At 58.8% G+C, this 56,148-nt stretch carries 56 protein-coding genes (1 of these 56 running past the window's edge); 38 read left to right on the forward strand and 18 right to left on the reverse strand.

Going from position 1 to position 56,148, the window contains the following annotated elements; genetic code table 11:
• The 4 genes in view from AC2FJC_RS12165 to cobJ are tightly spaced (each overlapping or abutting the next) and all read left to right on the forward strand, a layout consistent with a single transcriptional unit that may run on beyond the window.
• A protein-coding gene (locus AC2FJC_RS12165) for a ferredoxin-like domain-containing protein (RefSeq protein ID WP_496739706.1) crosses the window boundary here: on the forward strand, nt 1–839 show its 3' portion. It extends 289 nt beyond the left edge of the window; 839 of the gene's 1,128 nt are visible here — the last part of the coding sequence; its start codon lies off the left edge, out of view; it ends in the stop codon at nt 837–839.
• Nucleotides 839–1,468, forward strand: coding sequence for a precorrin-8X methylmutase (locus AC2FJC_RS12170; protein WP_496739707.1), 630 nt, complete (start codon nt 839–841; stop codon nt 1,466–1,468). Before AC2FJC_RS12165 ends, AC2FJC_RS12170 begins: the two co-directional genes overlap by 1 nt.
• On the forward strand, nt 1,465–2,193 hold the full coding sequence (locus AC2FJC_RS12175) for a precorrin-2 C(20)-methyltransferase (RefSeq protein ID WP_282153727.1): 729 nt from the start codon (nt 1,465–1,467) through the stop codon (nt 2,191–2,193). The genes AC2FJC_RS12170 and AC2FJC_RS12175 overlap by 4 nt, the downstream gene beginning before the upstream one ends.
• On the forward strand, nt 2,190–2,942 hold the full coding sequence (gene cobJ, locus AC2FJC_RS12180; RefSeq protein WP_496739708.1) for a precorrin-3B C(17)-methyltransferase: 753 nt from the start codon (nt 2,190–2,192) through the stop codon (nt 2,940–2,942). The genes AC2FJC_RS12175 and cobJ overlap by 4 nt, the downstream gene beginning before the upstream one ends.
• Here cobJ and AC2FJC_RS12185 read toward each other — a convergent pair.
• On the reverse strand, nt 2,915–3,664 hold the full coding sequence (locus AC2FJC_RS12185) for a cobalt-precorrin-6A reductase (protein ID WP_496739709.1): 750 nt from the start codon (nt 3,662–3,664) through the stop codon (nt 2,915–2,917). The genes cobJ and AC2FJC_RS12185 overlap by 28 nt on opposite strands.
• Between AC2FJC_RS12185 and cbiE the strand changes: the two genes are divergently transcribed.
• The 13 genes from cbiE to mdoH all read left to right on the forward strand — a co-directional run bounded on the left by cbiE (nt 3,663) and on the right by mdoH (nt 18,379).
• On the forward strand, nt 3,663–4,862 hold the full coding sequence (cbiE, locus tag AC2FJC_RS12190; RefSeq protein ID WP_496739710.1) for a precorrin-6y C5,15-methyltransferase (decarboxylating) subunit CbiE: 1,200 nt from the start codon (nt 3,663–3,665) through the stop codon (nt 4,860–4,862). The two genes, AC2FJC_RS12185 and cbiE, sit on opposite strands and share 2 nt — an antisense overlap.
• Nucleotides 4,859–5,227, forward strand: a complete 369-nt coding sequence (locus AC2FJC_RS12195) for a cobalamin biosynthesis protein (RefSeq protein ID WP_282119913.1) — start codon at nt 4,859–4,861, stop codon at nt 5,225–5,227. The genes cbiE and AC2FJC_RS12195 overlap by 4 nt, the downstream gene beginning before the upstream one ends.
• Entirely contained in the window at nt 5,224–6,018 is a 795-nt protein-coding gene (gene cobM, locus AC2FJC_RS12200; RefSeq protein WP_496739712.1) for a precorrin-4 C(11)-methyltransferase, read from the forward strand. The genes AC2FJC_RS12195 and cobM overlap by 4 nt, the downstream gene beginning before the upstream one ends.
• Nucleotides 6,011–7,327 carry a cobyrinic acid a,c-diamide synthase CobB gene (locus AC2FJC_RS12205; protein WP_496739713.1) on the forward strand — a complete coding sequence of 439 codons (1,317 nt, stop codon included), beginning with the start codon at nt 6,011–6,013 and terminating at the stop codon, nt 7,325–7,327. The genes cobM and AC2FJC_RS12205 overlap by 8 nt, the downstream gene beginning before the upstream one ends.
• A complete protein-coding gene (cobA, locus tag AC2FJC_RS12210; protein ID WP_496739714.1) occupies nt 7,324–8,052 on the forward strand; it encodes a uroporphyrinogen-III C-methyltransferase in 729 nt (242 codons plus the stop codon). Before AC2FJC_RS12205 ends, cobA begins: the two co-directional genes overlap by 4 nt.
• Entirely contained in the window at nt 8,045–8,788 is a 744-nt protein-coding gene (gene cobF / locus AC2FJC_RS12215) for a precorrin-6A synthase (deacetylating) (RefSeq protein WP_496739715.1), read from the forward strand. Before cobA ends, cobF begins: the two co-directional genes overlap by 8 nt.
• A 100-nt stretch (nt 8,789–8,888) precedes the next feature.
• The gene (locus AC2FJC_RS12220; RefSeq protein WP_496739716.1) at nt 8,889–9,347 is read left to right on the forward strand and encodes a DUF302 domain-containing protein; all 459 of its coding nucleotides are present in this window, start codon (nt 8,889–8,891) and stop codon (nt 9,345–9,347) included.
• Between the two features lie 78 nt (nt 9,348–9,425).
• On the forward strand, nt 9,426–11,045 hold the full coding sequence (locus tag AC2FJC_RS12225; protein ID WP_496739717.1) for a thiamine pyrophosphate-binding protein: 1,620 nt from the start codon (nt 9,426–9,428) through the stop codon (nt 11,043–11,045).
• Nucleotides 11,032–12,216 carry a CaiB/BaiF CoA transferase family protein gene (locus tag AC2FJC_RS12230; protein ID WP_496739718.1) on the forward strand — a complete coding sequence of 395 codons (1,185 nt, stop codon included), beginning with the start codon at nt 11,032–11,034 and terminating at the stop codon, nt 12,214–12,216. The genes AC2FJC_RS12225 and AC2FJC_RS12230 overlap by 14 nt, the downstream gene beginning before the upstream one ends.
• Before the next feature lie 181 nt (nt 12,217–12,397).
• Entirely contained in the window at nt 12,398–13,768 is a 1,371-nt protein-coding gene (locus AC2FJC_RS12235) for a tetratricopeptide repeat protein (RefSeq protein ID WP_496739719.1), read from the forward strand.
• A 32-nt stretch (nt 13,769–13,800) separates the two neighbouring features.
• Entirely contained in the window at nt 13,801–15,018 is a 1,218-nt protein-coding gene (locus AC2FJC_RS12240) for an OpgC family protein (protein ID WP_496739720.1), read from the forward strand.
• Nucleotides 15,015–16,514, forward strand: coding sequence for an OpgD/OpgG family glucan biosynthesis protein (locus AC2FJC_RS12245; RefSeq protein ID WP_496739721.1), 1,500 nt, complete (start codon nt 15,015–15,017; stop codon nt 16,512–16,514). The genes AC2FJC_RS12240 and AC2FJC_RS12245 overlap by 4 nt, the downstream gene beginning before the upstream one ends.
• Nucleotides 16,511–18,379 carry a glucans biosynthesis glucosyltransferase MdoH gene (gene mdoH / locus AC2FJC_RS12250; protein ID WP_496739722.1) on the forward strand — a complete coding sequence of 623 codons (1,869 nt, stop codon included), beginning with the start codon at nt 16,511–16,513 and terminating at the stop codon, nt 18,377–18,379. Before AC2FJC_RS12245 ends, mdoH begins: the two co-directional genes overlap by 4 nt.
• Here mdoH and AC2FJC_RS12255 read toward each other — a convergent pair whose 3' ends face one another.
• Both AC2FJC_RS12255 and AC2FJC_RS12260 read right to left on the reverse strand, forming a co-directional pair.
• On the reverse strand, nt 18,380–19,195 hold the full coding sequence (locus AC2FJC_RS12255) for a CE1 family esterase (protein ID WP_496739723.1): 816 nt from the start codon (nt 19,193–19,195) through the stop codon (nt 18,380–18,382).
• Complete coding sequence (locus tag AC2FJC_RS12260; RefSeq protein WP_496739724.1) at nt 19,192–19,665, reverse strand: rhodanese-like domain-containing protein; 474 nt, start codon at nt 19,663–19,665, stop codon at nt 19,192–19,194. The genes AC2FJC_RS12255 and AC2FJC_RS12260 overlap by 4 nt, the downstream gene beginning before the upstream one ends.
• Before the next feature lie 218 nt (nt 19,666–19,883).
• On the opposite strand from AC2FJC_RS12260, the gene AC2FJC_RS12265 reads away from it, so the two are divergent.
• From AC2FJC_RS12265 to selD, 7 genes are read left to right on the forward strand one after another with little or no spacing between them, the layout of a single operon-like run.
• Entirely contained in the window at nt 19,884–22,754 is a 2,871-nt protein-coding gene (locus AC2FJC_RS12265) for a monovalent cation/H+ antiporter subunit A (protein ID WP_058274193.1), read from the forward strand.
• Nucleotides 22,754–23,113 carry a Na+/H+ antiporter subunit C gene (locus AC2FJC_RS12270; RefSeq protein ID WP_058274194.1) on the forward strand — a complete coding sequence of 120 codons (360 nt, stop codon included), beginning with the start codon at nt 22,754–22,756 and terminating at the stop codon, nt 23,111–23,113. Before AC2FJC_RS12265 ends, AC2FJC_RS12270 begins: the two co-directional genes overlap by 1 nt.
• Nucleotides 23,110–24,654: a monovalent cation/H+ antiporter subunit D gene (locus tag AC2FJC_RS12275; protein ID WP_496739725.1), complete on the forward strand. Its 1,545-nt coding sequence runs from the start codon at nt 23,110–23,112 to the stop codon at nt 24,652–24,654. Before AC2FJC_RS12270 ends, AC2FJC_RS12275 begins: the two co-directional genes overlap by 4 nt.
• Nucleotides 24,651–25,151 carry a Na+/H+ antiporter subunit E gene (locus AC2FJC_RS12280; RefSeq protein ID WP_370247519.1) on the forward strand — a complete coding sequence of 167 codons (501 nt, stop codon included), beginning with the start codon at nt 24,651–24,653 and terminating at the stop codon, nt 25,149–25,151. The genes AC2FJC_RS12275 and AC2FJC_RS12280 overlap by 4 nt, the downstream gene beginning before the upstream one ends.
• Nucleotides 25,148–25,417: a K+/H+ antiporter subunit F gene (locus tag AC2FJC_RS12285; RefSeq protein WP_058274196.1), complete on the forward strand. Its 270-nt coding sequence runs from the start codon at nt 25,148–25,150 to the stop codon at nt 25,415–25,417. Before AC2FJC_RS12280 ends, AC2FJC_RS12285 begins: the two co-directional genes overlap by 4 nt.
• A 7-nt stretch (nt 25,418–25,424) precedes the next feature.
• Nucleotides 25,425–25,811 (forward strand): Na+/H+ antiporter subunit G, encoded by a 387-nt coding sequence (locus tag AC2FJC_RS12290; protein ID WP_282119930.1) that lies wholly within the window; start codon nt 25,425–25,427, stop codon nt 25,809–25,811.
• A gap of 5 nt (nt 25,812–25,816) precedes the next feature.
• The gene (gene selD / locus AC2FJC_RS12295) at nt 25,817–27,976 is read left to right on the forward strand and encodes a selenide, water dikinase SelD (protein WP_496739726.1); all 2,160 of its coding nucleotides are present in this window, start codon (nt 25,817–25,819) and stop codon (nt 27,974–27,976) included.
• Here selD and mnmH read toward each other — a convergent pair.
• The 3 genes from mnmH to AC2FJC_RS12310 form a co-directional block, all read right to left on the reverse strand.
• Complete coding sequence (gene mnmH / locus AC2FJC_RS12300) at nt 27,967–29,019, reverse strand: tRNA 2-selenouridine(34) synthase MnmH (RefSeq protein WP_496739727.1); 1,053 nt, start codon at nt 29,017–29,019, stop codon at nt 27,967–27,969. The genes selD and mnmH overlap by 10 nt on opposite strands.
• Before the next feature lie 42 nt (nt 29,020–29,061).
• Complete coding sequence (locus tag AC2FJC_RS12305; protein ID WP_496739729.1) at nt 29,062–29,727, reverse strand: SOS response-associated peptidase; 666 nt, start codon at nt 29,725–29,727, stop codon at nt 29,062–29,064.
• Between the two features lie 140 nt (nt 29,728–29,867).
• Nucleotides 29,868–31,445, reverse strand: coding sequence for a bifunctional metallophosphatase/5'-nucleotidase (locus tag AC2FJC_RS12310; protein WP_496739730.1), 1,578 nt, complete (start codon nt 31,443–31,445; stop codon nt 29,868–29,870).
• A gap of 108 nt (nt 31,446–31,553) precedes the next feature.
• Between AC2FJC_RS12310 and AC2FJC_RS12315 the strand changes: the two genes are divergently transcribed.
• Genes AC2FJC_RS12315 through arsC form a run of 4 tightly spaced genes read left to right on the forward strand, consistent with a single transcriptional unit; the run spans nt 31,554 to nt 33,713 of the window.
• A complete protein-coding gene (locus AC2FJC_RS12315) occupies nt 31,554–31,892 on the forward strand; it encodes a DUF952 domain-containing protein (protein ID WP_496739731.1) in 339 nt (112 codons plus the stop codon).
• Nucleotides 31,889–32,320 (forward strand): DUF1330 domain-containing protein, encoded by a 432-nt coding sequence (locus AC2FJC_RS12320; RefSeq protein WP_496739732.1) that lies wholly within the window; start codon nt 31,889–31,891, stop codon nt 32,318–32,320. Before AC2FJC_RS12315 ends, AC2FJC_RS12320 begins: the two co-directional genes overlap by 4 nt.
• Nucleotides 32,317–33,375: a quinone-dependent dihydroorotate dehydrogenase gene (locus tag AC2FJC_RS12325; RefSeq protein WP_496739733.1), complete on the forward strand. Its 1,059-nt coding sequence runs from the start codon at nt 32,317–32,319 to the stop codon at nt 33,373–33,375. The genes AC2FJC_RS12320 and AC2FJC_RS12325 overlap by 4 nt, the downstream gene beginning before the upstream one ends.
• Nucleotides 33,372–33,713 (forward strand): arsenate reductase (glutaredoxin), encoded by a 342-nt coding sequence (arsC, locus tag AC2FJC_RS12330; protein ID WP_496739734.1) that lies wholly within the window; start codon nt 33,372–33,374, stop codon nt 33,711–33,713. The genes AC2FJC_RS12325 and arsC overlap by 4 nt, the downstream gene beginning before the upstream one ends.
• On the opposite strand, the gene AC2FJC_RS12335 is transcribed toward arsC, so the two are convergent.
• Genes AC2FJC_RS12335 through AC2FJC_RS12345 form a run of 3 tightly spaced genes read right to left on the reverse strand, consistent with a single transcriptional unit; the run spans nt 33,710 to nt 35,970 of the window.
• Nucleotides 33,710–35,026, reverse strand: a complete 1,317-nt coding sequence (locus AC2FJC_RS12335) for an MATE family efflux transporter (protein ID WP_496739735.1) — start codon at nt 35,024–35,026, stop codon at nt 33,710–33,712. The genes arsC and AC2FJC_RS12335 overlap by 4 nt on opposite strands.
• A gap of 6 nt (nt 35,027–35,032) precedes the next feature.
• A complete protein-coding gene (locus AC2FJC_RS12340) occupies nt 35,033–35,551 on the reverse strand; it encodes a PaaI family thioesterase (RefSeq protein WP_496739736.1) in 519 nt (172 codons plus the stop codon).
• Complete coding sequence (locus AC2FJC_RS12345) at nt 35,551–35,970, reverse strand: PaaI family thioesterase (RefSeq protein WP_058274208.1); 420 nt, start codon at nt 35,968–35,970, stop codon at nt 35,551–35,553. The genes AC2FJC_RS12340 and AC2FJC_RS12345 overlap by 1 nt, the downstream gene beginning before the upstream one ends.
• Nucleotides 35,971–36,087: 117 nt before the next feature.
• Between AC2FJC_RS12345 and AC2FJC_RS12350 the strand changes: the two genes are divergently transcribed.
• The 8 genes from AC2FJC_RS12350 (at nt 36,088) to AC2FJC_RS12385 (ending at nt 43,917) form a co-directional block, all read left to right on the forward strand.
• Nucleotides 36,088–36,456: a MerR family transcriptional regulator gene (locus AC2FJC_RS12350; RefSeq protein ID WP_496726099.1), complete on the forward strand. Its 369-nt coding sequence runs from the start codon at nt 36,088–36,090 to the stop codon at nt 36,454–36,456.
• 282 nt (nt 36,457–36,738) lie between these two features.
• Nucleotides 36,739–37,140: a MerR family transcriptional regulator gene (locus AC2FJC_RS12355; RefSeq protein ID WP_058274210.1), complete on the forward strand. Its 402-nt coding sequence runs from the start codon at nt 36,739–36,741 to the stop codon at nt 37,138–37,140.
• Nucleotides 37,141–37,189: 49 nt separating this feature from the next.
• Nucleotides 37,190–38,971 carry an acyl-CoA dehydrogenase C-terminal domain-containing protein gene (locus AC2FJC_RS12360; protein ID WP_496739737.1) on the forward strand — a complete coding sequence of 594 codons (1,782 nt, stop codon included), beginning with the start codon at nt 37,190–37,192 and terminating at the stop codon, nt 38,969–38,971.
• A 54-nt stretch (nt 38,972–39,025) separates the two neighbouring features.
• Entirely contained in the window at nt 39,026–39,238 is a 213-nt protein-coding gene (locus AC2FJC_RS12365) for a hypothetical protein (protein ID WP_170417753.1), read from the forward strand.
• Nucleotides 39,239–39,373: 135 nt separating this feature from the next.
• Nucleotides 39,374–40,012, forward strand: a complete 639-nt coding sequence (locus tag AC2FJC_RS12370; RefSeq protein ID WP_496739738.1) for a glutathione S-transferase family protein — start codon at nt 39,374–39,376, stop codon at nt 40,010–40,012.
• Between the two features lie 11 nt (nt 40,013–40,023).
• The gene (locus AC2FJC_RS12375; RefSeq protein ID WP_496726096.1) at nt 40,024–41,235 is read left to right on the forward strand and encodes an acetyl-CoA C-acetyltransferase; all 1,212 of its coding nucleotides are present in this window, start codon (nt 40,024–40,026) and stop codon (nt 41,233–41,235) included.
• The gene (locus tag AC2FJC_RS12380; protein WP_496739739.1) at nt 41,235–41,723 is read left to right on the forward strand and encodes a cupin domain-containing protein; all 489 of its coding nucleotides are present in this window, start codon (nt 41,235–41,237) and stop codon (nt 41,721–41,723) included. Before AC2FJC_RS12375 ends, AC2FJC_RS12380 begins: the two co-directional genes overlap by 1 nt.
• Nucleotides 41,716–43,917, forward strand: a complete 2,202-nt coding sequence (locus AC2FJC_RS12385; RefSeq protein WP_496739740.1) for a 3-hydroxyacyl-CoA dehydrogenase NAD-binding domain-containing protein — start codon at nt 41,716–41,718, stop codon at nt 43,915–43,917. Before AC2FJC_RS12380 ends, AC2FJC_RS12385 begins: the two co-directional genes overlap by 8 nt.
• 64 nt (nt 43,918–43,981) lie before the next feature.
• Here AC2FJC_RS12385 and AC2FJC_RS12390 read toward each other — a convergent pair whose 3' ends face one another.
• The gene (locus AC2FJC_RS12390) at nt 43,982–44,740 is read right to left on the reverse strand and encodes a Hint domain-containing protein (protein ID WP_496739741.1); all 759 of its coding nucleotides are present in this window, start codon (nt 44,738–44,740) and stop codon (nt 43,982–43,984) included.
• A gap of 322 nt (nt 44,741–45,062) precedes the next feature.
• Entirely contained in the window at nt 45,063–45,998 is a 936-nt protein-coding gene (locus AC2FJC_RS12395) for a DMT family transporter (RefSeq protein ID WP_496739742.1), read from the reverse strand.
• Between the two features lie 153 nt (nt 45,999–46,151).
• Between AC2FJC_RS12395 and AC2FJC_RS12400 the strand changes: the two genes are divergently transcribed.
• A complete protein-coding gene (locus tag AC2FJC_RS12400; protein WP_496739743.1) occupies nt 46,152–47,165 on the forward strand; it encodes a hypothetical protein in 1,014 nt (337 codons plus the stop codon).
• Between the two features lie 5 nt (nt 47,166–47,170).
• Here the strand turns inward: AC2FJC_RS12400 and upp are convergent, their stop codons facing one another.
• From upp to AC2FJC_RS12435, 7 genes are all read right to left on the reverse strand, one after another.
• Complete coding sequence (gene upp, locus AC2FJC_RS12405) at nt 47,171–47,803, reverse strand: uracil phosphoribosyltransferase (protein ID WP_496739744.1); 633 nt, start codon at nt 47,801–47,803, stop codon at nt 47,171–47,173.
• Nucleotides 47,800–48,786 (reverse strand): adenosine deaminase, encoded by a 987-nt coding sequence (locus AC2FJC_RS12410; RefSeq protein WP_496739745.1) that lies wholly within the window; start codon nt 48,784–48,786, stop codon nt 47,800–47,802. The genes upp and AC2FJC_RS12410 overlap by 4 nt, the downstream gene beginning before the upstream one ends.
• Entirely contained in the window at nt 48,783–49,994 is a 1,212-nt protein-coding gene (locus AC2FJC_RS12415) for a phosphopentomutase (RefSeq protein WP_496739746.1), read from the reverse strand. The genes AC2FJC_RS12410 and AC2FJC_RS12415 overlap by 4 nt, the downstream gene beginning before the upstream one ends.
• Nucleotides 49,991–51,298 (reverse strand): thymidine phosphorylase, encoded by a 1,308-nt coding sequence (locus AC2FJC_RS12420; RefSeq protein ID WP_496739748.1) that lies wholly within the window; start codon nt 51,296–51,298, stop codon nt 49,991–49,993. Before AC2FJC_RS12420 ends, AC2FJC_RS12415 begins: the two co-directional genes overlap by 4 nt.
• Nucleotides 51,299–51,302: 4 nt before the next feature.
• Nucleotides 51,303–51,695 carry a cytidine deaminase gene (locus AC2FJC_RS12425; protein ID WP_108860194.1) on the reverse strand — a complete coding sequence of 131 codons (393 nt, stop codon included), beginning with the start codon at nt 51,693–51,695 and terminating at the stop codon, nt 51,303–51,305.
• 103 nt (nt 51,696–51,798) lie between these two features.
• Nucleotides 51,799–52,902: a cupin domain-containing protein gene (locus tag AC2FJC_RS12430; protein ID WP_496739750.1), complete on the reverse strand. Its 1,104-nt coding sequence runs from the start codon at nt 52,900–52,902 to the stop codon at nt 51,799–51,801.
• Entirely contained in the window at nt 52,865–53,569 is a 705-nt protein-coding gene (locus tag AC2FJC_RS12435; RefSeq protein WP_496739751.1) for a hypothetical protein, read from the reverse strand. The genes AC2FJC_RS12430 and AC2FJC_RS12435 overlap by 38 nt, the downstream gene beginning before the upstream one ends.
• Before the next feature lie 185 nt (nt 53,570–53,754).
• Here AC2FJC_RS12435 and AC2FJC_RS12440 point away from each other — a divergent pair, with 185 nt between their 5' ends.
• Nucleotides 53,755–56,028 (forward strand): NADP-dependent malic enzyme, encoded by a 2,274-nt coding sequence (locus AC2FJC_RS12440; RefSeq protein ID WP_496739752.1) that lies wholly within the window; start codon nt 53,755–53,757, stop codon nt 56,026–56,028.
• Nucleotides 56,029–56,148: the final 120 nt, after the last annotated feature.

A 56,148-nucleotide genomic window follows, 5' to 3' on the forward strand; every position in this document is an offset into this window, starting at 1 on the left:
TCCTGGTGTCGCCCCTATACCGATCAAGTGATCGAACCGCACATCTGACACAGGAACTGATCGACCGGTTGGAGGAATTGCCGACTCTGCCCGCCAAATTCGGCTTTGCCATCGACACTGGCCCCAAGCGCCTGTTGGCGGCGGATTCGGCCGATATCCGGGTCGAGGCAGGCACTGATGGCCTCATCCTGCGCGCCGACGGGGCCAAGACTGGCTGCCGGGTCACAGAAACCAACGCAATTGACCGGCTTATCGCCTTGGCCGGATGGTTTTCCGAACGTTTCACGCCAGAAACCCGCCGCATGGCGCGGGTGGCCGCGACGCAGGATTTGCCAGCGGAGTGGCAAGGCAGCGCGCCCGGTGACATCGGCACACCGCCGCAGCCCGGCGTCTGCGATCTGGGTGTGTTGTATGGCGCGGTGTTCGGACAATTGCCGGCGCGACAGCTCTCTGACCTCATTGCAGACAGCGGGGCGTCTGCCTTGCGGGTCACCCCATGGCGGCTGATTCTGCTGGAAGGCGGGGCGGCGATACAAGCACCGGACTTTGTCATAGATGGCACCGACCCGCTGATGACAACCGATGCCTGCCCCGGCGCACCGTTCTGCCCGCAAGCTCAGGTGGAAACCCGCGAAGTTGCCCGCGTCTTGGCCGCCCAAATCCCAGGAAGTTTGCATGTATCCGGTTGCGCCAAAGGCTGTGCCCGTATGGGTCCGGCAAATGTCACACTGGTCGGCAACGACGGACGATTTGATCTTGTCAAAAACGGTCGCGCGGGGGATGAGCCGTCCCAACGCGGGCTGACACCCGAAACACTTATGACTATGGACCTCACCTGATGCCCTATGAATACGAAACCGACGGCGCAGCGATCTATAAGCAAAGCTTTGCCACAATCCGGTCCGAGGCCAATCTGGCGCGTTTTGACGCTGATGAAGAGCAGGTTGCGGTTCGCATGATCCACGCCGCCGGAATGGTCGGTTTGGAAGAATTCGTACATTTTTCGCCGGGCTTCGTGCCAGCCGCACGGACCGCGTTGGAGAATGGCGCACCAATCCTGTGCGATGCACGGATGGTCAGCGAAGGCGTGACCCGGTTCCGCCTTCCCGCCGACAATCCGGTGATCTGCACCCTGCATGACGAGCGCGTACGCCCGTTGGCAGCTGAGATGAGCAATACCCGCTCTGCCGCCGCGCTGGAGCTGTGGCGTCCACATCTGGAAGGCGCTGTGGTCGCGATCGGCAATGCGCCGACCGCGCTGTTTCATCTGCTGAATATGCTGGAGGACCCCGACTGCCCACGCCCGGCCGCCATCATCGGCTGCCCGGTGGGCTTTGTCGGTGCCGTTGAATCCAAGGACGCATTGTGGGAGGCACAGCCCGTGCCCTCTTGCATTGTCAAAGGCCGTCTGGGCGGCAGCGCCATCACCGTCGCCGCGATAAACGCCATTGCGAGCCGCGCCGAATGAGTGGCGGCAAGATATACGGCGTGGGCCTTGGCCCCGGTGATCCGGACCTGATGAGCGTGCGGGCCGACCGCCTGCTGCGCAATGCGCGCCACGTCGCGTTCTTTCGCAAGCCGGGTCGCAGCGGTCAGGCACGCAAGATCGTCAATGGTATGATCCCGGACAGTGCTGTTGAGTTTCCCATGGAATACCCAGTCACTACGGAAATTCCACTGGATGATCCGCGCTATAACGAATTGCTCTCTGCCTTTTACAAGGACTGCGCCGGGCACTTGAAGGCTCTGTCGGATCAGGGCGAGGACGTGGTGGTATTGTGCGAGGGCGATCCGTTTTTCTATGGGTCTTTCATGCATCTTTACAGCCGCTTGCGCGATCAGGCTGATGTAGAGGTTGTGCCAGCCATTACCGGCATGTCCGGCGCATGGACAGCAACGGGTAACCCGATCACCTGGGGCGATGATGTGCTTACAGTACTGGTCGGCACCCTGCCGGAAGAAGATCTGGCAATTCGCATGGCGCAGACTGACGCCCTGGTTGTCATGAAAATCGGACGCAATATCGACAAGGTGAAGCGCGCGCTGAAAACAGCCGGTTTGTATGACCGCGCATGGATTGTCGAGTTTGCGCAGATGCCGAACCAAGTGGTGACGAAACTGTCCGAGGCATGCGAAAAGGTGACGCCCTATTTCTCGATCATCATCGTGCATGGTCAGGGACGGCGGCCATGAGCGGTTGGGTCAAGATTGCGGGCCTGGGGCCTGGTAACGAAGATCTTATAACCCCCGAGGTTTCAGCTGCGTTGATGGATGCCACGGACGTGGTCGGCTATATCCCCTATGTCGCACGCGTGGCGGAACGCCCCGGGTTGACGCTGCATGCTAGCGACAACCGGGTCGAGATCGACCGTTCCCAACACGCGTTGCAGATGGCGGCTGAGGGCAAGCGCGTGGTCGTTGTGTCCTCGGGTGATCCCGGGGTCTTCGCGATGGCCGCCGCAGTATTTGAGGCGCTGGAAAATGGCCCCGCTAAGTGGCGCAAAATCCCCATCGAAGTGCTGCCGGGGATCACCGCGATGCTAGCGGCATCCGCGCGAGCCGGGGCACCACTGGGACATGATTTTTGCGCCATCAACCTCAGCGACAATCTGAAACCCTGGTCGCTGGTTGAAAAACGTCTTCGACTTGCGGCGCAGGCGGATTTCGCGATGGCGTTTTATAACCCACGCTCGAAATCCCGCCCGGAAGGCTTTGTGAAAACACTGGAAATCCTACGCGAAGAATGTGAGCCCGAACGCTTGATCCTGTTCGCGCGCGCCGTATCCCGCGTTGATGAGGCGATCCGGATTTCGACACTGGCCGAGGCGACACCTGACATGGCCGACATGCAAACCGTCGTCATTGTCGGGTCATCCCTGACGCGCGTCATCAACCGTGACAGCGCGCCGATCGTCTATACCCCGAGGTTCACCCCGGAATGAGCCAACCAGTCCAGAACCTGCGTCACGTTCGACAATTCGGTCCTTTGCGGAAGGGGCGGCCTGTCGATCATCAACACCGGTACGCCCATCGCGCGCGCGGCATCCAGCTTGGCGCGTGCACCGGTACCGCCAGAGTTCTTGGACACAACCAGTTCAATGCCATGCTGCAGCATCAACGCCCGGTCCCCTGCTTCGGTGAAAGGTCCGCGCGACACGATCGCCTCGCAATCGGGCAGCGGCAGTGCATCCGGTTCATCCACCAGCCTCAGCAAGAAGTGATGTTGGGACTGAGCCGCGAAATCTTCAAGATGCAGGCGGCCAACGGCCAGAAAAACACGCCGCTTAGGACCTCTCAAAGCGGCAACTGCCGCGTCAATGTCAGAAACGTGCTGCCAACGATCTCCGTCTTGCGCGCGCCATGCCGGACGGGTCAAAGCGGCCAGGGGCACCCCGGCCTCGCGACACGCGGAAATGGCGTTTGTGCTTATTTGCGCGGCAAAGGGATGGGTGGCATCAACCACATGAGTGATCGCGTTGTCCGTCAGGTAACGGGCCAGGCCTTCAGCACCTCCGAACCCTCCAACACGCACCGGCAGGGGCTGCGGTCTTGGATTGTCTACCCGACCGGCATAGGAATAGGTTGCCGGGATGCCCTGATCGGCCAAGGTTTTGGCCAGTGCATTGGCCTCGGTCGTGCCACCAAGGATCAGGAGGTTGGTCATGCATGAAGCTCCGTGGCTAAGCGTTCTGGGCTTGGGCGAAGATGGACCGGATGGCCTGTCGCCTGCAAGCCGTCAAGTGCTGGAGCGTGCCGAAATCATCATGGGCCCGCCGCGCCATTTGTCACTGATCCCCGACACAGGCGCGCAACAGGTGGAATGGCCCGTGCCCTTTTCCGACGGCCTGCCGATCCTGAACGGGTTTCGCGGACGGCCAACGGTTGTTCTGGCCTCGGGCGATCCGTTTTGGTTCGGTGCAGGTTCGGTAATCGCGCGCAATTTCGACGCCGGAGAATGGACAGCCCATCCGGGTCAGTCCACCTTTTCACTGGCTGCGGCACGTCTGGGCTGGCCGTTGGAAAGTACGCAGACATTCGGTCTGCACGCCGCTCCGCTGACCCGTCTGCGCCCGCATCTTTCGCCTGGATTGCGCGCCATTCTGTTGCTGCGCAACGGCGCTGCGGTGGCCGAGCTTGCGACATATCTGAACGAAACAGGGTTTGCCGATACGCAGTTGCACGTGATGGAGGCCCTTGGCGGTCCCCGCGAACGGTCGCGCAGCGTGTCGCTGACCGAAGCCCTGCTGGGCGGGTTCGACCATCCCGTCTGCGTTGGGCTTGAAGTTGCGGGTGAAGGTCAGGCGCTGCCCAAGGCCTCGGGTAAGCCGGATGATATCTTCGAGAATGATGGCCAGATCACCAAACGCCCCGTGCGGGCGCTGACCCTGTCGGCACTGGCCCCCAAGCGCGGCGAGCATCTGTGGGATATCGGCGGCGGCACCGGCTCGATCAGCATCGAGTGGCTGATGTGCGACCCGACCCTGACCGCAACCACGATCGAACCCCGCGAGGATCGCGCGGACCGCATTCGCCGAAATGCCGACACGTTAGGGCAAGACCGGCTGCAAGTTGTGCATGGCACAGCGCCAACCGCACTGGACGGCCTTGGGTTTCCGGATGTGGTATTCATCGGCGGCGGCCTGAGTACCGAATTGCTGAATTGGTTGCACACCGCCCTGCCCGCCGGCACCAGGTTGGTCGCCAATGCTGTGACGCTGGAAAGCGAAGCCTTACTGGCGCAATGGCACGAAAAACTAGGCGGAGAACTTTTGCGCATCGAACTGGCGCAAGCTTCGGCACTGGGACCTCGGCGTGGTTGGAAATCCGCATATCCGGTGGTGCAGTGGAGCGTAATCCTATGATCATCGCAGGTTTGGGGTTTTCATCAACTGCGACCGTGGACAGCCTGCGCGCTGCATTTGAGCGGGCCAGCGTTGGGCAAAACGTCGACGCGCTGGCCACTGTTGCCGACAAGGAAGGTCACGCCGCGCTGTCCGAGTTTGCCGCAGAGACTGCCCTGCCCCTGCATTTCATCGCTGCTGCCGATCTGGCGGGACAGAGCACTCTCACATGCTCGAACCGCAGCCGTGCCACCTATGGCACCGGCAGCGTAGCTGAAGCATCCGCCCTTGCCGCCGCCGGAACAGGTGCGCGGCTGACCTCACCCAGACAGATTTCGGACGACCGGCTTGCAACCTGCGCCGTCGCCATCGGAGGACAAACATGACCGTTCATTTCATCGGCGCCGGACCCGGCGCTGCCGACCTTCTGACCCTGCGAGGGCGTGATATCATCGCGTCGTGCCCGGTGTGCCTGTATGCAGGATCGCTGGTGCCCGAGGAAATTCTGGCCCACTGCCCCGAGGGCGCAAAGATCATCAACACCGCGCCAATGGATCTGGATCAGATCATGGCCGAGATTGAGGCGGCGCATAAGGCTGGCCATGACATTGCACGTCTGCATTCCGGCGACCTGTCGGTTTGGTCGGCAATGGGTGAACAGATCCGGCGATTGAAAGAGATGGGTATTCCGGTCAGCGTGACCCCCGGTGTACCGTCCTTCGCCGCAGCGGCTGCTTCGCTGGGAACGGAACTGACGTTGCCCGGATTGGCGCAATCTGTGGTCCTGACCCGGACGCCCGGTCGCGCGTCCTCAATGCCTGGAGGCGAAACGCTTAAAAACTTTGCCCGGACCGGCGCGACGCTGGCCATTCACCTGTCGATTGGAAATCTAGACAGTGTAATCGAGGACCTTACCCCGGCCTATGGAGCAGACTGCCCCGTTGCAGTGGTGTATCGCGCCAGCTGGCCTGATGAACGGATCATTCGCGCCACATTGGCGACCCTGAAAGACGCGCTGGACGAAAGTATTTCCCGGACCGCTCTGATCATGGCCGGTCCTGCCCTTGCGGGCGAAGGCTTTGACGAAAGCTGTTTGTATTCAAAAGATTATGACCGCCGGTATCGCCCGCAAAGCGCGGACAGCCCGTGGTCAAGCTGGAGTCACGGCGATGACTAACCCGCCGGGATTGCTTGTTTCCGCGCCTTCGTCGGGGACGGGAAAAACCACTGTCATGCTGGGCCTTCTGCGCGCACTGGCCGAGGATGGCCTGACGGTACAGCCATTCAAGAGTGGCCCGGACTATATCGACCCTGCCTTTCACCGCGCTGCTGCCGGGCGCGCCTCGTTCAATCTGGACAGCTGGGCGATGACCGATCCGCTGCTGAACGCGATTTCTGCCCAAGCCGAGGGCGCGGATATCGTCGTGGCCGAAGGTTCGATGGGCCTGTTCGACGGCGTCGCCAAGCCCGGCGAAATCGGACATGGGTCCAGCGCCGAAACCGCGCAGCGAATGGGCTGGCCCGTGGTTTTGGTGCTGGATGTGGGCGGTCAGGCGCAATCTGCGGCGGCCACTGCGCTGGGATTTCGGATGTACAATCCCGACCTGCCCTTCGCCGGTGTGATCCTGAACCGCTGCGCCAGCCCACGCCACGAACGCCTGACCCGATTGGGTATGGAGCGAGCAGGATTGCCGGTTCTGGGCGTGTTGCCCCGGCGCGGAGACCTGACCCTGCCCGAGCGGCATCTTGGCCTGATCCAAGCGGTCGAGCACCCAGATCTGGAAAGCGCGATTGCCGGGTATGCCGCGTTCCTTCGCGAACACGTGGACCTCGAAGCGATCAAGGCTGCGGCTTCCTCAGGCCCGAATGGGCCATCGTCAGCCGCGCTGCCGCGCCCCCCGGCGCAGCGGATCGCGCTGGCACGGGATGCAGCATTTTCGTTCACCTATCCGCATTTGCTGGAAGGTTGGCATGCAGCCGGGGCGGAAGTCCTTCCGTTTTCACCGCTGGCCGACGAAGCGCCCGCTTCGGATGCCGATCTGGTCTGGCTGCCTGGCGGTTATCCTGAACTGCACGCGGGCACTCTGGCCGCTGCCGACACATTCCTGAACGGTCTACGCAAACATGCCGAGACAAAGCCCGTTCATGGCGAGTGCGGCGGGTATATGGCCTTGGGAGACGCGCTGGTCGACAAAGAAGGGGTCCGGCATCAGATGGCGGGTCTGCTTGGGCTTGTGACGTCCTATGAGAAGCGCAAGTTCAATCTTGGGTATCGCAAGGCGCAATTGTTGGCCCCTATGCCGGGTTTTGCTGCCGATGCGACATTGCGTGGCCATGAGTTTCACTATTCTTCGATCCTCGAGCAACCCGACGCACCTTTGGCGCGGGTGTTCGATGCTGAAGGGGTTGAGGGACCACAAACCGGATCAATTCGCGGCAACGTGACCGGAACATTCTTTCACCTGATCGCTGAGGCCCAGGCATGAGCGGTTTCGTTTCGTTCATTGGCTCCGGTCCCGGAGATCCGGAGCTGCTGACGCTTAAGGCCGTGGACCGGATGAAAAAGGCAGACGCGGTGCTGTTCGATGACCTCAGCAGTGGCCCAATCCTGAACCATGCGCATCAGGACGCAGACCTTGTTGGGGTCGGCAAACGCGCCGGTCGCCCGTCACCGAAACAAGACCACGTCAGCCGCCTGTTGGTGGACTATGCCAAAACCGGTGCCCGCGTCGTGCGACTGAAATCAGGCGATGGCGGTCTGTTTGGACGTCTGGAAGAAGAACTGGTGGCGCTACGCGAGGCCGGGATTGAATACGAGATCATCCCCGGCATCCCCTCGGCGGTTGCCGCGGCGGCAGCGGCTGGCATTCCCCTGACGCGGCGGCTCACGGCGCGCCGCGTACAATTCGTCACCGGCCACGATGTCAGTGGGGAGCTGCCCGATGATCTGAATTTGACCGCGCTTGCCGACCCAGATGCCACCACGGTTGTGTTCATGGGCAAGCGCACATTTCCTTTACTGGTGAAGGCACTGAACGAACATGGTTTGCCATTGAAAACACCGGCTTTGATGGCTGAATCCGTCTCAACCCCGGATCAGGTACTACACCGATCCACGGTTGGTGAGTTGGCGGACAAGCTGGGTGCTGAGATCGGCACGGCCCCTGCCCTAATCCTTTACGGCCCGCTTGCAGAGACTGATGATGTTTGACCTGACCCTGATCGGTATTGGCACCGGCAATCCGGACCACCTGACGTTTCAAGGCGCTAGTGCCATTCGGGACGCAGATCTGATCCTGATCCCGCGCAAGGGCGAGAACAAGGCCGATCTGGCCGGTTTGAGGGAAGAGATTATCGCGCAGGTGACCGACACCGCGCCACAGATCGCATATTTTGATATTCCCAAACGACGCGCCGATGATGGCTATCTGCGCGGCGTTGATGAATGGCACGATGCCATCGCTCTGCGGTGGCAGGAGGCGATCGCGGCGCACCCTGATGCAAAGCGGGTAGCTCTTTTGATCTGGGGCGATCCGTCGCTTTATGACAGTTCGCTGCGCATCGCCTCACGACTGAAGCCCCAACCGGAAACACGTGTGATCCCCGGCATCACTGCGCTGCAGGCATTGACGGCGGCGCATGCGATACCGATCAACGATCTGGGCGCGCCGTATGTCGTGACCACAGGTCGGCGCATTCGGGATGAAGGCTGGCCGCTAAACGCCTCAAAAGTGGCTGTTATGCTGGACGGCGAGTGTTCGTTTCAAAGCCTTGAGATGGCCGACTACGAAATCTGGTGGGGCGCTTATGTGGGGATGAAGGAAGAAATCCTGATCCACGGTCCTTTGGCTGATATGGCGTCGCAGATTATCGAAACACGGGCAAAAGCGCGGGCGGATCATGGCTGGATCATGGACATTTATCTGCTGAAAAGGCGCCTGGCCTGATCCGAAAGCATCCACTGCGGCTGCTACCCACGGGATTGTGACTGCGCGAAATACGAGTTTCTGGCATCAACTTCGCACCCGTACCCATGAGGACAGCGCAATGAAGGCTATTTCGACCGTACTGTGTTTGCTGACCCTTCCCGCGCTGGCGCAAGAGGCACTGCCAGGCTGGGCCGTTCATTCGACCGCCAAAAGCTATCAAGCGTTGGTCGCGGATACGAAGGCCGCGGTCAAAGAAAACGGTCTGATTGTTGTAACGCAGGCCGGGCCCACCAAGGCGGCAGCGGCCCGTGGCATCATCATTCCCGGAAACTTAGTGATCGGTGCCTTTAACAACGACTATGCAGTTCGGGTTCTGGAAACCTCGGTCAACGCAATGATCGAAGCGCCCATCCGGTTCTATGTGACCGAAAATGCGGACGGCACGGCGACTTTGTCCTACAAAACCCCAAGCCATGTCTTTGCCCCCTATGCCCAGCAAGGCGGTGAGCCACTGCAAGAAATTGCGGCGGAACTGGATGAAAAGTTTCAGGCCGTGGCGGAATCCGCAGTCAATTAGTCACACTGCCGTGAACCTGCTTGCGTCCGGGCGCGTCCTCCGCAATCTGCAATGACGTATTATTTCGGAGCATAACTAATGCAGGACCTTTCGCCCCGCGCCGCGGACCTTTTGGCCCAAAGACTTTACGAGGCCGGATGCCGCCATGCCTTTGGTATGCCCGGTGGCGAGGTTCTGACGTTGGTGGATGCGCTGGAACAGGCGGGGATCACCTTTCACCTGACCAAGCACGAAAACGCCGCCGGTTTCATGGCCGAAGCCGTGCATCACCGCGACGGTGCACCTGCCATTCTGGTGGCGACGCTTGGCCCCGGTGCGATGAACGGGATCAACGTGGTCGCCAACGCCTTGCAAGACCGGGTGCCGATGATCGTGCTGACCGGTTGCGTCGATGCGGATGAAGCGCTGACTTATACCCATCAGGTTATGGATCACTCACAGGTCTATCGCTCGATCACCAAAGGAACCTTTAAACTGACGGCACAGGGCGCGGATATCGTGGCAGACAAGGCCGTATCGCTGGCCAACCAGTCGCGCCCCGGGCCGGTGCATATCGACGTTCCGATCTCGGTTGCGGATATGCGTGTGTCCGGCGTTAAGAAGCGGCGACTTGTCAGGGCTGCAGCCGTCGCGCCAGAGGGCAATTGCCTTGAAAAAGCGCGCCGTTGGGTGGCTGACGCGGAACGTCCCATTGCGATTGTGGGGCTGGACGTGCTGTATGACGGGTCGCGCAATATCGTGCAGGCGTTTCTGGAACATTTTGGCATCCCCTTTGTCACGACTTACAAAGCCAAGGGAGTTGTGGCTGAAGATCACCCCCTGTGCCTTGGCGGGGCCGGATTGTCACCGCTGGCCGACAAACACCTTTTGCCGCTGGTCGAACAAACCGATCTAGTCTTGTGCCTTGGCTACGACCCTATTGAGATGCGCCCAGGCTGGCGCGAGGTCTGGGACCCCGAAGAAAAGCGCGTTATCGACATCTCGGCTGTGATCAATGACCACTATATGCATCAGGCCAGCCTGAATATGGTCGCCGATACGGGTGCTACGTTGGAGGCCATGGCAAAGGGCAACCCTGCCCGCGATACGTGGCCGGGCGGTGAACCCGCACAGGTCAAAGCTGCGCTGGCTCAGGCGTTCCCGACCGACGAGGAATGGGGTCCCGCCGCCGTCATCGCCGAAACCCGTGCAACCCTGCCTGCCGAAACACTGGCTACGGCCGACAGCGGCGCGCATCGTATCTTGCTGAGTCAGATGTGGGATTGTTCCGAGGAACGCGGACTGATCCAGTCCTCGGCGCTGTGTACCATGGGCTGCGCCGTGCCAATGGCGATTGGTCTGAAACTGGCCGAACCAAACCGCCCGGTTATCAGTTTTTCGGGCGACGCCGGGTTCCTGATGGTCGCCGGAGAGCTGTCGACCGCCGCCGAAATGGGCGGAAACCCGATCTTTCTGGTCTTTGTCGATGCAAGCCTCGCGTTGATCGAGCTGAAACAACGTCAGCGCCAGATGGGCAACAGAGGTGTCGATTTCGACCGCCATGACTTTGCCGCCATGGGCCGGGCGTTTGGCGGCAACGGTCACACCGTTCGAAACCGCGAGGAACTGCGCACTGCCCTGAATGAGGCGTTGAAGGCCAACTCTTTCACCGTGATTGCCGCCGAAATTGATCGTGGAGGCTATGATGGCCGGATCTGAAGGACCGCTGAAGGGCGTCAAAGTCCTGGACCTCAGTCGCATTTTGGCCGGACCGACCTGCACGCAGTTGCTTGGCGATCTGGGGGCCAGCGTGATCAAGATCGAAAACCCCGCGACCAGCGGGGATGACACCCGCCAATGGGGCCCTCCTTACGTCGAAGACGCGCAAGGCAACCGGTCCGATCTAAGCGCTTATTTCATGTCGGCCAACCGCAACAAGAAATCCGTGGCTATCGACATCACCACGACCGAGGGGCAATCTGAAATCAAACGGTTGGCCTCGCATGCGGACATTCTGATCGAGAACTTCAAACCCGGCGGATTGGCGAAATACGGTCTGGACTACGCCACGTTGTCGCAAGACTTTCCCAGCCTAGTCTATTGCTCGATATCGGGTTACGGCCAGACCGGGCCAAATGCGTCCAAGCCGGGCTATGACCTGATGGCGCAGGGGTACGGTGGGATCATGTCGCTGACAGGCGAACCCGATGGCGCGCCGATGAAGGTGGGCGTGGGCATCGCCGATGTTATGTGCGGAATGTACGCAAGTGTCGGCATTCTGGCCGCCCTGCGCCACCGCGATCAGACCGGCGAAGGCCAGCAGATTGATCTGGCGCTGGTGGATGCGCAGATTGCGTGGTTGATCAACGAAGGGGTGAACTACCTGACCTCGGGAAACGTGCCCCAAAGGCGCGGCAACGGACACCCAAATATCGTGCCCTATGACGTCTATGAAACCGCCGATGGCCACGTCATTCTGGCCGTTGGCAATGACAGTCAGTTCCGACGCTTCTGTGAATGCATCGAGCACCCCGATCTGGCTGATGACCCCCGTTTCGCCACCAACCCCGCCCGGCTGGAATATCGTGACGCATTAAACGCCGTGCTGCGTCCGGTGGTGAAGACCCACGCGTCTGAGACCATGATTGCGCAGCTCGAGGCCCGCAAAGTTCCGGTTGGCCCGGCACAGACTTTGGATCAGGTTTTTGCAACCGATCAGGTCGAAGCCCGCCAGATGCAGATCGCGATGCAGGCCGAACCGGGCGACGTTCAACTGATCGGGAATCCGCTGAAACTGTCGCGCACACCTGTAACATATCGGGCTGCCCCGCCCGTCTTTGGGGCCGATACGCAGGCCGTTTTACGCGCTAAAAACCCCTTTGACGATTGAAACACTGTGCCCGTTTCGGCGGCATGTTGCTGAAACATGCCCTTGAATCGGCGGTTTTTTTCAATTTTTGTCCACACGGCATTTCACCAATTCGAGAGCAGGGCCGATACTGATACGACCCGCCCACAGTCTCTGATACATCAAGTGCTGTAGATATTCTCGATTGGATCGGAACATGAACATGAAGCAAGACGTTTTCGGACAGATGAACACCCTCAGCCACCCGGCAAGTGCCGAGGCGTGGGATGGTGTTCTGCTTGGGTTCATGGCCCATGCCGCCGTTACGCCACAGCATCTTGGCAAAGTTCTTGAGCTTGAGCCCGATTTTGCCCTGGGTCACGCGATCAAAGGCTTGTTCATGGTCCTGCTGGGCCGCCGCGAGATGATGCCGGTCGCCGTCGAAGCAATGGCAGCCGCCAACAGCGCCATGGAACGTCAGCCGGTCTCGGCCCGTGAACGGCTCTATGTCGAAGCGCTGGGTCTGTATCTGGCCGACCTGCCCACGCAAGCCATCCAAAAGTTCGAAGAGATTCTGCGGGATCACCCACAAGACTCGCTGGCCATGAAACTCAGCCACGCGACAAGATTCGTACTTGGCGACTCGGAAGGGATGCGCCGGTCGATCGAGCGCGTTCTTCCCGCTTATGAACCCGATCATGCCGGCCGCGGTTACCTGCTGGGTTGTCATTCCTTTGCATTGGAAGAGACCGGTGCCTACGAAAAGGCCGAAATCGCCGGACGGCAGGCGCTGTGGATGGTCTCGGACGATGCCTGGGGTCTGCACGCCGTTGCACACGTGCATGAGATGACAGGCAACGCGCAGCTGGGCCTTGATTGGCTCGCGGGTCGCGAAGAGGCTTGGACCCACTGCAACAACTTCCGCTATCACGTCTGGTGGCACAAGGCGCTGATGCATCTGGATCTGGGTCAGGTCGATCAGGTGATGGAGCTGTATGACAACTACATCCGTCAGGACAAAACCGACGACTACCGCGATATCTCGAACGCCACGTCCCTGCTGTCACGGCTTGAGCTTGAGGGGGTCAACGTGGGCAACCGCTGGGAAGAACTGGCGGATCTCAGTGCGGCGCGGACCGAAGATGGTTGTCTGATCTTTGCCGATCTTCACTATCTTCTGGCCCTGACCGGCGACAATCGCCCAGAGGCGACCAGCAAGATGTTGCAGCGTATTCAGAAAGATGCGCAGCGCAATCACGGGGACACCCCGATCCGCATGTCCGATCCGGGCATTGCAGCCGCCAAGGGGCTTGAGGCCTTTGGCGAAGGCCTTTACGGCGACGCTTTCGACTTTTTATCAAACGCCCGAGCAGGTATGCAACTGGCAGGTGGAAGCCACGCCCAACGTGATGTATTCGAGCGCATCACAATTGATTCCGGCCTGCGCGCCGGCCGCCTGGATGCTGTCGAGCGCATCCTGGATGACCGTCGCGCCAAAAGAGCCGGGGGCGAAGACAATTACGCTCTTGCGCGCCGCACATTGATCGATGCGGCACGCGACAACGGAGACGCACAAAGCGTCCCGGCTGAATAACAAAAACTAAGACCAAGAAGGACAGAATACGTATGGCGACAGTTTCGCCCGCTTCTGATTTTGCGCCAGTGGCTGCCTCTGCGGCGGCCCCTGCCCGCACGCGCGACCCGCGCCTGGATTTCTATCGCGGTATCGCGATGTTCATCATCCTGATCGCCCATATCCCAAACGATCCATGGGCAAAGTGGATTCCCGCGCGGTTTGGATTCTCGGACGCGACCGAGATTTTCGTGTTCTGTTCGGGCATGGCTTCGGCGATTGCCTTTGGCGGAGCATTCCTGCGCAAGGGGTGGTGGATGGGCACCGCCCGCGTCTCGTTCCGCATTTGGCAGGTCTACTGGGCACATATCTGTCTGTTCTTCTTTGTCGCCATGTCAATGGCCGCGCTGGATCAATCGGGGCTGTTTGAAAAGACCTACGTTTCGTCTTTGAACCTGCAGCACTTCTTCAACGATCCGGCGCCTCAGATCGTGGGTTTGTTCACGCTGACCTATGTTCCGAACTATTTCGACATCCTGCCGATGTATCTGGTGGTTCTGGCAATGATGCCCATGTTTTTGGGCCTCTACCGGATCGGGTTCTGGGCGGTCGCCGCAGCATCTGTCGCGATTTGGCTGGTCGCGCAGACCGACGTTCTGGACCTACCGGCCGAGCCGTGGTCGGAGCGGCAGTGGTTCTTCAACCCCTTCGGCTGGCAACTGCTGTTCTTTACTGGTTTCGCCTTCATGCGCGGCTGGATACCTGCCCCACCGGTATCAAAAACCCTGATTTGGGCAGCAGCACTGTTCCTGATCTTTTCGATGCCTTTTGGTTCGTGGAAGGTATTCACATGGATCAACGCAGTGGCCCCAGATCTGGCTGACGAAATCCGCAAGGTCTGGCCGGTCACGAAAGAGTTCCGCGACAAAACCGATTTTGGCCTGTTCCGCTATCTGCATTTCCTGTCACTCGCCTATCTGGGCTGGGTTGTCGCTGGGGAACACGGCCACCGCCTGATCGCAACCGGTCAGGGTACCGCGGCCAAGGTCTGGCAATTCCTGCTGACCGTCATCACCAAAGTCGGGCAGCAATCACTGGCAGTATTCGTTTTTTCCATGGCAGCGGCACGACTTATCGGCGTCGGCCTGGACCTCAGTGGGCGGGATGTTGCCAGTGTTTTCATCGCCAACATGATTGGCTTTGCGATGATCATCGGCGTGGCATACATGGCCGCTTGGTTTAAGTCACAACCTTGGAAGTCTAAGAAATGAATTTTACACGTCGTGCATTTCTGATCTCAACGTCGGCGCTTGCATTTGCGCCCGCGACCTTCGCCACCGGCGGTGAGGTCCCATTTGACCGCAATGTCGTCATTGAGATGGCCCGCGATCTGGCCAGCCGACCTTATGCGGAACGCGAGATGGTGCCGCAGGAATGGCAGGATCTGACGTACCAGCAATACCGCTCGATCCGGTTCCGGCTGGACCGCGCGCTTTGGTATGAAACGGAAACGCCTTTCAACGTCGATTTTTTCACACCAGGCCTGTACTTCCCGCGCACTGTTAAAGTTGAAACCGTTGAAAATGGAATGGCTACTCCGGTCGCGTTTGATCTTGAGATGTTCGACAAATCCGAGGACGTCCCGGAACTGCCAATCGACGACACGCTGGGCTTCTCCGGCCTGCGATTGCGTACCGAAATGCACCGTCCCGGCAAGACCGATGAGTTCTGCGTCTGGCAAGGAGCCAGCTATTTCCGCGCTATTGGCCTGCATGAGGTCTATGGCCTCTCCGCCCGTGGTCTGGCCCTGAAAACCGGCGACCCGGATGGAGAGGAATTCCCCGAATTCATCCGATTTTGGCTGGAACGCCCAAAACCCGGCCAGCGCGATATGGTCGTCCATGCGCTGATGGACAGTCCCAGCGTGACCGGTGCGTATCGGTTTAATGTCACCGCCGGTGCGGACTGTGTGATGGATATCGAAGCCACGCTGTTCCCGCGCGAAGAGCTGACGCATGTGGGTATCGCCCCCGGCACGTCGATGTTCCTGTTCGATCAGACCAACCACAGCCGGTTCGACGACTTCCGCCCTGCCGTACACGACAGCGATGGTCTGTTGGTGCGCAACGGTGCTGGAGAGGTTCTGTGGCGGCCATTGGCGAACCCGACCCGCCTGCAGATTTCGTCGTTCGTCGACACCAACCCGCGCGGCTTTGGCCTGTTGCAGCGCAAGCGTGAGTTCTCGGATTACGCAGATCTTGAGGCAAATTATCACAAACGCCCCAGCCTGTGGGTCGAACCCGGTGCGGATTGGGGCAAAGGTGCGGTCACGCTGGTTGAAATTCCGGCGGATCAGGAAATCTACGATAACATCGTTGCCTACTGGCGCCCTGCCGAACCCTATACGGCTGGCGGCCAGGTCGACCTGTCCTATCGCCTGATCTGGGGGGATGAGTCCCAGCGCACACCGATGGCGCGCGTGATCAACACCGCGATGGGCGACAACACGTTTGGTGAAGGGCGTCTGGCCGTCATCGATTTTGAAGAAAGCGAGCTGTTCGACGACCCAGAGGCGATGACCATTTTCGTGGACTCGCCGCATGCTGAAACATCCGAAGGTGTGCTGCAACGCAACCCCGATACAGGCGGTTTGCGGCTGGCGTTTTCGTTCGAGCCCGGCGACCGCGACCATGTCGAGCTGCGCGCGCAGTTGCTGAAAGACAAACAGCCAGCCTCTGAGGTTTGGCTTTATCGTTGGACCTCATGACCAGAGACCTTCATATCATGCCGCCCGAGACGCCTCTGGCCATGCCCGCGCAGGATTTCAGCGCAGGGTTTCGGGATGCACAGGTTCCTGATGCCAAACGTCCCTCGGCCGGGTTCTGGCGTGCGCTGGCGTTTTCACCCGCAATGGCGGCGACACTGGGCCTGTTATGGGTGATGACGGACTGGTTCGACGCCGAAGGCATCAACCTGATCGAGGCCATCCTTCTGGCGCTGATCTCTTTCAACTTCTTCTGGATCTCCTTCACGGTCTGCACCGTGTTGCTGGGCATGGTCTCCCTGTCCCGGCAGGAGCGTCCCGTACGTCAGGGTTGCGCCCAACCGTTGCGCGTGGCCCTTTTGATGCCGGTCTATAACGAGGTGCCGTGGAATGTGCTGGGCAACGCCCGGACCATGCTTGAGGACTTGCAGGCGCGTGGTGGGCGGCACCACTATGCTATGTTCATCCTCTCGGACACCCGCGACCCCGAGATCGCCGCACAAGAACAAGCCAGTGTCGAGGCGCTGCGCACCACTCTCGCCCCCGGACTGGAACTGTATTACCGCCGCCGTGAGCAAAATACGGACCGGAAGGTTGGCAACATTGCTGATTGGGTCGGCCGATGGGGAGCGGATTGGGATGCGATGCTGGTATTGGACGCCGACAGTCTGATGACCGGTCGGGCCATCGCCCGTTTGACCGACGCGCTGGCGCGCGATCCGGGCGCAGGATTGATCCAAAGCTACCCTCAGCTTATTGGCGCGCAATCGGTCTTTGCGCGAATGCAGCAATTCGCCAATGGCGTTTATGGCATCGCCTTCGCCGAGGGGCTCGCGCGCTGGTGCGGTCAGGAAGGCAATTATTGGGGCCATAACGCCATTATTCGCACCAAGGCCTTCGCCAATTGCGCGGGGTTGCCAAAGCTTCGGGCCCTGAATGGTCAGGAAAAACTGATCATGAGCCATGACTTCGTCGAGGCTGGCTTGTTGCGCCGCGCTGGGTGGGGCGTGCGGTTCCTACCTCGCATCCGCGGGTCTTATGAAGAAACACCTCCGACACTGATTGACCACGCCCTGCGCGACCGGCGCTGGTGTCAGGGCAATTTGCAGCACCTGAAACTGTTGGGCTCAGCCGGGTTCCAGTCGGTGTCACGGTTCCACATGTTCCACGGCGCAGTCGGATATCTGATGTCGCCGCTTTGGTTTGCTCTGCTGGTGATGTGGGCGCTGATCGGTCAGGGTGAGGATGCCTCGGTCTTGCATTATTTCAGCCCAGACAATCCACTGTTCCCGCAATGGCCCGAGATGACGGAAACCCGCCATGTGCTGATCATTCTGGTCATGTACGCGATGCTGCTTGCGCCAAAGGTGCTGGGTGTTCTGGCCCTGCCGCTCAGCGGTGTGCGCTATGCCGAATTCGGTGGCGGGCGCAAATTCCTGACCTCATTCCTGGCCGAGGTTGTTCTGTCGATCCTCTACGCCCCCATTCTGATGGTGCAACAGATGATCGCCGTCATTCGTACCACCTTTGGTATCCAAAAGGGCTGGTCCCCTCAGGCGCGGGATGGCGGCAGCTATGGTCTGCGCACGCTGATCCTTTGCCACACGGTCGAAACCATCAGCGGCGCGGCCCTTAGCGCGGGCATCCTGTCCGGTCTTGTATCAGTCTGGTTGGCTCCGATCGCGATCAGCCTTGCCTTCGCAATCCCCTTGTCCGCACTCAGCGGCGTGTCAGCCGGTGCAGCGCGCCGTATGGTTGGCATGAAAGAGGACTTTAACGAGCCTGCAATCACACGCTCGGCCCGCCGCTACAGGGATGAGCTGAAGAAAGTGATCGAGGGTAAAGGCGTAATGACCCCTGCCGAGTGATCACCCACCCGGCAGACCTTCGTACCAGTCAATCATCATGTCAGCCCAGCCTTTGGGCACCGAATGACCACCGGGGAACAGCGCGAATTCCAGCGCGCTGCCCTCGTCACACCCGCTCCAGTATCGGCGCATGAAAGAACCAGTGGTCGAGAACCCGCTTGGCTTCGTATCAACGCAGCCATTTGCGATGCGCCAAATCTCGAGCCCGGCAAAGATGTCGCCCTGATGAAACCGGCCACCGCCCAACAAGCGCCCTTCCAGCGGCACCACATTGTCCGTCCAGCCATGGGTGTGGAACATCCGGATAGGCCCATCACAAGACTCAGGATCCGGACGCCAAAACCCGCCAGACACCGGTACATAGGCCGAGAATGTGTCGGGTGCCGCGCAAGCAAGGTAGTAGACCATGAAGGCCCCTGCCGAAAATCCGCCCAGAACGACCCGGTCCGTATCAACGCCAAACCGATCCGCGGCATTCTGAACCGCTTCGGTCAAAAAGGCGGTTTCATCGCGTCCTTCCCAACCCGGAAAGAAGTTCCAGCTTTGCCGCCCGTTGCGCTCCGACCCTTCTGGCGCCATTACAGCGTAGCCGCGCGCTAGCAGCGGTTCCACCATGCCACGGTTTTTCAAAGTACCGGTGGCGGTGCCACCATAGCCGTGCAGAAACACCACCAGTGGCGGGTTCTCATCCTCGGGCAATTCGATATGGTACCCGCCTGAGGCGGTTTCGCACATACCCTCCAGATCGGCACAGGCGGCCAGCCCCGACTGCCCGACCAGCGCCAAACCCGTTGCCAGTGTTAATTCCCGGATCATACTGCACTCCTGTCGTAGTCGCGAACCGGCAATCCGGCGCGTACCCATCCCGGCCCAGCGGCCGACCCCAACATGCCTTCGGGCACATCAATAATATTCGTAAATCCTGCCTCGCTCAGCCGGTTGCTCAACCGCGCCGAACGCACGCCCCGCGCACAGATCAACGCAATTGCCGCGCCCTTGTCACCTTTGACGAGCTGCGTCAGAGCGGGAATGAAATCGTCACGGCGCATGTCCAAATATTTCGCGCCCTCACCGATCCCAGTGGACTGCCACTCTTTCGGGGTGCGAATGTCCAGCAACAACACGTCCCCGGCCACGGCCTGCGTATGTGCATCCTGCACACTAAGTTGCCGTCCCGCATAGTCAGGCGGAATAAGCCGGTACTCGCGTATCGCAAATCCCCCCGCCACTGCGGCACAGCCTCCAATCAAGATCCACCTGCGGGATCGGTTTATGTTTCGGGCCACGTCGCACCCTCCTGACCTGACACCAGGTTTCTATCACAGCGCAGAATTGGAATCCGCGCCGAATTTATCCTGGCAGTTCAAGTTCACGTCATTTTTGCAGGCAAAAGCCGCAGCTTCGCTGTGTTGGCGCGCGGCAAATGAGTTGTATTAGCTGGACAGTAAGAAAATTATCCTTACAAAATCAGTACTACTTGACCGCCCAGAACGGAGTATCGCACTTGTCCCTATTCCTCATCGCGGCCCTTCCTTTTCTCGGCGCTGTTTTTCCAGCTCTTCTGATCAGGGCAGGACGAAATGCAGCTGCTTCTGCTGCTGGGTTGACCACATTTCTGGCGCTGATGGGTCTGTTGATCCACATCCCGTCTGTGATGCGAGGCGATGTTGTGACCGCCCGGTTCGAGTGGATACCAGCCCTTGGATTGAACGCAAATTTCATGCTGGATGGCTTGGGATTTTTGTTTGCTTTGCTGATACTTGGTATCGGGTTACTTATCATCCTCTACGCACGATTTTACCTATCGCGCGAGGACCCAATGGGGCAGTTCTACACCTATCTGCTGCTGTTTCAGGGTGCTATGGTTGGGATCGTTCTATCCGACAACATACTGCTTTTGCTCATCTTTTGGGAACTCACATCGCTTAGTTCCTTCCTGCTGATCGGATATTGGAAACACCTGCCCGAAGGACGTCAAGGTGCGCGGATGGCGCTTGCAGTGACCGGCTCTGGCGGGTTGGCGATGATCGCCGGGATGCTGATCCTGGGCAATATCGTCGGGTCTTATGACCTAAGCGTAATTTTGCAGAACAAAGAGCTGATCCAGGCGTCACCCTATTACCTGCCCGCGTTGATCCTGATCCTGCTGGGTTGCTTTACCAAGTCGGCGCAATTCCCATTCCATTTCTGGCTGCCCCACGCCATGGCGGCCCCGACACCGGTTTCTGCCTACCTGCACTCGGCCACCATGGTGAAGGCCGGGTTGTTCCTGATGGCCCGGATGTGGCCCGTTTTGGCCGGCACCGACGCTTGGTTCTACATTGTTGCCACAACTGGACTTATCACCATGCTGATGGGCGCGGTGATCGCTCTGTTCAAGGATGACCTCAAGGCCCTTCTGGCGTTTTCGACCGTGTCGCATCTGGGGTTGGTCACCATGTTGCTGGGCTTTGGCACAAAGATCGCCGCCGTAGCCGCGATATTTCACATCATCAACCACGCCACGTTCAAGGCTGCGCTTTTCATGACCGCAGGGATCGTGGATCACGAAACCGGTACGCGGGATATCAAGCGGCTGGGTGGGTTACGCCACCTGATGCCGATCACCTTTACAATTGGCACAATCGCTGCACTGTCGATGGCGGGCATACCGCCCCTGAACGGGTTTCTGTCCAAGGAAATGATGCTGGAAGAGACCGTTCACACCACATGGCTGCACTCTCATTATCTTGTACCGGGTCTGGCATTGTTGGCGGCGCTGTTTTCAGCGGCCTATTCCTTCCGGTTTGTCAGCCACGTGTTCCTAGGTCCGGAGCGTCATGATTACCCGGCCCATCCGCATGATCCACCCGTCGGTCTGTGGCTGGCGCCTGCCTTCCTTGTCGTGCTGGTGGTACTGATCGGACTGAACTCTGCCGCCATCGTGGGCCCATTGGTCGCTGTTGTATCCAGCGCGGTGATTGGCGGTGAGAAGCTGCCGTATTATTCGCTGAAATTGTGGCACGGCTTTACGCCTGCCCTCTATATGTCCGTGGTCGCGACACTGGGCGGTTTGTTCCTGCTAAGCTTGCATCGGCATGAAGAGAAAATCTGGAATGCCCTGCCGCGTCCAGAGGCCAAGGTGATCTTTGATACTGTGATCGGCGTGCTGACAAGACTAAGTCGTTTGATCACCGATACTTTGCACAACGGCGTCCTCAGCCGTTACGCGATCATTATGATCGGTTTCACCCTCGCGCTGGGTTATTATGCCTATACAACCGGCACGATTGGCCCCGAAACGCGGGAGGCGCTGCCCATTCAGATCATACCGCTTATCGGATGGATCTGCCTTGTGGGTGCAACGCTGGCGATTATGTGGTTCCACCGCAATCGCCTGTTGTCGTTAGTACTGATTGGTGTTGTCGGCCTGATCGTTTCGATGGCCTTCAACTATCTGTCCGCCCCGGATCTGGCGCTGACGCAGATCTCGGTCGAAGTGGTCACGATGATCCTGCTGCTGTTGTCACTGAACTTCCTGCCCACGGATACGCCCTGGGACAGCAGCGCCGCGCGCCGCTGGCGCGACGCTGCAATCTCAGTCGTGGCGGGCATTGGTTCGGGCGCGCTGATCTATGCGCTGCTGCTGCGGGATTTTGCCTTTCCGACGATTTCAGAATTCCATCTGGCGAATTCGTACAAAGGTGGTGGCGGCACCAATGTGGTCAACGTCATCCTCGTGGACTTCAGGGGTTTTGATACCTTTGGCGAAATCATCGTTCTGGGTATTGCCGCGCTGATCATCTTTGCCCTGACCGAGGCTGTTTTGGGCACCAATGTCCGCAGCTATCTGCTGAACCGGAAACCGCATTGGCCACAGTCGGGGGACTCGCATCCGTTGATGATGGTGGTCGTCACCCGGATGATGATGCCAATCGCGCTGATGGTCGGGGCTTACATCTTTTTCCGGGGCCACAATCAGCCGGGCGGAGGCTTCATCGCGGGCCTTGTCGTCGCAATCGCCTTCCTGATGCAATACATGGCCAGCGGCTATACTTGGGCCATCGAACGCCAGAGGTTCTACTACCATGGCTCCATCGGCTGGGGCGTGCTGATTGCCGCGGCCACGGGTCTAGGTGCGTGGTTTAACGATCGTCCGTTCCTGACCAGCGATTTTGGCTATATTCACTGGCCACCGCTGGAAGAGTTCGAATGGGCCACCGCCATCCTGTTTGACACCGGCGTTTTCCTGGCTGTTCTGGGGGCGGTGATGCTGGCGCTGGACAGCCTGTCTAGGTTCGCGTGGCAACCGGGCATGGCGCAGGAATTCCCGATGGATATCAACCCATTGCGGGATAATCCGCCGCAAGAAGAAGAAAACAAGGAGCAGGTCTGATGGAAGCGCTCGTAGCCTCTGCCGTTGGCGTCATGACTGCTGCCGGGATATTCCTGATCCTGCGCCGCCGGACCTTCCCTGTCATTCTGGGTTTGTCTCTGCTGACTTACGCCGTGAACGTGTTCCTATTCGCAACGGGCCGATTGGCTTTGGACGCGCCTGCCGTTTTGAACAAATACAAAGAGGTGCCCTATACCGATCCGCTGCCGCAGGCTTTGGTGCTGACGGCCATCGTGATCTCGTTCGGAATGACCGCTGTGATCGTGATGATCGCACTCAGCGCCTACCTGTCCTCGAAGGATGACCATATCGACATGAACGCCAATGACAGCGTCGACGCGCCGGGAGAAGACGCATGAACCATTGGATCGTTGCGCCAATCGTCTTGCCCGCGATTCTGGCCCCGTTCATTATCATGGTCCTGCGCTTTCACTTGGACCTGCAACGCATCTTTTCGGTCGCTGGTGTGGTGGCCCTGTTGGGGATTGCCCTGACCATCACCGCACAGGCGGCAGGCGGCGATATTCAGGTTTATGAGCTGGGCAACTGGCCCGCGCCCTTTGGCATCGTTCTGGTATTGGACCGGCTATCAGCCATGATGGTGCTGCTGACGGCGCTGTTGGCTTTGCCGATCGTTCTTTATGCGATCGCGTCCGGTTGGGACGACAGGGGCAAACACTTCCATGCCCTGTTCCACTTTCAGTTGATGGGCGTCTGCGGCGCATTTCTGACCGGCGATGCCTTTAACCTGTTCGTTTTCTTCGAAGTTCTGCTGATCGCGTCCTATGGCCTGATGACGCATGGGGGCGGTGCAGTACGGCTGAAGGCAGGGGTGCAATATGTGGCCTATAACCTGCTTGGGTCGACCCTGTTCCTGTTTGCTTTAGGCACGCTTTATGCCGTCACCGGAACGTTGAACATGGCCGACTTGGCCGTGCGGGTGGCCGAATTGCCAGCGGATGACACCGCCCTGCTGCGGGTTGGTGCAGTTTTGCTGCTGCTGGTGTTCTGTATCAAGGCCGCCGTCTTGCCGCTGCATTTCTGGCTACCCGCGAGCTATGCCAGCGCGCCCATGCCAGTAGCCGCCCTGTTTGCGATCATGACCAAGGTTGGCGCCTACTCGATCCTGCGGATGTACACACTGGGCTTCGGCCCAGAGGTTGAGGCTACGCAGGGGCTTGTTGGTGCTTGGTTGCAACCCGCCGCTTTGGTGACGCTGGCCGTTGGTGCCATCGGCATTCTGGGCACACAGCATATCGCGCGTATGGTGGCGTTCTGTGCCATCACATCGATGGGAACGTTGCTGATCGCGATCTCGCTGTTCACTGAGACGGCGACGGCAGCAGCGTTGTACTATGTCTATCACTCAACCCTGGCGACCGCGCTTATGTTCCTGGTCGCCGATCTGGTGATGGAGCGGCGGGGCGGCGTGATTGCCCCAACAGCTCCGATGCCGCAAACGGGTCTGATCTCGGCCCTGTTCTTCGTGGGGGCCATTGCGCTGGCGGGTATGCCACCGCTGTCGGGCTTTATCGGCAAACTGCTGGTTCTGGATGCCGCGCGCGACGCCCCGGATGCAAACGCTATCTGGGCCGTAATCCTAATCGGTTCCTTCGTCACAATCGTGGGTCTTGTCCGGGCGGGCTCATTGATCTTCTGGAAAAGCCATGATGCCCAGCACAACACCGAAATGAATCCGGAGAACGAAGAAGAAGCCCAGCCCGTACCTGCGCCCGAGCCGAACCCCGCCCTGACCTTCACGGCCGTGTTCGCAATGGCAATAGGCCTTGTTCTACTGACGGTGTTTGCCGGGCCTGCGCTGGAGTATACCAACAAGACGGCGGAACAATTGTTCACACCCGAAAACTACATCGCAGCCGTATTGGGAGGCGACGCATGATCAGACTTCTGCACCGGATTTTTCCGCACCCGCACCTGACGTTCCTGCTGACCATCGTGTGGGTCCTGCTGGCCAATAACTTGACGCTGAATTCGCTGGTCTTTGGCCTGATCCTGGGCATCATTATTCCCTTCATCACACAGCCCTACTGGCCTGATCGTCCAAAGCTGCGCAACTGGCCCATGGTCGTTGAATACATCCTGGTTGTGCTTTGGGATATCGTGATCGCGAACATCACCGTTGCCCGCATCATCCTGTTCAAACGCGACGCAGATCGTCAGCCGGCCTGGATCTCGATCCCGCTGGAATTGCGCACACCTGAGGCTATCACAGTGCTGGCAGGTACGATCACCATGACCCCCGGAACCGTCAGCAGCGATCTGTCTGCGCAGGGGCATAATCTTCTGGTGCATTGTCTAGATGCCCCCGATCCTGATGCAGTGCGCGACCAGATCAAAAGCCGCTATGAGCGTCGCTTGAAGGAGATTTTCGAATGATCGACATTGCAATCGCCTTTGCATTCGCCTGCTTCGGCGCGGCCATTATGATGTGCCTTTGGCGGATCATCACCGCAGACGGCGTCGGCACCCGCGTTCTTGCGCTGGATACGATGGTCATCAACACGATCGCTCTGTTGATCCTATATGGTCTGACTCTGGGAACAGAAGTGTTCTTCGAATCTGCCATGATCATTGCCATGCTGGGCTTTGTCTCAACGGTTGCCTACGCGCGCTTCATGCTGCGTGGCAATATCATTGAGTGAGGGTGGTATGAGTTTCATCATAGAACTTCTGATCGCCTTCTTCCTAGTTGTCTCAGGCATCTTCGGCTTTGTCGGGTCCTACGGCATGATCAAGCTGAAAGACCCGATGTCCCGCCTGCACGCCCCCACCAAGGCGACGACCCTGGGTGTGGGTGGCGTGTTGCTGGCATCGATCTGCCACTCGGTTCTGATCGAACAGCACCTGTCGCTACACGAACTTCTGATCACACTATTCCTGTTCCTGACCGCTCCGATCACGGCCCTGTTCATTGCCAAATGGCACATTCACCGCCATGAAAAGCCCAGTGATCTGCCAGATGCGGGCGAGGATGAACTTTGGGCCACGCACGCTGTTGAGCAGGTCGAAGACGTCCCTGATCACAGCAAATCCTGAGTTTGATGCACCACCCACCGCTGCCCCTAACCCGCGATCTGGTTCTAATCGGCGGCGGTCACACTCATGCATTGTTGCTGCGCAAGTGGGGCATGAACCCCCTGCCCGGCGCGCGGGTGACGGTGATCAACCCCGGCCCAACCGCGCCATATTCGGGAATGCTGCCGGGCTTTGTCGCCGGGCACTACGCACGTCAGGACCTGAACATAGATCTGGTCAGACTAGCCCGCTTTGCCGGCGCGCGGATCATTCTGGGCGCGGTTTCCGGTATCGACCCAGAACGGCGCGAGGTTCATGTGCCAGACCGTCCCCCGGTGGCGTTTGACGTGGCTTCAGTCAATGTGGGTATTACATCGGACATGCCCGACGTGCCCGGTTTTGCCCAGCATGCGGTTCCGGCCAAACCGTTGGGCCCGTTTGCTGCCAGATGGGCAGAATATCTGGAAAGATTGGGTGAAGCCTCGGTCGCTGTCATCGGCGGCGGGGTGGCCGGTGCCGAGCTTATCATGGCTATGGCCTTTGCCTTGCGCACCAAGGGGCGCACCGCGCACCTGACCCTGATTGACAGCGCACATGTCCTGACGGCGACTCATCCCAAATCCGCGCAGACCATTCGCAAGGCAATGGCTGATCTGGGTATCGAAGTGGTCGAACAGGCATCTGTTTCGCACATCGCCAAGGATCACGTCGCATTGCAAGATGGCCGCCAAATCGCGGCCAGCTTTGTAACTGGTGCGGCAGGTGCAAAACCCTATGACTGGATCGCGAATACAGGGCTGGACCTTCAGGACGGCTTCATCCGCGTCGACGGGCACCTGCAGTCCAGCGATACTGCGATTTTTGCAGCGGGCGACTGCGCACATCTGAGCGAAAATCCCCGCCCCAAAGCAGGTGTCTATGCAGTCCGCGAAGCCCCCGTTTTGTTCCAAAATCTAAGGGCCGCCTTGGGGTCAGGTGCCATGCGGCGGTATGAGCCGCAAAAGGATTACCTCAAGCTCATATCACTAGGCGGCAAGTCTGCATTGGGAGAACGGCTGGGGACCTCGATCAGCGGGTCGTTGATGTGGAAATGGAAAAACCACATCGACCAGAGTTTTATGGACAAGTTTCGCAACCTGCCGCAGATGAAGCCTCCGGCCTTGCCCCGCCATCACGCCGCTGGTTTAACCGAAACTTTGGGCGACAAACCCATGTGCGGCGGCTGCGGTGCCAAGATCGGGCGCGGCGCGCTGCAATCTGCGCTTGCCGATCTGCCCTCCCCTGTTCGTGCGGACGTGACACCACTGCCCGGCGATGATGCCGCCCTGTTGCAGACCGGGGGTGCTCGGCAGGTCATGACCTCGGACCATCTACGCGGTTTCGTGGACGATCCCGCATTGATGACGCGCATTGCAGCGGTTCACGCGCTCGGGGATATCTGGGCTATGGGAGCCCGCCCACAAGCCGCTACGGCAACGATCATCCTGCCCCGCATGTCGCCAACCCTTCAGCATCGCACCATGGCCGAGATCATGGCAACGGCCAGCGACGTCATACGTAACGCTGGGGCCGAGATTGTCGGCGGGCACAGCTCGATGGGTGACGAGATGACGATCGGGTTCACCCTGACTGGCCTGTGCGACGCCGACCCGATCACACTGTCCGGCGCGGCACCTGGTGATGCTTTGATCCTGACCAAACCATTGGGCAGCGGCGTTCTGATGGCCGCAGAGATGGCGGGCGCAGCAAAGGGCGAATGGGTTGCGGCCGCCCTTGCACATATGGTGCAACCACAAGGCAGGGCTTCGGAAGTACTGGCAGATGCACATGCGATGACCGATGTAACGGGATTTGGTCTGGCCGGGCACCTGCTGGGCATGACCGAGGCCGCGGGTTGCGGTGCCACCCTTGATCTGGAGGCAGTTCCGGTTATGGACGGCGCGCAGGAACTGGCCGCGCAGGGCATCCGGTCAACCTTGTTCAATGACAATCGTGCGATTACGCCCGAACTACCGACGGGCGGCAAAGCTGACCTGCTGTATGATCCTCAGACGGCCGGAGCTTTATTGGCCGCGGTACCAGCAGATCAAGAACAGATGATCTGCGAAACTTTGCGCGAAGCGGGATATCCTGCCGTAATCATTGGGCACATGACCGATGCGCCGGGGCTTCGCGTTCAAAGCTGACCCAGAATGGCTTCGATCTGCGCTGCTGTTGCAGACAAGCCAGCATCATCCAGCGCTGACGCATGGATATTTGCGATAACGTCTGACCTGCGCACGCGGCTGGACTTACTATATGCAGGATCATAATGCTGTTCGATCAACGCCTGAGTCAGTGCGCGTTTGTCACCAGCGTCAATCATGTCCAGCCAACCGTCCACCACGTCATGCCCGCGATGAAACCGCAGCGGGGAAAGGCGGTCACGGAGGCGGTCAGAGTCCGACAAAACGTCATCATAGGCGGATACCAAGTAGTCCGAACGCGCCTGAACGGAGGCTGTTATCTGGATGCGAGGGGCTTGACGCAAGACCGCCCAAAGCGTCGGCGGCAAGATCAGAGACCCGATTTTGGACGACTCCGCTTCAACTACCACGGGGCGCGACATGTCCAGACGGCACAGCGCAGACGACAGGGCAGACTCGAACCCCTTTTGGCTGGGTTGGCCGCCGGGCATTTCACCCAGCAAGGATCCACGATGGTTAGCCAAGCCTTCCAGATCCAGAACCTGAACACCACGTACGGCAAGATGCGCCAACAATTCGGTCTTGGCCGTGCCGGTATAGCCGTCCAACGCAATCAGGTGATGCGGTAGCGGGTCATCATAAAGATACCGTTTCACCAACCGGCGATAAGTTCGATAGCCACCTTCGACCACTTCGGCCCGCCAGCCGATCTGTTGCAGCATCCAGGTGAATGACCCTGATCTTTGCCCCCCTCGCCAGCAATACACCAGCGGCCGCCACCCGCCTTCATGATGGGACAGGCTGTTCTCGATGTGATTGGCCGCATTCCGAAACACCAGCGCGGCCCCCAGTTTGCGCGCCAGAAAGGGGCTTTCCTGAACATAGATCGTGCCGACACGGGCGCGTTCCTCGTTGTCCAAAACGGGAAGGCTAATGGCACCGGGAAGATGGTCCTCGGCAAATTCCGCCGGGCTGCGCACGTCGATCACCGTATCGAATTCATGCGCGTAGAGATCGGGCAGGCTGTCGAATTTCAGAACCATGTCAGAGGTCTATCCCGCAAAGCCGTGAATGAAAAGGCAGGGCTAAGTTTCGATCGGTTCAATCAATTCCGGCCCGCTGGCGCGGTTAGAATTCACGGTCGGATCGACCCGATGATAGTTGAGGATATCGTCGGCCCCCGGCTGCATGAGGCACGCGGCCCCCTTTCCGGCCTCCCCCAGCCACAGCGGCAAGTCATCGGGTTCCAGAATCAAAGGCATGCGATGATGGATCGCGCTGAGGTGACGGTTGGCCTTCGTCGTGACGATGGCGCAGGTGCCCTGCCGCGCATCTTCAGGCCCCCAATCCTGCCAAACACCGGCAAAGGCAATCGGTGCGTTGTCCTGACGGGATATGTACCACGGTAACCGGTCGCCTTGTTCCGTCTTGGTCCATTCAAAGAACCCCGTCGCGGCGATCAGGCAGCGGCGTTCCCGGCATGCAGCGCGAAAGGCGGGCTTTTCGGCAAGCGTTTCCGCCCGCGCGTTGATCAGCAGAGGTCCTGCGTTTTCCGCCTTGTACCAATGGGGCAAAAAGCCCCAGCGCAGCGGATCAAGCGTGCGCCCGTTTTCGCCCGCGCGCACAACATGCACCTGATTGGTCGGGCAGACGTTGAAATTCGGCACCGCAGGCAAAGTGTTAGCCGGGCGCGCCGAAAAAAGCTGCGCCATTGCATCGTTGGGAAGTGTGACGGCAAACCGTCCGCACATAGGCCTTGTCCCTTTTTCAGAAATTGTAGGTTAATGTCGCCCGCGCCGATACCGAGTGGAACACCATCAAGCTGTTTCTGACCATAAGACTGAAAAGGCCGCGTCAAACGCGGCCTTTTGGTTTGTTCATCGAAGCAGATTTACTTCTGCTTGATCCGCCCATCCAGATAAGGCGTGTAAGGCGCGTTTTCGGCCAGGTATTCCGCCGTTACATCGGCCAGATCAGGGCCAAAGTCATAGGCGTTCTTGTCGTCGCCCGAGAACATCTTGTAGCCGTCGCCGCCATTGCGGACATAGTTGTTGGTGACCACCAGATAAGTCGCGGCCGGATCGATGGGAACAAACCCGTCTCCGTCGGCAACCATGACCTCAGCGATACGCCCTTCGTTCGGTGCGACTGCCGGGTCCCAGGTGAAGGTCAAACCTGCCACCTGCGGAAAGCGGCCTTTAACCTCTTCAACCTGGCTGACGCCGTTCTCAAGCGCATCGATGACGCCCTGGCCGCTGATCTCAAAGGTCGACAGTGTGTTCTGGAACGGCAGCACGGTCAGCACTTCGCCCATGGTCACGTCGCCCGGATCGATTGAGGCTCGCAGACCGCCCGAGTTGGCAATCGCAATCTTGACGCCCTGATCCGCAACCCGAGCCAGCATGGCGTCGGCTACAAGGTTGCCCATCTGGCATTCCTGAACGCGGCAAACAGCGCGGTCGCCTTCAATGGCATCGGCAGAGCTTGCAACCACCTTGTTGCGGATTTCATCCAGAGGTACCGCCAGCTCGGCAATACGATCCAGAGCCGCCTGATCCTCGGTAACGGTGTTGTCCATGATCAGCGGCTCACCAGCAGCCGAGACCACGTTGCCGTCATCGTCAAAGGTCACATTCAGCTCACCCAGGAATTTGCCGTAGGCGTAGGCCTGAACGATCTGAACGCCGTTGACGACGGTCGGGTACGGGCCGGCGGCCTTGTCCGAAGTGTTCGACAGATATGTGTTCGAGTGGCCACCTACGATCACGTCAACTCCGGTGGTTTCCTGCGCAACGCGCTGATCCACACCGTAGCCCGAGTGGCTGAGAACGATGATCTTGTTGACGCCTTCACCGGTCAGCTTGTCAACCTCGGCCTGAACCGCAGGCACCGGGTCCGAGAATGAGATATTCGGACCGGGCGAGGCAAGCTCATCAGTGTCGATAGGTGTCAGGCCGATCAGGCCGATCTTTTCGCCGCCAACTTCGATCACGGTCGATTTTTTGATCTTGTCGGTCAGCAACTCTTCGTCCGCAATATCCGCATTGGACATCAGAACAGGGAAATCGACCGAGTCGATAAAGCCGCGCAGAACCTCGGGGCCGTCGTCGAATTCGTGGTTACCCACTGTCATCGCGTTGTAGCCCAGCTTGTTCATAAACTCGGCCGCGACCTTGCCCTTGTAGTAGGTGTAGAACAACGATCCCTGGAACTGGTCTCCGCCATCAACCAGAATCGAGTTTTCGGCACGCCCACGTGCCTCCTCGACCGCAGTGACCAAGCGCGCGGAACCGCCAAAGCACTTGCCTTCGGCATTGTCTTCATCACCGCAACCGCTGTCGTATTTGTTGATCGGCTCAAAACGCGAGTGGAAATCGTTGGTGTGCAGAATCGTCAGTTTGTACTCGGCAAATGCCATGCCTGCGGTCAGGCTGAGCACCGCAGCAGATGTCAAAAGACGGGTGAGCATAGTTTAACTCCCTATTGTTAATTGCGGAGATGTTGCGACGCGCAACGCCGAGAGTCAAAGGGGGAAATCCGGCTTGATTCTACCCGTGGCCCGGTGCATCACGACCGCATGCTGATTTACAAAATTTTTCGGGCCGATGAATGGGCCACGTTACGGGCGCAAGGCGCATCAGACGGGGCGCCGATTGATGTCTCTGACGGATATGTTCATTTCTCGACTGCCAAGCAGGCGGCAGAAACAGCCGCCAAACATTTTGCCGGGGTCGAAGGGCTGACCCTGCTGGCGTGTGACGCCGATGCGATGGGCGACGACCTGAAATGGGAGGTTTCGCGGGGTGGCGCGCTTTTCCCGCATCTTTATCGGCAGATCAAAATGACCGATGTTGTCTGGTCGCGCGCCCTGCCCTTTGATGGAACCGCTCACCAGTTTCCCAAGGATATGGAATGAGCAATTTTGTCGATCCGGACCGCGCCCAGTTTGAGGCCTTCAAGGACCTTGATCGGGACCACCCGATCGAGATGCTGAACTTGTTGAAGTTCCGCGACGCTGCTGAGTATCCTGCAGGGCACAAACTCGTGGATGCCGGGCTGACCGGCGCGCAGGCTTACGGCAAGTACGGCTCGGAAACCGCTCCGATCATAGCGCGCCTTGGCGCTTCGATCCTGTGGCGCGGCGTGTTTCAGACGACTCTGATCGGCCCGCAGGACGAAAACTGGGACGCAGTTTTCATCGCCCGCTATCCCACAGCGCACGCGTTTCTGGAAATGGTGACGGACCCGGTTTACCAAATGGCCGTGGTGCACCGTCAAGCCGCCGTCGAAACCTCGCGCCTTATACGATGCGCCCCTACCAGTGGCGGAGAGGCATTCGGATGAAACTGACTGAAAAACTGGGGCTGGCAGCCCTGCACCGCATGGATCCTGAGACAGCTCACGGATTATCGATCAAGGCGCTAAAGGCCGGATTGGCCACTGCGTCGGGTCCAGTGACCTCCAATCGGTTGCGCACCGAAGTGGCGGGATTGGACCTGCCGAATCCCGTTGGCCTGGCCGCAGGATTCGACAAGAATGGTGAGGTACTTGCGCCTCTGTCTCGCGCAGGGTTCGGGTTTATTGAGGTCGGTGCCGTGACCCCGCGCCCGCAGCCCGGCAACCCGAAACCACGTCTGTTCCGCCTGACCCAGGACATGGCCGCCATCAACCGGTTCGGATTCAACAACGAAGGCATGGAGGTCATGGCCCGCCGTCTGGCTGACCGTCCAAAGGACGCGGTGATTGGCCTGAACCTGGGTGCCAACAAAGACAGCGATGACCGCCCCGGCGATTTCGCCAAGGTCCTGGCCCATTGCGCCGCGCATCTGGATTTTGCCACGGTCAACGTCTCATCTCCGAATACGGAAAAACTGCGTGATCTTCAGGGCAAGGCGGCCCTGAGTGCGTTGCTAAGCGGCGTGATTGAGACACGCAACACACTGCCCCGCCCCTTGCCAATCTTCCTGAAGATTGCTCCGGATCTGACCGAAGGCGAATTGCAAGACATCGCCGATGTGGCCCGCGAAACCGGCGTGGATGCGGTGATTGCCACCAACACAACCCTGTCACGCGATGGTCTGCGCAATGCCCATAAGGGTGAAGCAGGCGGTCTGTCCGGCGCACCGTTATTCCAGAAATCGACCCGCGTTCTGGCACGTCTTAGCCAGTTGACCGACGGGCAAATCCCGTTGATTGGCGTTGGCGGGATCGGGACGGCAAAGCAGGCTTACGCCAAGATCTGCGCCGGGGCTTCGGCCGTGCAGTTCTATACGGCCATGGTCTATGGCGGCATTTCACTGGCCGCAGAAATTGCCGAAGGTCTGGATGACCTGCTGGCGCAAGACGGGTTCACTTCGGTCGCAGAGGCCGTCGGCAGCAAAAGAAAGGACTGGCTGTGATTGAATATTGGCATAACCCGCGCTGTTCAAAATCCCGCGCAGGTCTGGCGTTGCTGGAAGAAAAAGGTACGACCGTCAAGGTTCGCAAATATCTGGAGGATGCGCCGTCGTCTGATGAGCTGCACGCGGTGTTGTCCCAATTGGGAATTTCGGCCATCGAGATGATGCGGACAGGCGAAAAGCGGTTCAAGGAACTTGGCCTGTCAAAAACGACACCCGAGGACGAGCTGATCCAGGCTATGGCGGAAAACCCCATCCTGATCGAGCGTCCTCTGGCCATTGCCGGCGACAAGGCCGCGATTGGTCGCCCGCCCGAAAACCTGCTGTCGCTGCTTTAAGCGATCTGCGCTTCCAGCTTAGGGTATCGCCATCCCAACGTGACCCCGCGCACGATGTTCAGGACCATCAGCGCGGCCCAAAGCCCATGATTACCGAACGTCGGCACCAGCAGGAACAGGGCCACCACATAGATCGCGACGGACTGGATCATCGCCTGCCGCATTGCGCGGGTCCAGGTCGCCCCGATATAGATACCGTCGAACATCCAGCTGGCTACGCCGATCACCGGCGCAAGGGCCGCCCAGAGCAGAAACTCCCGCGCGGCAATCCGTACTTCCGGTGAGGTTGACATCAGATCAATCAGGGATGGTCCGGTTAGAAAGAACACAAGACCCAGGGCAAACGCACCTCCGACGCCCCATTGCGAGGCCATGATCGACGCGCGCCGTACCTGGGCCCGATCACGCGCGCCGACCGCACTGCCCACCAGCGCCTCGGCAGAGAAGGCGAAACCGTCCAAGGCAAAAGCCGTGATCTCAAGAAATTGCAGCAGCACCTGATTTGCCGCCAGATTGACGTCCCCCAGATCTGAACCAACAAACAAAAAAGTGGTAAACGCGCCGGTCAAAAGCACCGAACGCACCATGATGTCGCCGTTCACCTGCATCATTCGGCGCAGACGCGCTGGGTCAAAGATCCTGGGCCAGTCGCGCCACTGATTTCCGGCGAAAGCGTCGTGGCACAACCAGAGACCAAGCGCCAACCCGGTCCATTCGGCGATGAGCGTCGCGATGGCGACACCTTCGACGCCCCAGCCAAGGCCAAGAACAAACCAGAGATCCAGAACGATGTTCAGCCCGTTCATCCAGATCTGCAAAACGAACACACCCTTGGTGCGCTCTACCGCGATCAGCCAACCTGTCACGGCAAAAAGCGCGATCGTAGCCGGAGCCCCCCAGATACGGATCTCCAGATAGGCGCGGGTCAGAGATTCAACCTCTGGACTGGCTGGAGACAGGGCGAACGCCCCCCAGAACAACCAGACCTGCGTCAGTATAAAGAACAGACCCGCCGCGCCGCCCAGCAACAGCCCGCGCATCAGCAAGGCTCCGGTTTCCGCCGTGTCCCCTGCACCACGTGCCTGGGCAGCAAGACCGGTTGTCCCCATACGTAGGAACCCGAACACCCAGTAGATGGTGGCCAGAATAACGGCACCCATGCCGACAGCGCCTATCGGGGCCGCCTGCCCCAACTGCCCCACAACACCAGTGTCCACCGCCCCCAGTATTGGCACCGTCGCATTGGACAATACGATCGGCGCTGCAATCCGGAGCACCCGCTTATGCGTAATGGGTGCCGAAGCGTCCTGCATAGCGTTCTATTTTCCGTCAGCGGTGGGCTGTGGCATCAGGAAATGCCCGGAAGCCTGTGCAAAGAGCTTCGCGTGATTGTCTTGCCAGGCCTCGACCCTGACAGAGGCATAGCGACGCCCGGCCCGGCTGATGAATGCGCGCGCATAGGCATCACGCGGCAGGCCTGACCGCAGATAGTCGACGGTGAAATCGACGGTCTTTGGGAAACGTACCGTTTCATAGTCGGCGATATCACTGGCATTCAGTTCCCCGCTTTCGATCTTGGGCAGCAAGAACTCCCAACTCAGCGTGATGACAGCCGTGACTTCTAGAAACGCCGCCGTGACGCCGCCATGCAATGCGGGCAGTAACGGGTTGCCGATCAGTTTCTGGTCGAAATACAACACGCCAGTCAGTTCATCACCGCGGCGATCAAAGCCGATGTCGAGGAACCGGATGTAGGGCACACCTTCGACTATAGCGTTCAGCGCCGCATCCCGGCGTTGTTTTACGACTTGGACGGGTTCGGGGCGAGTACGCGCCATTACAAACCCTCCACCGTGAATGACCCTGCCGCTGTGGCCACCGGAAGACCTTCGTCTTCGTCCATCGCCGTCGCGCGCACAAAGGCGACGTTCCGTGTGATGTGGTAGCATGTCGCCTGGGTCGTTATCGTCTGTCCCGGTGTTGCCGCCCGCATATAGTCGATCCTCAGGTCAATTGTCGCCGTACCGCCGGGAGCCGACGGATGGCTCATGACGGCGGCACCACAACAGGTATCCAATGCGGCAAAAACAGCGCCGCCATGAATCACCCCGGTGCGCGGATCGCCAACAAGCTCTTTGCTGTACGGCATTGTAATACCCGCTTCGCCATTTCCGATTGAGGTCAGCTTCAGACCCAACGCTTTTGCATGCGGGATCGCCTCGATGAATTGGCGCGCAATTGCGGCTTTGTCGACCATGTACTTGAATCCGTTCTCTTGGTTTATCCCTTTATGAGCCCGTGTCCGCCAAAAGAGCAAGCCCGCCGGTTGCGCTTGCGGCTGACAGAACATAGGCTGCGCCAGAGGAGATCAGGAATGTCCGACAACCGTTTGTCATTCAAAGAGATGTGCGCCGAGTACGATGTGACTCCACGTACCCTGCGCTACTATGAATACATTGAATTGCTGCAACCAGACCGCGAAGGCAGGTCGCGTTTTTATGGTCCTCGGGAATGCGCGCGCATGACTTTGATCCTGCGTGGCCGCAAGTATGGATTTTCGCTGGAAGATATCCGCCAGTGGCTGCTGATCTATGAAAATGAAGGCAACGAGGTCCAGATGCGCGCTTTTGTCGACGTCGCGGATAAGCAGATCGTCGAACTGAACCAGCAACGGCAGCAACTGGACGAGGCGATTGATGCCCTGACCGAGATGCGCGACCAGACGGCCAAATCCCTCGAGTGATTCCGTCGACGCGCCATGGCGCGCCAGAAAAAGAAGCAACTCTGGCTAAGTCCGACCATGCCTTAAGGCGTGCCGGGTCGCTCTTTTGGTTTTTGAACCCCCAAATTCCGTTACGTTAAATTCGAAAAAGTCGGAAATCCGCGACTTGACGCGTGTGGAAGTTACGTAAACTTATTTTGTGACGCAGCGTTCACATTACGTGAACGTCATCTACGTGTTGTAACGTGCGCATCGACTGCGCAACTGACTTTCATTGACGCCAGTGACGAGAGTGCTGAAACCATGACCGAAGATCTGATGACCATCCGCGAAATGTGCGAGACCTATGATGTCACGCCCCGTACGTTGCGGTTCTACGAGGCCAAAGAGCTTTTGTTTCCGATCCGTGAAGGCCAAAAACGGCTGTTCACCAAAAGCGATCGTGCCCGCCTGAAACTGATCCTGCGCGGCAAGCGCTTTGGGTTCAGCCTGGAAGAAATTCGCCAGCTTCTGGACCTTTACCATGTCGGCGACCAACAGATGACTCAGATATCGCGCACCTATGAAATTGCGTGCGAGCGTCTGGAAGACATGGAAGCGCGCCGTGAGGAACTGACCCAGGCGATCGACGACCTGAAAGAACAGTTGCGCTGGGGCGAGAAAGTCATCGCCTCGGTTAAACAAGACAAAAAGGCCGCCGAGTAACCCCCTCGCCTGCCTACCACCCGGACATATGAATTAAAGGGAGCTTCACATGCCCGTCTACAACGCGCCAACCAAAGATACGCAGTTCATTCTGCACGATGTTCTGAAAATCTCGGACTCCGACGTTCCGGGGTACAGCGAGCTTGAAGCCGAATTCACCGGCGCCGTTTTGGAAGAAGCAGGCAAGGTTGCCACCAATGTATTGCACCCGCTGAACGTGGTTGGTGACACCGAAGGATGCCGTTTGGAAAACGGTATTGTATACACTCCCACTGGCTTCAAAGACGCCTTCGAGCAGGTCAAAGAAGGTGGCTGGACTGGTCTGGATATGCCCGAGGAATACGGCGGCCAGAATATGCCATACGTCATTGGCACAGCCGTGGGCGAGATCTTCTCGGCCTCGAACACCGCCTTCACTATGTATCAGGGCCTGACACACGGCGCGGCTTCGGCCATTCTGGCACACGGAAGCGATGCACAGAAAGACACCTATCTGCCTAAAATGGTCAGCTGTGAATGGACCGGCACCATGAACCTGACGGAACCGCACTGCGGCACCGATCTGGGTCTGATGCGCACCAAGGCGGAACCGCAGGGCGATGGCAGCTACAAGATTTCGGGGCAGAAGATCTTTATCTCGTCCGGCGATCACGACATGGCAGACAACATCATCCATCTGGTGCTGGCCAAGATTCCAGGCGGCCCCGATGGCATCAAAGGTGTGTCGCTGTTCATCGTGCCCAAGTTTATGGTCAACGAAGACGGTTCCTTGGGCGAGCGCAACGGCGTGTCGGTTGGCAAGATCGAAGAAAAGATGGGCATCCACGGCAACTCGACCTGCGTGATGAACTATGACGGTGCAACCGGTTTCCTGATTGGTGAGGAAAACAAAGGCATGCGCGCCATGTTCACCATGATGAACGAGGCCCGTCTGGGCGTGGGCATGCAGGGCCTGTGCCAGGCAGACGCCGCCTACCAGAACGCCGTGGAATACGCCAAGGACCGACTGCAGGGACGTGCGGTAACCGGCGCGGAAAACCCCGATGGACCGGCGGACCCGCTGATCGTGCACCCGGATATCCGCCGCAACCTGATGGATCAGAAAAGCTTCAGCGAAGGCGCACGCGCATTCATCCTGTGGGGAGCATCGCTGATTGACCGCGCGCACCGCTCGGGTGACCAGGATGCGGACGGTCTGATTTCACTGCTGACTCCGGTTATCAAAGGTTTCCTGACCGATCAGGGCTATGACATGACCGTCCAGGCACAGCAGGTCTATGGCGGCCACGGCTACATCGAAGAATGGGGCATGTCGCAATACACCCGCGATGCCCGGATCGCGATGATCTACGAAGGTGCTAATGGCGTTCAGGCGCTGGACCTTGTCGGTCGGAAACTGGCGCAAGACGGCGGTAAGCACGTCATGGCGTTTTTCGACATGGTCAAGACCTTCTGCAAGGAAAACGGTGGCAAGGACGAAGCTTACGACAAAGCCTTCATCGAACCGCTGAAGGCGGCGTCCAAGGACCTGCAATCCGCTGGCATGTACTTCATGCAGGAAGGCATGAAGAACCCGAACAACGCTCTGTCCGGTTCTTATGACTTCATGCACATGTTCGGCCATGTCTGCCTGGGCCTAATGTGGGCACAGATGGCTAAAGCCGCTCAGGAAGCGCTGGACGGTGGTGCGTCGGACAAAGAGTTCTACGAGACCAAGATCAACACCGGCCGCTTCTACATGGCCCGCCGCCTGCCCGCCACAGGCATGCATCTGGCGCGAATCCAGACGGGTGCGGACACAGTGATGGCTCTGGACGCGGCGAACTTCTGATCTCAGTCTGGGTCCGGGCGATATTGCCCGGACCCAGCTTACCGGAGGAACCACATGCCAAAGCGTTTTCGACTAACCCGCCGCTTTCCCGTCGCAATGACCGAAGACGGGTATCGCAAGCTCAAAGCATTCGCGCGTGAGGCTGGATTGGACGAAGGAGAGGCGCTGTCGTTTCTGTTCGAGAATTTCAACAGTGTGATCAACGAGGACAACCTGACCCACCGCCTGCGTATTTTCAATTCCGAGTTGGATGACCGCAAGCGTTAAACGTTACAGCCACCTTCACTCAGGTGGGCGTGTTTTCAGAAAGCCAAACCCCAATGGCGCTTAGCCTTATGGTTCGTCTTTCTCGAAATACGCGAAATTCGACTTCGCACCATGCGCCTTGGGAGGGGCGATCACATGACAATCATGCTTCATTGCTTCGGAGAAAGCGGAAACAGTTATAAGGCTGCGCTGGCGCTGGAAATGTCCGGGCTGGAGTGGGAACCGGTCTTTGTCGACTTTTTCAAAGGTGTAACTCGCACGCCCGAGTTTCGCGCCGAAGTGAATGAAATGGGCGAAGCACCTGTCCTGATCGACGGTGATTTCCGCACAAGCCAGTCTGGCGCCATTCAGACCTATGTGACTGAGAAGTCAGGTAAGTTCGGTGGCAAGAACCGGGAAGAGAATTACGATGTTCTGCGCTGGGTGCTGTGGGATAATCACAAACTCAGCTCGATGGCCGGCCTGACCCGCTTCCTGATCAATTTCCTCCCGGAACAGCACCGCAATCCCGATGTGATCGCTTTCAATCAAGGGCGCCTGAAGGCCGCTTACCAAGTGTTGAACGATCATCTGAACGGCCGCGACTGGATTGTTGGCGACGATGTCACGAATGCCGATCTCAGCTGCTGCAGCTATCTGTATTATCCCGAACCATTCGGCTTTGACCGCGCCGACTGGCCCCATATCGACGCCTGGCTGTCTCGCTTGTCCGAGCAGCCTGGCTGGAAACACCCCTATGACCTGATGCCCGGCAACCCGTCGGATCGAGCTTGAGGAGAAGACCCATGACCGAAGCATATATCTATGACGCCCTGCGCACCCCGCGCGGCAAGGGCCGCAAGGATGGCAGCCTGCACGAGGTAACCTCGGTGCGCCTGTCGGCCCTGACCCTGAACGCGATGAAAGAGCGCAACAACCTCGAAGGCCACGCCGTAGAAGACGTGATTTGGGGCAACGTCACCCAAGTGATGGAGCAAGGCGGCTGTCTTGCGCGCTCGGCGGTTCTGGCCTCTGATCTGGATCAGTCGATCCCCGGTCTCGCAATCAACCGTTTCTGCGCCTCAGGCATGGAAGCTGTGAACCTCGCGGCGAACCAAGTCAAAGGCGGCGCAGGTGAGGCTTACATCGCAGGTGGCGTCGAAATGATGGGCCGCGTGGCCATGGGCAGCGACGGTGCAGCGATCGCGGTTGACCCTTCGCTGGCGATGGAGACTTACTTCGTGCCGCAGGGTATCTCGGCCGACATTATCGCGACCGAATATGGCTTTAGCCGTGACGACGCCGACGCGTTGGCGATGGAATCGCAGCGCCGAGCCGCGGAAGCATGGGCAGACAACCGTTTTGATAAATCGGTTATCACCATCAAGGATCAGAACGGCCTGACCATTCTGGACCGCGACGAATACATGCGCCCCGGCACTGACATGCAAAGCCTTGGTGGCCTGAACCCGGCCTTCCAGATGATGGGCGAACAGATGCCCGGCTTCGACAAGGTGGCCATGCTGAAATACCCGCATCTGGAAAAGATCAACCACATCCACCACGCGGGCAACAGCTCGGGCATTGTGGATGGTGCGGCGGCTGTTCTGATCGGCAACAAGGAATTCGGCGAGAAATACGGCCTCAAGCCCCGCGCCCGCATCAAGGCAACCGCCAAGATCGGAACTGACCCGACCATCATGTTGACCGGTCCGGTTCCTGTGACCGAGAAGATCCTGGCCGACAATGGCATGAAGATCGGCGATCTGGACCTGTTCGAAGTCAACGAAGCCTTCGCCTCGGTCGTGCTGCGCTTCCAGCAGGCGTTCGACGTCGACCCGGCGTTGGTCAACGTGAACGGCGGCTCGATTGCGATGGGTCACCCGCTGGGCGCAACGGGCGCGATGATCATCGGCACGTTGCTGGATGAGTTGGAGCGTCAGGACAAGGAAACCGGTCTGGCGACGCTCTGCATTGCATCCGGCATGGGTGCAGCAACCATTATCGAGCGGGTCTGATGCCCAAGCTGGATCTCTCTCAGATTCCGTTCAAGGGCGGCTCGGCCTATCCCGGCAAGCTGGCTGAAGCGACCGCAGGTCGTTTCGTTCAGCGTGTGGGCGATGCAGGCGGGCTGTCCCAATACGGGGTCAACGTCGTGCGGTTGGAACCGCAGGGCATGTCTTCACTGCGCCATTACCATATGGAGCAGGACGAATTTGCCATCATGCTCAGCGGCACCTGCGTGCTGATTGATGACGATGGTGAGCATGAGATGCAGCCCGGCGACTGCGCCGCTTGGCCCGCAGGTGAGGCCAACGGCCACTACCTTGTGAACAAAACCGATGCGCCCGCAACCTTTCTGGTGGTGGGCACACGGACCCCGACCGAGACCGGCTATTACAGCGACATAGACATGATGGTGAAGGATGATGAGAACGGATTCGCCTTCACCCGCAAAGATGGCAGCCCGCTGACGGCTGACCAGATTGGAGATGACAATGACTGATTTCACTCTGAGCAAAGACGCGGACGGCGTCGCCACAATCACCTGGGATGTGCCCGGGAAAACCATGAACGTGATGTCCTTTGACGGGCTGGCACAGCTGAGCGATCTGGTCGATCAGGCGCTGGCTGATGACGACGTCAAAGGCATCATCATCACCTCGGGTAAGGAAGGGTCCTTCGCTGGTGGCATGGACCTGAACCTGCTGGCCGTGATGAAGGAACAGGCGGGCGACAATCCGGCAAAAGGTCTGTTTGAAGGCACGATGCAGATGCACGCCCTGCTGCGCAAGATCGAGATGGCGGGCATGGACCCCAAGACCAAGAAGGGCGGCAAGCCGATTGCCACCGTTCTGCCTGGCACCGCTGCCGGCATCGGCATGGAACTGCCGCTGTCTACGCATCGCATTTTTGCGGCCGAAAACCCCAAGGCCAAATATGGCCTGCCCGAAATCATGGTCGGTATCTTCCCCGGCGCGGGCGGCACCACCCGGATGGTCCGCAAAGTTGGCGCGATTGCCGCTGCTCCGCTGTTGCTTGAAGGTAAGATGCTGGACGTCAAGAAAGCCAAAGGCGCGGGCTATATCGACGAGATCGCAGCCGACCCGATGGCCGCAGCCAAGGAATGGGTGCTGAACGCCAAGGACGCAGACATCATCAAACCGTGGGATGCGAAGGGCTATAAGATGCCCGGCGGCGCGCCTTACCACCCTGCTGGTTTCATGAACTTCGTTGGTGCATCGGCGATGGTGAACGGCAAAACCCAAGGCGCCTTCCCTGCCGCCAAGGCTCTGCTGAGCGCGGTCTACGAAGGTGCGCTGGTCGATTTTGACACTGCCCTGAAGATCGAGGCGCGTTGGTTCACCTCTGTCCTGATGAACCCCTCTTCGGGTGCGATGATCCGGTCGCTGTTCCTGAACAAGGAAGCGTTGGAAAAAGGTGCCGTGCGTCCTGCCGGTGTTCCCGATCAGTCGGTCAAGAAGATCGGCGTACTGGGCGCAGGCATGATGGGTGCCGGTATCGCGCTGGTGTCGGCCCAGGCTGGGATGGAAGTGGTTCTTGTGGACCGCGACCAGGAAGCTGCGGACAAAGGCAAAGCCTATACCGAGAGCTATCTCGACAAGGGCATGAAGCGCGGCAAAGTCACGGCTGAGAAGAAAGGGGCCATGCTGGCCCGCATCACCGCGACCCCGGATCTGGACAACCTCAAAGGATGCGATCTGATCATCGAAGCCGTCTTCGAAGACGTGGGCGTCAAGGCCGAGATGACCAAGAAGGTCGAGGCGATTATCCCCGAGGATTGCATCTTTGCCTCGAACACTTCGACCCTGCCGATCACCGATCTGGCCAAAGCATCCGTGCGCTCGGATCAGTTCATCGGTATTCACTTCTTCTCACCGGTCGAGAAGATGTTCCTAGTCGAGATTATCAAGGGTAAAGAAACCGGTGATCGCGCGGTTGCCAAGGCGCTGGACTATGTGCGCCAGATCCGCAAGACGCCGATCGTGGTCAACGATGCGCGTTTCTTCTACGCCAACCGTTGCATCATTCCCTATATCAACGAAGGTCTGCGCATGATCACCGAGGGCGTCAGCCCAGTGTTGATCGACAACGCCGCGCGTCAGTTGGGCTTCCCCGTTGGGCCGATCCAGCTGAACGATGAGACCTCGATTGATCTGGGGGCCAAAATTGCTCGTGCGACCAAAGCCGCGATGGGTAATGCCTATCCGGATAACCCCGGCGATGATCTGATCTTCTGGATGGAGGAAGAGGGTCGTCTGGGACGCAAGGCAAACGCAGGTTTCTTCGACTATGACGAAAAGGGCAAGCGCACCGAGTACTGGAAGGGTCTGCAGGAGAAATACCCGCATGCCGAGGACCAGCCTGATCTGATCGAAGTTCAGGAACGTCTGATGTTCGCACAGGTTCTGGAAGCGGTCCGCGCGCTGGAAGAAGGCGTTCTGGAGGACATCCGCGAGGGCGACGTGGGCGCAATCCTTGGCTGGGGCTTTGCACCATGGTCGGGTGGTCCGCTCAGCTGGCTGGACATCATCGGCACGCCCTACGCCGCCGAGCGTTGCGACCAGTTGACGGCACAGTATGGCGAACGCTTCGCCTGCCCGCCGCTGCTGCGTGAGATGGCTGAGAAAGGCCAGAGCTTCTATGGTCGCTTTGACCCCGAAGCAAAAGCTGCCTAAAAAAATTGACGCTGGTGCGGGTTACCGCGCCAGCGTCATTCTTTAATCAATAGCTTAAAAAAAACTAGAATATCGGTGCAGGCCGCCCCGGCCGCCCAGGACGTCGCGCACCCATGACAGGCCGCGCTGGAAAAATCGGGTTCTGCATGATCGGAGCCGGCAATGCGCCCAGTGAATTCGCAAGAACAGCAATGTCCCTGCTATGCGCGACCATGTCGATCAGGTCTTCGGTCCGATCAGCATCGACCACCTTGTACGAGGCGTTCGCGGGCCGGCTGTTCGACCCAAAGCGGCCCGCAGGACAAAAGGCGCGCAAACCACCCTCGATATAGATCACTTCGTCTTGCTCAAAGAACAACGAACAAACCTCAAACAGCAATGAGGGCGCGCTGGACGAAAGTCGAAACGTTCCACTGAGAACCCGCGCAGGCACCACAGGCATGCTGATCGGCAGCGTGATCGGACCCTGGCTCAGCTTGGTGTTGTCCAACGCCACGCCCTGCTCTGGCATCAACCAGACCGGATCGCCGTTATACAAAGTGTTCGATGGCACACGGACAGGTAAGTTTTCCGACCTGGACTCGCTGGCAGCGATTGCTATGCAATCCGTCGCAACCCGCGAGACTGCCCTGAACCCGTTGTCCATCGTGCGGATCAGATCGCCTGCTTGCAGTCCTTCAACAGGCTGCCAACCGCGATCCGTCGCAATCTTAGTTCCGTGGACAAAACCACCCCGACGCGCGTTCAGCGAAATCGCAGGATTGTCCTGCACTTCCTGGTTCGGAACGGCCTCATAACTCAAAACACTCTGTACATTTAACACGTGTCGCACCCATTTCTGACACAAAAACAACTACTCATAACGACTAGCACGACTTAACCATGGGCGACTTAATTTAGACACATTGCCGCCCAATTTGCGCTCTTAAAGCCGTGAAAAACAACAATTCTTTGAACAACACTGTGCAATTGGTAAAAATTGGCAGATTTTTGGAAACTATAATTTACACCAGCGGTCATCCGTGCCGCCGAATCTGTCTGAGCCCGTTGGCTGAAATCGGGCAGGTCGTGTTACACCCATCGGTATCCGGTCTGAATGATCCCCGATTGCCCACCCAAAACAAATGGCTGGCCTCAGGATAAGGCTAAACCGGTTCTGGCCGGGCAGCCTCGCGCCCTGCACGCCATCCCAACAGGGCACCTGCGATTGCAATCAAGCCAATCCCGCCAATCTGCATCGGCCCGATCGCCTGCCCGAAAGCCGCAAAGGCAAAGAGCGGACCAAAAATCATGACCGAGTACTCAAAGACCGCGACATAGGACGGCTCGCCCACCTGATAGGCCTTGATCAACATGAAGACGGCAATCGTGGAGCCAACCGCCTGTATTGCGATCCACGGCAATGCAGGTTGCATCTGCCAGACCCAACCCCGCGCGGCGAAGCCGTCGGGACCATCCGGCGCGGCCACCGGAAACAGCTCAAGTACCAGAAGGCCAATCGCCCCGGCCGATCCCAGCGTGATGATCATCGCAGCCAGCAGCGCCACGGTGCTTTCATCGGAACAATGGCTGCGCGTGATAACGGCACTCAGCGCGTAGAACAGACCCCCGGCGACCGGCAACAGGCTGCGAGTATCGAAATCGTAGGGGTCAAGCTGCAGCACGCACAGAATTCCCGCAAACCCCAGTAGAACCGCAACAATACGCCAAGGGCCAATCCGCTGCTTCATTGCCAGGGCCGAGATCAAAAGGACAAAAATCGGCGATGTGAACAACCCGGCCAGCGCCTGCGCAATCGGCATGACCGCAAGCGATGCGAAATAGAACAACATGGCCAGGGTGATCAGTACGCTGCGCAGAATCACCGGGCCAAATCGTTTCGGGCGCATACTGCCCAGCCCCAATAGCGATAGACCGAAGATCAGCGGCAACATTAGCAACGCGCGGCTCAGGTGGAATTGCCACAGGCCAACCGTTTCCGCCAACAGTATCACCACATTGTCGATCACCCCGATGATCGCCATGGCGCTGATCATCAGCACCGATGCCAGTATCGGTGAGGTCTGAGTGTCCGCCTGCATCTTTCGCCTCGGTAAAACGATGGGGCACGACAGGACAACCCTGCACGTGTCGTTGTATCCAGCACATTTACCGCAGACGGCGCAACTGGTTTGCGCCCTTTGAATTTACCATGTTAAGCTGGGGCAAAATAATAACGAGCAAACTTCACCTTGATGACGGCTCTGAAACAGTACGAACGGATCGAAGCCACCGGTCTGTGGCGCCCCTCGCCCGACGTGCAGCGGCGCGAGGTTGTGGTGTCGATTGGCGAAGCAACGCTGACGATTTCTGATTTCAACGATCGGGCATTGACCCATTGGTCATTGGCTGCGCTGGAACGACATAACCCCGGACTTTATCCCGCAATCTTCAACCCGGACGGAGACCCCGACGAAACGCTGGAGCTGGAAGAAACCGAGACCACGATGATCGCGGCGATCGACCGTTTGCAAAAGGCAATTGATCGGTCGCGCCCGCATCCCGGACGGTTGCGTTGGCTTAGTGTTGCGGGAGTGGTTGCTGCAGTTGCCGCGCTATTGCTGCTTTGGGCTCCGGCCGCGCTGCAAAACCACGTCGTTTCTGTTGTCCCCGAGATCAAGCGATACGATATCGGAGATGCGATCCTGCACCGGATTGAACGGGTTTCGGGTGTTTCGTGCACCTCAGAGGATGCACAAGCTGCGTTGGACCAACTGGCAGCCCGAACCGGAGTGCGAGAGGTCGTTATTCTGCCCGCCGGGGTGCAAACAAGCCTCGGCCTGCCTGGTGGGATCATTCTGTTGAACCGCTCATTGGTTGAAGATCACGAGGACCCATCCATCGCCGCCGGTTACATCATCGCCGAACGCGCGCGGGCCGCCGTACAGGATCCCTTGGACGAGGTACTGGACCGAACCGGCCCAACCACGGCATTCCGCCTGCTAACAACCGGAGAGCTAACGCCCGAGATCGTTGACGCCTATACCGAACAGGTCTTGTCAGAACCGCGCCCAACTTTGTCCGATCAAGCTTTGCTAGAGGTTTTTGCCCAGGCAGCGCTGCCATCAACGCCATATGCCTATGCTGTGGATGTCACGGGGGAAGACACTCTGGGCTTGATCGAGGCTGACCCGATGGCCGGGCGCCCGCTGCCGCAAGTACTGCCGGACCGCGATTGGGTCCGGCTGCAGAATATCTGTGGCGAGTAGGCCGGTTACTTGGTGCCGAACATCCGGTCGCCGGCATCGCCCAACCCAGGCATGATATACCCTTTCGAGTTCAACTCGCGATCCAGCGACGCCGAGACGATGTTCACGTCAGGATGCGCCTCTTTCATGCGGGCGACGCCTTCGGGCGCGGCCAGCAGGCAGAGGAAACGGATATCGGTCGCCCCGGCTTCTTTCAGCAAATCAATCGCCGCAGCCGAGCTGTTGCCGGTTGCCAGCATCGGATCAACCGCGATGACCAGCCGATCCTTCAGACCTTCAGGCGCTTTGAAGTAGTATTGCACAGGCTTCAGGGTTTCTTCGTCGCGGTACAGCCCGACAAACCCGACACGGGCCGAGGGGACCAGTTCCAGCACCCCGTCCAACATTCCGTTTCCGGCACGCAAGATCGACACCAGAGCCAGTTTTTTACCGGCCAGAATGGGGGCGTCCATTTCCTCCATTGGTGTTTCAATGTGCCGGGTGGTCAGCTTCAGCTCACGCGTGACCTCATAGGCCAACAGCAGCGTGATCTCGCGCAACAGCTGGCGGAACACGGCGGTCGAGGTGCCCTTATCCCGCATGAGCGTCAGTTTGTGCTGCACCAGCGGGTGGTCAACGACGGTCAGGTGTTCGCTCATGTTCTCTCCAGTCTTTTCTTCACCCGTTCGCGGGTGTCATCATCGCAGAAAGCTGCGTTCAGGGCTGTGTCGTTCAGGGCCGCAAAATCCTCGGCGTCCCAGCCAAAGGCCTGATGCAGCATCTCATATTCGCGCCGCATGGTGGTATGGAAAAACGGCGGATCGTCGGTGGAAACTGTGACGTTTACACCCTGATCGCGCAGCCGGGCAATCGGATGTGCCGCAAAATCTGGGAACAGGCCCAGAACCACGTTGGAACCGGGGCAGACTTCAAGCGTGACTTCGCGGTCAACAAGTTCCCGGATCAGATCGTCGTCCTCAATGGCCCGCACGCCGTGGCCGACCCGTTCGACACCGAGGTCTCGAACAGCATCGCGTACGCTTTCGGGGCCGCCGAATTCTCCGGCATGGGTGGTCAGGCGCAGCCCAGCTTCGCGGGCGCAGTCAAAGGCCCATTTGAAATCGCCCTGCGTCCCGACGCCCTCGTTTCCGCCCATTCCAAATCCGGTGATCCAATTACCAGCGGTTTCCGCCGCGCAAAAAGCGCTTTGTTTTGCCTGCTCGGGTCCGAAATGACGAACACAGGTGACAACGCCGCGCAGGGTGATATCGAACTTGCGCTCGGCCTCGTCCGCCGCGTCCTGAATGGCGTTCAGATAGTCGCGCCAGGCGTGCACATCTCCGCCGCCGCAGAAATCGGGGCTTAGGAAGGTTTCCGAGTAGACCACGCCGTTTGCCGCGCTTTCCTCCAGTATAGCCAAGGTCAGCCGACGGAAATCCTCGGGCGATTTGAGCACCTCGCATGCGGCTTCATACACGCTGAGGAAATGGGCGAAGTCGCGGAAGTCATAACTTCCGTCTGATTTAAAGATACCGCTCAGGTCTATACGCTTTTCATGCGCTAGCTGGCGGATGAAATCAGGCGGCGCTGCACCTTCATGGTGCAGGTGCAACTCGATTTTGGGTAGGTCTGCGACGGTCATAGAAAACTCTTCCCCGGCCCTTGTGCCGGAATGTTCAGATGGTGTGCGATACTTGCGGCGACATCGGCAAAATCGACGGCCCCGATTTGGCCCGTGCCTTGCCCCGCGATCAGAACGGGCACCTGTTCGCGCGTGTGGTCGGTGCCGATCCAACTGGGATCGTTGCCGTGATCGGCGGTCAGCAACATCATATCACCAGGGCGCAGCTTATTCAGAATCTTTCCAATTTCACGGTCGAACCATTCCAAGGCGCTGGCATAGCCGCTGATATCGCGGCGATGGCCATAGAGGCTGTCGAACTCAACGAAATTGGCAAAGGTCAGGCTACCCTCTTCGGCCATATCGACCAGATCAGACAGGTGACCCATCAACTCAGCATCCGACCCTTTTCGCAGCGTGTCGATTCCTTGCATCGAGAAGATGTCGCCGATCTTGCCTACCGCGTGGACCCGACGCCCCGCATCCTGCACCCAATTGGTCAGGACCGGCGCGGGGGGAAGTATGGCGAAGTCCTTGCGGTTAGTGGTGCGGGTGAAGCCCTCTTTGACTGAGCCTACAAAGGGTCGCGCAATGACGCGGCCTACTTTCATCTCATGCAAACGCGGGGCGAGTGCTTTGCACATCTCCAGGAGACGGTCCAGGCCAAAGCTTTCCTCATGCGCGGCGATCTGGAAAACGCTATCGGCCGAGGTATAGCAGATCGGCCAGCCGGTCCGCATATGCTCGGCCCCCAATTCGGCAATGATGGTCGTGCCCGAGGCGTGACAATCACCCAGAATTCCGTCTGTTCCAGCCGCCTGTGCCGCAGCCTGGCTTAAGTTGGCAGGGAATGAAGGCGTCGTATCCGGGAAGTAATGCCAATCCCACGGCACCGGCAGACCGGCCAGCTCCCAGTGGCCCGAAGGTGTATCCTTTCCCGGAGAATACTCTCGCGCGCTGCCCCACATCCCCGTCGGCATGGTCTCCAGTCCCGGTGTTTCAGCGCCCGAGGCCAGCCGCGTTGCTGCGCCTAATCCAAGCGCGTCCAGATTGGGCAGGCTCAGCGCGCCGGATCGCCCGTCTTCGGCCCTTCCTTCTGCGCAGGCCTGCGCAATGTGAGCCAGCGTATTTGCGCCGGTGTCCGGCGTTTCGCCGTTAAAAAACAGATCGGCGTCCGGCGCGCCGCCGATGCCAACCGAATCCATTACCACCAGGAACGCGCGGGTCACGGCGTAATCCTTTCGTGAACAAGAGTAGGCTCCACAGGCGCATCCGCACCTATGTTGATCGCCTTCAGAACGGTCTCCGCGGCCTGCCGCGCGGCATCCTCCCGGGCCGCGTGGATTACAGCTAACGGCGCACCCTTCTCGACTTTGTCGCCTAGCCGGACGATGTCAGACAGACCCACGGCCGGGTTGATAACGTCGTCTTCAACCTGCCGTCCGCCGCCCAGTGCTACAACTGTCAGGCCCAGCGCCTCACCGTTAATGGCAGTGATGTGTCCGTTGGTCGGTGCCGGAACTTCAAGGATCACGCTGGCCTCTGACAAGTACCGGGACCAGTTGTCAACAAACTGCAGCGGCGCGCCTACGGCTGCCATCATGCGCCCAAAGCGTTCAGCTGCACGACCATCGCGGATGACATCCGTGATCTTGTCGCGCCCTTCATCGGCAGTTGCGAACATTCCAGCATCGGCCAGCAATACTCCACCTAACTCGGCCGAGATTTCCGCCAGCGGGGCATAGGGGTCTTGCGTCATGACCTTCATCACCTCGGCCACTTCCAATGCATTGCCCAGCGCAGGGGCTAAAGGTTGATGCATATCGGTGATGACGGCCGAGGTCCGGCAGCCCGCAGCATTCGCAGTTTCAGTCAAGGCCCGCGCCAGTTTGCGTGCATCCTCCAACGTTTTCATAAACGCGCCGCTGCCGACCTTGACGTCCAGCACCAAGGCCTCGGGGCTGGCGGCCAGTTTCTTGGACAGGATCGACGCTGTGATCAGGTCCAGGCTTTCAACGGTCGCCGTCACATCACGGATCGCATAAAGGCGCTTGTCGGCCGGGGCGATCTGCCCCGTAGCCCCGACAATGGCCGCGCCCGTTTCCCGCAGAATTTGTGTCAGCCGCTCCTGACCGATCTGGGTGCTGACGCCGGGAATGGCCTCAAGCTTGTCCAGGGTACCGCCAGTATGACCCAGACCCCGTCCCGAGATCATGGGGACATACGCCCCCATCTCAGCCAGTGCAGGGGCGAGTACGAGGCTTACACTGTCTCCCACCCCACCGGTCGAGTGTTTGTCGATGACCGGGCCATCGAAATCCCAGCTCAGTACGTCGCCGCTGTCGCGCATAGCGATCGTCAGATCGGCGCGCCCTTTGGTGCCCAATCCGCCCATGCAGACGGCCATGGCAAAAGCGCCCGCTTGGGCGTCGCTGACCCCGCCATCGGCCAGTCCTTGCGCGAACCAGTTCAGCTCAACTCCGGTCGGCACCTCGTTTCGGCGCAGTTTTGCAATGATCGAACGGGCGTCCATTGGATCAGACGTCCTCCATGTGCGAGGCGTCGAAAGCGCCCGGCAGCAATTGCCCAATCGTGGTTACAAACTCGGCGCCATCCACGGTCGCCAGCGTCACCTTGACGTCCCGCTTGCCAAATTCGGCCAGCTTTTGCCGGCAACCGCCACACGGCGGAACCGGTTGCGGGCTTGAGGCAACAACATAGACCTCGGACAATTCCTGTTCGCCCGCAGCGACCATCGCAGCGATTGCCCCGGCCTCGGCACAAGTGCCCTCGGGATAGGCCACGTTTTCAACGTTGCAACCCGCGTGGACCTCGCCGGATGCGGACCGGATCGCCGCCCCAACCTTGAAGTTGGAATAAGGCGCATAGGCTTTTTCCCGAACAGACAGTGCTGCATCTTTCAAAGTCATGGCGATTCCCCGTTTTTGATCAACTGGTCAGAAAATCATACCCTAAAGGAAAGAGCGCAGGGAGTTGAACCCCCGCGCGCAAGATTCCTGGGCTAAAATCCTCCTAGCCCAGCTTGGTATTGAAGATCCCCGGAAGCGTTACCTCAAGCAATTCGACATCATCGGAAGGTTCGGACAGTTTGGTGCGCATGCCTGGCGGGATCACGAACGCATCCCCTTGTTCCAAACGGAACGGATCGCGCCCTTCACCTTCCAGAGTCACCTCGCCCGTCATGACGAAGGTAAAATGGATATCCGTGTCATGCGTCGCCCAGACCGGTTCACCCTGCCCTTTTCGTACGACCTGCACGCCTGCAACACCTTTGGTATTTTCGGCAATCGTCGTGTCGCGACAAATGTATCCCGGCAGGCGAAATGGTCCCCACTCTGAATTCTCGGCTTTGTTATAAACAAAACGCTGCCCTTGCCATTCGCGGTCCGGGCGGAAATTCGGCGTAGGCAGGTCCATCTCGTGGTCGATTTCGGTGACATGTTCAGCGGGAACACCGATTTCGATCACCTGAACATTATCTGAGGCTTCAAGAACCCGGTGGCGGATTTCTGGGGGTTGGATAAAACAATCCCCGGCTGTCAGGCGCATTTTGTCGCCCTGATCCTCGTAGACGACGTCGACCCAACCATGGATGCAGAAAATCAGTTGAAACCCGACCTTGTGGAAATGCACCATATCCGGCACCGGGCCCCCATCGGGGATACGGATATGGCTGGCGATGATCGATCCACCTAGCCGATCCGGTACCAGATCGCGGTAATGCATCCCTGCCCGCCCGATGATCCAGGGCGCCTGATCCTTGAGCCTGCGCACCACGAAGGAATGCACCGTTTCGGGCATCACCATCGGAGGGTTCATTTCATCAATCTCAACCCGCGTGCCGTTGGGCGCGACCAAAGTACGCTGCCCATCAGCAAAACCGTCAGGATCGTCTGTCAGGATACGGATCGTACCAGCGGCCTCGGGCGCGTCCTTCTCGACCCGAAGGCGCAACCCGTGGCCGGAAAACACGGCAACACGCGGGTCGTCGGCGGGATAGATCATATCCATCTTCATACCGAGCACTTTTGTGTAGAACGGGATGTCGTCGCGCAGCTCGCTTGTCGGCAGACGGATTTCAGCGCGTGTCTGGCAGTTGTTTCTGGTTGAGGTCATTCAGCGTCTCTTCGGCATCGGATTTTGGCCATCCGATCAGAACAGAAGCCAAAATACCAATCGAAAAGAACATCTCAAGCGTTTCTTCCAGAACAAAGAGCCGTACTGTCATAAGTGTGGACAGATCTGCCTGGTAAATTCCGGAAACTTCCTCGAGCAGCTGAGCGGTTACCGCCAGCAATCCCGCCAGCACGAAAATCACGAAAAAAGGCGCCTGTCGCTTTACCGCCTGCCAAGCCGCCGGGGCTCCATGCCATAGGGCACCACCGATCACGATGACGGCCAGAACCACCCGGATCAGCGTCATATCAAGCAAATTATCCAAACCGTTCAGGACCCAATATGGCAGGCTGTCAACTGGATAGATTTCCGCCTCAAGCTCTCTTTCCGCCAGCAACAGACAGACCAGCGCGATGTAAAGACGGGTTATGCCGGGATAGCGCCAGCGCGCAGCCAGGCCCGCGACAAACAGCGCAGCGGCCGAGATCGTTTCGAACAATCCGCCCTCTTCGTTCAGAGCAAGGGCTTGAACCGGCCAGATACAGACGGCGGCAAGGACAAGGATGGCGATCAGCAAAACCGATATGTAAACGGCGCGATCCGGACCAACAACAACCTGGTCCGCCGGGAAGGCGGTCCCGGCCTGAAATTCATCTTTATAGCTCATTTATGGCTTTCAGTGCTCGACAGGTCTAGGTTGGCTCCAAAGTTGCCCGAATGTAAAAGCAATACGACGCTTTTCAACGGGACGTCGGTGAACTTTAGCAAAACTGTTGCAAAATGACGTAGCGTAGCCAAAGCCGGGGAAATAGTTTAACACTAAATCAAATTTCCTGAGGAGTTGAGTCGCCGATGTCGGACACACCCAGCCTGCGGCAGGCCGCGCTTGAATATCACGCCCACCCAAAGCCCGGTAAGCTTGAAATCAAAGCGACCAAACCAATGGCGAACGGCCGCGATCTGGCACGCGCCTATTCACCCGGTGTGGCCGAAGCCAGCCTGGAAATCAAAGCGGATCCTGCAAACGCCGAGCTGTATACCGCACGCGGGAATCTGGTTGCGGTCGTCTCAAACGGGACAGCGGTTCTGGGGCTGGGAAACATTGGCGCGCTTGCATCCAAACCGGTGATGGAAGGCAAGGCCGTCTTGTTCAAGAAATTCGCTGGGATCGATTGTTTCGACATCGAGGTCGATCAACCCGACCCCGAGAAACTGGCGGATATCGTTTGCGCATTGGAGCCGACCTTTGGCGCGATCAACCTTGAAGACATCAAAGCGCCGGACTGTTTCATCGTGGAAAAGCTGTGCCGGGAACGGATGAACATCCCGGTCTTTCACGACGACCAGCACGGCACCGCGATTGTCGTGGGAGCCGCGGCCAAGAATGCGCTGCACGTCGCCGGCAAAAATTTTGAAGACGTCAAAGTGGTCTCAACCGGTGGCGGCGCGGCGGGAATTGCCTGCCTGATGATGCTGGTCAAGCTGGGCGTCAAGCGCGAGAATATCTGGCTGTGCGACATTCACGGGCTTGTCTATGAAGGTCGTGAAGAGGACATGAACCCGCACAAGGATCAATTCGCACAAAAAACAGATTTGCGCACGCTAGACGATGTAATCGGCGATGCAGACCTGTTCCTTGGCCTTAGCGGGCCGAACGTCCTGAAGCCCGAGATGGTTGAGAAGATGGCCAAGCGCCCGATCATCTTCGCGCTGGCCAATCCAAGCCCGGAAATTTTGCCTCAAGCAGCACGTGAAGTCGCGCCAGACGCGATCATCGCCACGGGCCGCAGCGACTTCCCCAATCAGGTCAACAACGTTCTGTGTTTCCCCTTCATCTTCCGGGGCGCGCTGGATGTGGGGGCGACCGAAATCAACGATGAAATGCAGATCGCCTGCGTTGACGGGATCGCTGAGATGGCCCGAGCGACGACCAGCGCCGAGGCGGCAGCGGCCTATAAAGGTGAACAACTGACTTTTGGCCCTGATTATCTGATCCCCAAACCCTTTGACCCACGTCTTGTTGGCGTCGTGTCTTCGGCTGTTGCCAAAGCCGCGATGGAAAGCGGCGTGGCCAAGCGCCCGATCACGGACATCGAGGCATACAAAGAGCGGTTGAATCAGTCCGTATTCAAGTCTGCCCTGCTAATGCGCCCGGTCTTTGAGGCCGCGGCCGTGGCCTCGCGCCGGATCGTGTTTGCCGAGGGTGAGGACGAGCGTGTTCTGCGCGCAGCCCAGGCCATTCTCGAAGAAACAACCGAAACTCCGATCCTGATCGGCCGCCCCGAGGTGATCAACACCCGGTGCGAACGGTTGGGGCTAACGGTCCGTCCCGGCAAAGACTTCCAGATTGTGAACCCGCAAGACGACCCGCGATATTATGACTACTGGAACTCGTATCACGAGATCATGCAGCGCCGCGGTGTCACGCCGGATCTGGCCAAGGCGATCATGCGCACGAACAACACCGCCATTGCGGCTATCATGGTGCAACGTGGTGAGGCAGACAGCATGATCTGCGGTACCTTTGGCGAGTATCGTTGGCACCTGAACTACGTCGAACAGGTTCTGGGCGATGGCGATCTTCACCCGCATGGCGCACTGTCGCTGATGATCCTCGAGGACGGACCGCTGTTCATTGCCGATACCCATGTTCGGCAGCTGCCAACCCCCGAAGAACTGGCCGAGTCGACCATTGGCGCCGCCCGTCATGTTCGGCGTTTCGGGATCGAGGCCAAAATCGCCTTCTGTTCGCAATCGCAGTTTGGAAACCAGACAGAGGGATCAGGCAAAAGGTTGCGTGCCGCGCTTAAGATCCTCGACGCCGAGCCGCGCGATTTTACGTATGAAGGTGAAATGAACCTGGATCTGGCCCTCGACCCTGAACTGCGTTCGCGGATCTTCCCGAACTCGCGTCTGAAAGGGACGGCGAACGTTCTGATCTTTGCCCATGCAGATGCGGCGAGCGGAGTGCGCAATATCCTGAAAATGAAGGCCGATGGCCTGGAAGTTGGTCCTATCCTGATGGGCATGGGCAACAAGGCGCATATCGTGACGCCGTCGATCACTGCTCGCGGTTTGCTGAATATGGCGGCGATCGCCGGTACACCCGTAACGCATTACGGTTAATTAACCTGAACACGCTAATCAGGGCGCCAGTATTGGCGCCCTGTTTGATTCAAAATAGGTTGCTCAGTTTGCACGACAAAATATTCAACTTTGCAAAAGTGCATTATTGATCGCAAAAAG

Source organism: Ruegeria sp. CDSB117 (assembly GCF_059611005.1).

Excerpts from the sequence above, each read along its gene's own strand:
- AC2FJC_RS12375 (WP_496726096.1), top strand. The coding sequence starts at position 40,024 with ATGACCGAAGCATATATCTATGACGCCCTGCGCACCCCGCGCGGCAAG.
- AC2FJC_RS12280 (WP_370247519.1), top strand. The coding sequence starts at position 24,651 with ATGATCAGACTTCTGCACCGGATTTTTCCGCACCCGCACCTGACGTTC.
- mdoH (WP_496739722.1), top strand. The coding sequence starts at position 16,511 with ATGACCAGAGACCTTCATATCATGCCGCCCGAGACGCCTCTGGCCATG.
- AC2FJC_RS12230 (WP_496739718.1), top strand. The coding sequence starts at position 11,032 with ATGGCCGGATCTGAAGGACCGCTGAAGGGCGTCAAAGTCCTGGACCTC.
- AC2FJC_RS12255 (WP_496739723.1), bottom strand. The coding sequence starts at position 19,195 with ATGATCCGGGAATTAACACTGGCAACGGGTTTGGCGCTGGTCGGGCAG.
- AC2FJC_RS12385 (WP_496739740.1), top strand. The coding sequence starts at position 41,716 with ATGACTGATTTCACTCTGAGCAAAGACGCGGACGGCGTCGCCACAATC.
- AC2FJC_RS12275 (WP_496739725.1), top strand. The coding sequence starts at position 23,110 with ATGAACCATTGGATCGTTGCGCCAATCGTCTTGCCCGCGATTCTGGCC.
- AC2FJC_RS12420 (WP_496739748.1), bottom strand. The coding sequence starts at position 51,298 with ATGGACGCCCGTTCGATCATTGCAAAACTGCGCCGAAACGAGGTGCCG.
- AC2FJC_RS12245 (WP_496739721.1), top strand. The coding sequence starts at position 15,015 with ATGAATTTTACACGTCGTGCATTTCTGATCTCAACGTCGGCGCTTGCA.
- AC2FJC_RS12325 (WP_496739733.1), top strand. The coding sequence starts at position 32,317 with ATGAAACTGACTGAAAAACTGGGGCTGGCAGCCCTGCACCGCATGGAT.
- AC2FJC_RS12340 (WP_496739736.1), bottom strand. The coding sequence starts at position 35,551 with ATGGCGCGTACTCGCCCCGAACCCGTCCAAGTCGTAAAACAACGCCGG.
- AC2FJC_RS12345 (WP_058274208.1), bottom strand. The coding sequence starts at position 35,970 with ATGGTCGACAAAGCCGCAATTGCGCGCCAATTCATCGAGGCGATCCCG.
- AC2FJC_RS12350 (WP_496726099.1), top strand. The coding sequence starts at position 36,088 with ATGTCCGACAACCGTTTGTCATTCAAAGAGATGTGCGCCGAGTACGAT.
- AC2FJC_RS12235 (WP_496739719.1), top strand. The coding sequence starts at position 12,398 with ATGAAGCAAGACGTTTTCGGACAGATGAACACCCTCAGCCACCCGGCA.
- AC2FJC_RS12205 (WP_496739713.1), top strand. The coding sequence starts at position 6,011 with ATGACTAACCCGCCGGGATTGCTTGTTTCCGCGCCTTCGTCGGGGACG.
- AC2FJC_RS12355 (WP_058274210.1), top strand. The coding sequence starts at position 36,739 with ATGACCGAAGATCTGATGACCATCCGCGAAATGTGCGAGACCTATGAT.
- AC2FJC_RS12175 (WP_282153727.1), top strand. The coding sequence starts at position 1,465 with ATGAGTGGCGGCAAGATATACGGCGTGGGCCTTGGCCCCGGTGATCCG.
- AC2FJC_RS12400 (WP_496739743.1), top strand. The coding sequence starts at position 46,152 with ATGACGGCTCTGAAACAGTACGAACGGATCGAAGCCACCGGTCTGTGG.
- cobA (WP_496739714.1), top strand. The coding sequence starts at position 7,324 with ATGAGCGGTTTCGTTTCGTTCATTGGCTCCGGTCCCGGAGATCCGGAG.
- AC2FJC_RS12290 (WP_282119930.1), top strand. The coding sequence starts at position 25,425 with ATGAGTTTCATCATAGAACTTCTGATCGCCTTCTTCCTAGTTGTCTCA.
- AC2FJC_RS12170 (WP_496739707.1), top strand. The coding sequence starts at position 839 with ATGCCCTATGAATACGAAACCGACGGCGCAGCGATCTATAAGCAAAGC.
- cobM (WP_496739712.1), top strand. The coding sequence starts at position 5,224 with ATGACCGTTCATTTCATCGGCGCCGGACCCGGCGCTGCCGACCTTCTG.
- AC2FJC_RS12380 (WP_496739739.1), top strand. The coding sequence starts at position 41,235 with ATGCCCAAGCTGGATCTCTCTCAGATTCCGTTCAAGGGCGGCTCGGCC.
- AC2FJC_RS12425 (WP_108860194.1), bottom strand. The coding sequence starts at position 51,695 with ATGACTTTGAAAGATGCAGCACTGTCTGTTCGGGAAAAAGCCTATGCG.
- mnmH (WP_496739727.1), bottom strand. The coding sequence starts at position 29,019 with ATGGTTCTGAAATTCGACAGCCTGCCCGATCTCTACGCGCATGAATTC.
- AC2FJC_RS12360 (WP_496739737.1), top strand. The coding sequence starts at position 37,190 with ATGCCCGTCTACAACGCGCCAACCAAAGATACGCAGTTCATTCTGCAC.
- AC2FJC_RS12240 (WP_496739720.1), top strand. The coding sequence starts at position 13,801 with ATGGCGACAGTTTCGCCCGCTTCTGATTTTGCGCCAGTGGCTGCCTCT.
- AC2FJC_RS12195 (WP_282119913.1), top strand. The coding sequence starts at position 4,859 with ATGATCATCGCAGGTTTGGGGTTTTCATCAACTGCGACCGTGGACAGC.
- AC2FJC_RS12365 (WP_170417753.1), top strand. The coding sequence starts at position 39,026 with ATGCCAAAGCGTTTTCGACTAACCCGCCGCTTTCCCGTCGCAATGACC.
- AC2FJC_RS12225 (WP_496739717.1), top strand. The coding sequence starts at position 9,426 with ATGCAGGACCTTTCGCCCCGCGCCGCGGACCTTTTGGCCCAAAGACTT.
- upp (WP_496739744.1), bottom strand. The coding sequence starts at position 47,803 with ATGAGCGAACACCTGACCGTCGTTGACCACCCGCTGGTGCAGCACAAA.
- cobF (WP_496739715.1), top strand. The coding sequence starts at position 8,045 with ATGTTTGACCTGACCCTGATCGGTATTGGCACCGGCAATCCGGACCAC.
- AC2FJC_RS12310 (WP_496739730.1), bottom strand. The coding sequence starts at position 31,445 with ATGCTCACCCGTCTTTTGACATCTGCTGCGGTGCTCAGCCTGACCGCA.
- AC2FJC_RS12285 (WP_058274196.1), top strand. The coding sequence starts at position 25,148 with ATGATCGACATTGCAATCGCCTTTGCATTCGCCTGCTTCGGCGCGGCC.
- AC2FJC_RS12440 (WP_496739752.1), top strand. The coding sequence starts at position 53,755 with ATGTCGGACACACCCAGCCTGCGGCAGGCCGCGCTTGAATATCACGCC.
- selD (WP_496739726.1), top strand. The coding sequence starts at position 25,817 with ATGCACCACCCACCGCTGCCCCTAACCCGCGATCTGGTTCTAATCGGC.
- AC2FJC_RS12410 (WP_496739745.1), bottom strand. The coding sequence starts at position 48,786 with ATGACCGTCGCAGACCTACCCAAAATCGAGTTGCACCTGCACCATGAA.
- cobJ (WP_496739708.1), top strand. The coding sequence starts at position 2,190 with ATGAGCGGTTGGGTCAAGATTGCGGGCCTGGGGCCTGGTAACGAAGAT.
- AC2FJC_RS12370 (WP_496739738.1), top strand. The coding sequence starts at position 39,374 with ATGACAATCATGCTTCATTGCTTCGGAGAAAGCGGAAACAGTTATAAG.
- AC2FJC_RS12220 (WP_496739716.1), top strand. The coding sequence starts at position 8,889 with ATGAAGGCTATTTCGACCGTACTGTGTTTGCTGACCCTTCCCGCGCTG.
- AC2FJC_RS12305 (WP_496739729.1), bottom strand. The coding sequence starts at position 29,727 with ATGTGCGGACGGTTTGCCGTCACACTTCCCAACGATGCAATGGCGCAG.
- AC2FJC_RS12430 (WP_496739750.1), bottom strand. The coding sequence starts at position 52,902 with ATGACCTCAACCAGAAACAACTGCCAGACACGCGCTGAAATCCGTCTG.
- AC2FJC_RS12435 (WP_496739751.1), bottom strand. The coding sequence starts at position 53,569 with ATGAGCTATAAAGATGAATTTCAGGCCGGGACCGCCTTCCCGGCGGAC.
- AC2FJC_RS12395 (WP_496739742.1), bottom strand. The coding sequence starts at position 45,998 with ATGCAGGCGGACACTCAGACCTCACCGATACTGGCATCGGTGCTGATG.
- AC2FJC_RS12270 (WP_058274194.1), top strand. The coding sequence starts at position 22,754 with ATGGAAGCGCTCGTAGCCTCTGCCGTTGGCGTCATGACTGCTGCCGGG.
- AC2FJC_RS12315 (WP_496739731.1), top strand. The coding sequence starts at position 31,554 with ATGCTGATTTACAAAATTTTTCGGGCCGATGAATGGGCCACGTTACGG.
- AC2FJC_RS12185 (WP_496739709.1), bottom strand. The coding sequence starts at position 3,664 with ATGACCAACCTCCTGATCCTTGGTGGCACGACCGAGGCCAATGCACTG.
- AC2FJC_RS12320 (WP_496739732.1), top strand. The coding sequence starts at position 31,889 with ATGAGCAATTTTGTCGATCCGGACCGCGCCCAGTTTGAGGCCTTCAAG.
- AC2FJC_RS12335 (WP_496739735.1), bottom strand. The coding sequence starts at position 35,026 with ATGCAGGACGCTTCGGCACCCATTACGCATAAGCGGGTGCTCCGGATT.
- cbiE (WP_496739710.1), top strand. The coding sequence starts at position 3,663 with ATGCATGAAGCTCCGTGGCTAAGCGTTCTGGGCTTGGGCGAAGATGGA.